The following is a 55,799-nucleotide window of genomic DNA, read 5'->3' as shown; positions in this document are numbered from 1 at the left end:
CCCAGGTCTCCACCGACAGGTTGAGGCTGAGGTAGAGGCAGGCCGCCGCCGTGACGATCGGCAGCACCGGCGAGAACGGCACCTTGAACGGCCGGTCCAGGTCGGGGCGCCGCTTGCGCAGGATCGGCACCGCGATCGCGACCAGCATGAACGCGCAGAGCGCGCCGATGCTGACCAGGTCGGCGAGCGCGGACAGCGGCAGGAAGCCGGCCAGCAGCGCCACCGCCACCGTCATGATCGCGGCGATCCGGTACGGCGTGCCCCAGCGCGGGTGCACCTTGGCGATCGAGGGTGGGATGAGCCCGTCCCGGGCGATGGCGAAGCCGATCCGGCCCATGGCCACCAGGTCGACCAGGATGACGCTGGTCAGGCCGGCGACGGCGGCGATGGAGACGAGCGTGGCGGCCCAGCCGGCGCCGACCGCCCGGAACGCGGACGCGATCGGCGCGCCCTCGTCGATCTCGGTGTACTTGACCATGCCGACCACGACCAGCGAGACGCCGATGTAGAGCACGGTGGAGATGACCAGCGTGCCGAGCAGGCCCAGCGGCAGGTCGCGCTTGGGCTTGCGGGTCTCCTCACCGAGGTTCGCCACGGCCTCGAACCCGGTGTACGCGAAGAACACCACCGCGGCGGCGGTGAGCACCCCGACGAAGCCGAAGACGGAGGGCTCCAGCCCGAAAAGCGCCTGGGTGACCGGCTGCTTGATGCCGTCGTCACCGGCGCCGGCCGGCTCGCTGGACGGGATGAACGGGGTGAGGTTGGCCGCCTTGACGAAGAACAGCCCGGCGATGACCACGAAGGCACAGATCGCCACCTTCACCAGCACCAGCACGTTGGTGACCCGGGCGGACTCACGGATGCCGACGATGGCGACCACGCCGAGCAGCAGCACGATGCCGATGGCGCCCAGGTTGACGATGCTGCCCTCCTCGGCGAACCAGGCGCTGGGCAGGCCGAACAGGTCGGCGAGGTAGCCGGACCAGCCGCGGGCCACCACCGCCGCGCCGAGCGCGAACTCCAGCAGCAGGTCCCAGCCGATGATCCAGGCGACGATCTCGCCCATGGTGGCGTACGCGTAGGTGTAGGCGCTGCCGGCGGTCGGCACGCTGGCGGCCAGCTCGGCGTAGCAGAGCGCGGCGAGCAGCGCGACCACGCCGGCGATGCCGAAGGAGATCACCACGCCGGGTCCCGCGCTGTTCTTCGCCTCGACGCCGGTCAGCGTGAAGATCCCGGTGCCGATCACGATCCCGATGCCGAAGCCCATCAGGTCGAACGCGCCGAGCCGACGCTTGAGTCCGGGCTTGCCGTCCTCGCCGTCGGCGTCGCCCTGGGCGAGCACGTCCTTGATCGGCTTGGTCCGCAGGACTGACATGGATCACCTCCCCCAACCGTGGCGAACCGCCAGGGTCGGCGGCCCGTGACCGGCCAAGCTACCCAGCCGCTCCCCCACCCAACCCCGTACGCGAGGTGTCGGAATGGTCACGATCCGCGAAGTGATCCCGCCCACCGCGACCCGTGCGGCGGGCACCGGCGCATCGATCCGGGCCGGGGTCTTGCGCCAGGTCGGGATAGATGAAAGTTTCCTACCGGTGGCTTGAATTTAGCGGCGAATGTTGCCGTAGCCGCCGTCCGTCCCCCGGACCCGACGAAGGGACCGCACCGCATGAAGGCAACTCCGCTCAGGGCTGCCGCGCTGGCCGTGGCGCTGCTCGGCGCGCTGGTCGCCGGCGCCCCGGCGCAGGCCGCCCCGAATGAGACGACAACGTCCCCGACCACCGACTGCGTCACCAACCCGGCCACCCCTAAGCGGCAGTTCCGGGCCATGTGGATCGCCTCGGTGACGAACATCGACTGGCCCAGCAAGGACTCCTGGACCGCGCCGGACCAGGTGGCCAAGCAGAAGGCCGAATACCTGGGCTGGCTCGACCTGGCCCAGAAGCTCAACCACAACGCCGTCGTGGTCCAGGTCCGCCCCACCGCGGACGCGTTCTGGCCCTCGCCGTACGAGCCGTGGTCGGAATACCTGACCGGCGTGCGCGGCAAGAACCCGGGCTGGGACCCGCTGGCCTTCCTGGTCGCCGAGTCGCACAAGCGGAACCTGGAGTTCCACGCCTGGTTCAACCCGTACCGCGTCTCCATGCCGGCCCCCGGCGGCGCCGGCGCCGACGTGTCGCAGCTCGCGCCGGACAGCCCGGCCCGGGCGCACCCGGACTGGGTCTTCGCCTACCCGCCGGCCGGCGTCGCCGGCAGCCGGCTCTACTACAACCCCGGCATCCCGGCGGTCCGCGAGTTCGTCCAGACCGCGATGATGGACGCGGTCAACCGGTACGACGTCGACGGCGTGCACTTCGACGACTACTTCTACCCCTACCCGAGCGGCACCTGGCAGGTGCCCGACGACGCCACCTTCGCGCAGTACAACCGCGGGTTCACCGACAAGGCCGACTGGCGGCGGGACAACATCAACCTGCTGGTGCGGGAGATGAACGCCAAGATCAAGGCGGCCAAGCCGTGGGTGAAGTTCGGCGTCAGCCCGTTCGGCATCTGGCGCAACGCGTCGGCCGACCCGAACGGCTCGGACACCACCGGATCGCAGTCGTACGACATCATCTCCGCCGACACCCGCAAGTGGGTGAAGGAGGAGTGGGTCGACTACATCGTGCCGCAGCTCTACTGGTACATCGGCCAGTACCCGGCCGCCGACTACGCCCGGCTGGTGCCGTGGTGGGCGGAACAGGTGCGCGGCACCCGCGTCCAGCTCTACATCGGTCAGGCCGACTACAAGAGCGGTGACCCGGCGTACGGGTCGTTCTGGATGAACCCGCAGGAGCTGTCGAACCACCTGACGCTCAACCGGTCGTACCCGGAGGTGCTCGGCAACGTGCACTTCTCGGCGGTGCAGGTCCGGGCCAACCGTCTCGGCGCCACCGACATCTACGCCGCCGAGCACTACTCGCGGCCGGCGCTGGTGCCGACCATGACGCACCTGCCGCACAAGCCGCTGCTCTTCCCGGTGGTCACCAAGGCCCAGCGGGAGGCGGACGGGGTGCGGCTGAGCTGGCGGCAGCCCGCCGACGGCAGGGGCCCGCTCGGCACCGCCACCTCGTACGCGATCTACCGGTTCGACGGCACCGGCCTGGCCGGTCGGTGCGACTTCGCCGACGCGTCCCACCTGGTCGGCACCGTCCGGGCCACCGACGGCGCCACCCAGTCCTGGGTGGACACCACGGCGGCCGACGGCGCGCGGTACACCTACTACGTGACCGCGCTGGACCGGCTGGCGAACGAGAGCCCGGCGAGCCCGCCGCGCTTCGTCCGCTGACCGGTGACGCCCGGGGCTCCCGTCGTGGAGCCCCGGGCGTTCCCGCGTGCTCAGCCGGCCCGGGTGAGCCGCACCTCCAGACCGATCGCCCCGTCCCGGTGCACCTCGGCACCGCCGAACGCGCTCGCCTCGGCGAGCCGGGCGAAGGTGTCGGCGGTGACCGCCCGCCGGCGCAGCATCCGCAGCGCCGCACGGGTCCAGAAGGCGTCCAGCCGGCCCACCCCCATCCCGGCCACCTCCCGCGCGATGTCCGCTGCCGAGGCGTCGGCCCGCAGGTCGTGGATCACCGCCCGGCCGCCCGGGCGCAGCACCCGGTGCATCTCGTCCAGCGCCCGCACCGGGCGGACGAAGTTCTTGAACGCGGCCTGGCAGACCACCAGGTCGAACGTGCCCGCCGGGAACGGCAGGTCGTGGACGTCACCCTGGCGGAAGTCGACCGCCACGCCCGCCCGCCGAGCGGCCTCGCCGGCCAGCGCCACGAACGTCCGGCTGACGTCCAACCCGGTGATCCGGTACGCCCCGAGCCGGGCCACCTCGATCGCCAGGTAACCGGGGCCGGGCGCCACCTCCAGCACCGCCGCCCCGTCGGGCAGCCCGTCGGCCAGCGCGGCGGCCTGCCGGCGGTACCCGGCCAACTGGGCCGCCGAGCCGCGGTTGCGGGCGTACCAGCGGGCCGTCGCCCCCTCCATCTCGGGCATCACCTTGCGCTTGGGCGCGCGCAGATCCTTCGTACCCATCTCTTCCTCCGTCTCGATTCGTGCGGACACGAACCGACCCGGGGACGGACGCCCGGTTATCGTTGCGGTTGCCACCTTGCGGCCGGATCGCCGTTCCCGCGGTATCGGTTCGCAGGTCAGGGCCCCGGCGGCGGTGTTACCGCACCCCGCCGGGGTCCGTGGGTCAGTGCGTCTCGGTCCCCCTCTCCGCCGGTTCCGCCCACTCGGGCGGCATGGCGCCGGTCTCGTGCCAGGCCCGCCAGGCGGCCAACCCGGGCAACGAACCGGTGGTCAACTCGTCGAGCAGCCCGCGCACCCAGGTCGCCTCGGCCTCCCGGACGGCCAGGTCGTACTCGGCCTCGACGAGGAAGAGCCGGGGCACCTCGCGGGCGTGCCGGGCCAGCGCCGCCCGCTGCGCGTCGAGCTGCTCGGTCAGCCGGTCGAGGCGCCGCCGCAGCAGCTCGGTCGCCTCGGCCGGGTGGAGCGCGCCGAGCACCGACAGGCCCGCCTCGAACCGCGGTTGCTCCCGCTCGGGCACGGCGACCAGCTCCCGGGTCCAGTCCACGAGCTCGGCTCGCCCGGCGTCGGTGATCCGGTAGACGGTCCGCTCCGGACGCCGCCCCTGCCGGCCGCTCTCCGCCGCCGCGACCAGCCCGTGCCGCTCCAGGTTCGCCACCACGGTGTAGAGCGAGCCCCACTTGATCGGCATGTCCTGGTCCTTGCCGCGCTCGCGGAGCACGGTGGCGATCTCGTACGGGTGGCGCGGGCGCTCGACCAGCACGGAGAGCACGGCGAGCGCCAGCAGGTTGCCGACCCGGCGTCGCTTCGGCACGACCGACTCCTCGCATCCGATTACTCGTAGGCGAGCATATGCGGCTCCCCCGCAGGGAGTCATTCGTCTGTTTGGGCGGATGTCAGCAAGTGGCCGCCGGAGCCATCCCCCGACGTCACCGCATTGATCGACAATCTTCGAAATCCGGAGATCCCGGAACGGCCGACCCGACGCCGACCCACGCGGAGGTCCCCCATGTCCCGACGCCTCGCCACCACCCTCGCCACCGGCATGATCGCCCTGCTCACCGTGCTCGGCCTGGCCTCACCGGCCGCCGCCGCGGTGAGCACCCAACAGAAACTCTCGGTGCTGTCCAGTTGGACCCAGACCAGCGCCAGCAGCTACAACGCCTGGAACAGCGCCCGGCTCAACCGGTCGCCCTGGGTCGAGTACGGCTTCGACTGGTCCACCGACTACTGCTCGTCCAGCCCGGACAACCCGCTCGGCTTCTCCTTCAACCTCTCCTGCTACCGGCACGACTTCGGCTACCGCAACCACAAGGCCATGGGCATCTTCTCGGCCAACAAGTCCCGGCTCGACAGCGCGTTCTACGAGGACCTGAAGCGCGTCTGCGCCACCTACAACGCGGTCGTCCGGCCCGCCTGCTACAGCCTCGCCTGGACCTACTACCAGGCGGTCAGCGTCTTCGGATCGGTCGCCGCCGTGCAGCAGTCCGACATCGACCGCGCCGCGCGGATGAAGGCCGACGCCGAACGCCGCGCCGCCGCCCGGAGCTGAACTGCCGCCGGGGAGTCCGCCCGCCGGGCTCCCCGGCCGCGGTTCCGGCTCAGCCCGCGGTGCTGCGCGGCTCGGCCGCCGGACGCGAGCTGGACGGGCCGAACCAGAACGAGTCGGCCGACAGGTCCGGATGCTCGACGTGCAACGCCATCGCCGCCGCCTCGTCCAGCCGCAGCCCGGCCCCCGCGCCGTACGCCGCGTCGAACGCCTCGTCGCCCAAGCTCCGGCGCAGCTCCGCCTGCCGGGCCAGCCAGTACGGCTCGTAGATGCCCGGCGTCGCCCGCAGGCTCGCCCGGGTGGCCTGCGCCGCGCCGAAGAGCCGGGCCGCGGCCACCGCGTCGCCGGCCAGCGCGCAGCGCACCGCGATCGCGTTGATCGTGTCGCAGGCCCGGCCCAGATAGCCGTGGCTCATCCGGGACCGCAACGCCACCAACAGGTGCTCGTGCGCCGCGACCAGGTCACCCCGGCCCAACGCCACCATGCCCAGCAGCATGTCCACCGACCGGCGACCCCGCTCCACCGGGCGGGTCGCCTCCACCGGGCGGGCCGCGCCGAGCACCTCGGCCGCCTCGTCCAGCGCACCCCGCCGCCAGAGCAGCTCGGCCAGGTTGTAGACCGCGAGCAACGCGTCGCCCACCACATCCTGCGCGTACGCCCAGTCGAGCACCTCGCGGCAGACCCGCTCCGCCTCGGCGAACTGGCCCATGTCGACGAGCGGCGCCGCGCGACCGGCCAGCACCCGGGCCAGCAGTCCCAGGTCACCGGCCTGCCGGGCAGCCGCCTCGGCCCGCTGCGAATAGCGCAGCTCCTCGGCGAACTCCCCGTCCGCGCCCGCGTGCAGCGAATGCATGTGGTAGGCGGCGGCCAGCTCGGCCTCCGGGATCTCCTCACCGGTCTCGGCGATCCGACCGTAGAGCCGGAACAGCCACAACCGGCCCTCCCGGGCCAGCCCGCGCTCGCGCCACCACTGGTCCAACCCGCCGGCCAGGTGCAGCCCCGACCGGGCGCTGCCACCGGTCGCGCACCACCGCAACGCGGCCCGCAGCTCACCGGCCAGCGGGTCCAGCGCGTAGAGCGACAACGTCACCGGCCGGCCGTCCGGGCCCAGGTGCGCCCGGTCCAACGCGTGCCGGGACCAGGCGACGTGCCGGTCCCGGGCGGTCTGCTCCTCACCGGTGGAGATCAGCCGACGGGCCGCGTACGCCCGGATCGGGTCCAACATCCGGTAGGTGCTGCCCGAGGCGTGCGGCTCGGCCAGCACCATCGACTTGTCCACCAGCACCGACAGCGGATCCAGCGGATCCTCGTCCAGCAGCCACTGCACGGTCGGCAGGTCCACCGGGCCGGCGAACACCGCCATCCAGCGCAGCAGCCGGGACGAGCGGGCACCAAGCGTCCGGTAGGACCACGTCACCGTGGCCTGGATGGTCAGGTGCCGCTCGCTGGCCGACCGCTGCACCGCCCGCGACGCGGGCGTCGGCGGGGCGGACCCGGTCGCGGCCGCCACCAGGTCGACCGTGTCCTGCTGGTTGCCGCTCCAGCCGGCCTCCACCGGCGGCGGCTCGGCGGAGTCACGCCCCGCGTCCAAGGTGCCCAGCATGTCGTCGAGCCGCTCGGCCAACTGCCCGGCGGAGAGCACCCGCAGCCGCGCCGCGGCCAACTCGATGGCGAGCGGCAACCCGTCCAGCCGGCGCACCACCCGGCGCAGGTCCTCCTGCTCGGTCACCTCCGGCGCCCGGCCGCCCCGGGCCGCGGCGGTGCGGTCCAGCAGCAGGGCCACCGCGTCGCTGCCGCCCACCCCCGGGCCCTCGTCCACCGAGAGCGGCGGGATCCGCCACACCACCTCGCCCGGCACCCCGAACGACTCCCGGCTGGTCGCCAGCACCCGCACGCCCCGGCCGCCGGCCAGCAACCGGCTGATCACCTCGGCCGAGGCGGCCGGCTGGGCGTCGCACGTGTCCAGCACGACGAGCATCCGGCGCGGGCCCGCGTACTCGACCAGGGTGTCGACCATCGGCCGGCCCGGCTCCGGACGGAGGCCGAGCACGGCGGCGATCTCGAACGCGACCAGACCCGGGTCGGTGACCGCGGCGATGTCGACGAACCACACCCCGTCCGGATAGTTCTCGACGATCCCGGAGGCCAGCTCCACCGCCAGCCGGGTCTTCCCCGCGCCGCCCGCACCCAGCACGGTCACCAGCCGGTACGCCTCCACCAGCCGGCCCAGCTCGGCCCGCTCGAAGTGCCGGCCGACGAACGAGGTGACCTGGGTGGGCAGGTTGTGCGCCGCCGCGTCGGCGGTGCGCGGGCGCGGGAACCGCCGCTCCAGACCGGGCGCGACGAGCTGGAACAGCCGCTCCCGGTCGTCGAAGCCGCGCAGCCGGTGCAGGCCGAGGTCGAGCAGGGACGCGCCGTCGGGCAGCGGATCGGCGTGCCGGGCGGTGGCCGCCGAGCAGAGCACCTGACCGCCATGCGCGGCAGCGGCCACCCGGGCCGCCCGGTGCACCTCCGGGCTGGCGTACTCACCGTCGCGCGGCTCCGCGTAACCGGTGTGCAGGCCCATCCGGACCCGGGGGGTGGCATCCGGATTCGGCCAGTCGTGCGCGACGAGCGCGCGCTGCGCGGTCAGGCAGGCGTGCACCGCGGCGCCCGCGTCCGGGAAGGCGAGGAAGAACGAGTCGCCCTCGGTCAGCAGCTCCGCGCCGTCGGTGCCGGTGAGCGTGTCGCGCAGCAGCCGGCGGTGTTCCGTCAGCACCGGCCGGTAGACCGGGCCGAGCATGCGGGCCAACCGCGTCGAACCCTCGATGTCGGTGAACACGAAGGTCACCCACCCGCTGGGGAGGTGGATCCGTTGCGACATACGTCGAACCTCCGCCCGCTGACGTCGGGTTCATGCTGCCCTATGATCGCCTCGTCACGCATCGTGAGAACGGTCGGGCAGATTCCGGCCAAACGTTCCCACGAACGACGTGCGCCCCGCAGCCCGTCAGCAGCCGCAGGCGCCACCGCAGCAGCCGCCACCGCCGGCCGGGGCGGGCGCGCCACCGACCGGCCCGGCGCCACCGCGCCCGGTGAACGCCACCGTGGACAGCAGCTTCACCGTGTCGGCGTGGCCGTGCGGGCAGGTCGCGGGTCGGCCGGCCTCGGCCATCGGGCGGTTGACCTCGAAGGTGTCGCCGCAGGCGCGGCAACGGAACTCGTACCGGGGCATGCCGCCAGCGTACGGCCGGGCCTGACGCCGTCGCACGGATGGGTGATACTCGTCGGGTGGTGGACGGCGAACGGCGACCGACGGTCCGGCCCCTGCGACCCGCCGCGCCGCCCGACGGCGGCGCCGGGCCGGTCCCCCGCTCCCGACGCGGCGGGTCCGCCGATCCCGCGCCGAGGTCCACTGCGGAGCCGACGACCGAGCCGACCGCCGCGACCGGCCGGGCCGGCGCGGACGCCGAGCCGGCGGGCGGCGCGACCGCCGACGACGCGGGGGCGGGCCGGAAGACCGGCGACGCCGCCGGCGCGAAGCCGGATGGCGCCGCCGGTGCGAAGCCGGATGGCGCCGCCGGCGCGAAGCGCGAACCGAAGGCGGACGGCGCCGGCCCGAAGACGGCCGACAGCGCCGACGCGGAAGCTGCTGACGACACGGGCGCGAAGACCGGCGACGAGACGGGCGGGAAGCCGGAGGTGGTCGGCCGGCGGCGGCGGATGCCGTTCGCGCACGCCGGCCGGGTGCGGCCGCGACAGCTCGCCGTCGGCGCCGCCCGGGCCACCCGTGCCTGGTCCCGCCGGCCGAGCGGGCGCACCGCCGTGCCGGCGCTGTTCCTGCTCGTCCTGGTCGGGGCCGCCGTCGCGGCCGGCGCGGTACTGGTGCCGGCGGCCGTGCGCAAGCCGGAGCCGGTCGCCGTCGAGGCCACCAGTGCCGCGCCCGTCCAGACCGTGCCGCAGACCGACGCCGTGCCGGGGCTGACCGCGGTGCCCGGCCCGACCGGGTTGCCCGGGCTGCCCGCCACCGCCGGCCCGACCGGCACCCCGCCGGCCGGTCGCCCGACCGCCAACCCGGTCCTGCCGACCGGCCGCCCGGCCGACGCGCTGGCCGGCTGGGCGCAGCGGGTCGCCGCCACCACCGGCATCCCGGCCGTGGCGGTGCAGGCGTACGGCTACGCCGAGCTGGTGCTGGCGCAGACCCAGCGCAGTTGCCAACTGAGCTGGACCACGCTCGCCGCGATCGGCTTCGTGGAGTCCCGGCACGGCTCGGCCGGCGGGGCGACCCTGCTGCCCACCGGGCTGACCTCGAAGGAGATCCTCGGCGCGCCGCTCGACGGGCAGGGCGGTCGCTCCCGGATCCTCGACACCGACCAGGGCCGGCTCGACGGCGACACGACCTACGACCGGGCGCTCGGTCCGATGCAGTTCATCCCCAGCACCTGGCAGGAGATCGGCGCGGACGCCGACAACGACGGCGTGAAGAACCCGCACGACATCGACGACGCGGCGCTGGCCGCCGCGCAATACCTGTGCAAGGGCGGCCGGAACCTGACCGTCCCCGGTGACTGGTGGGGCGCGATCCTCTCCTACAACGATGTGCGACGTTACGCTCAGGAGGTCTTCACGAAGGCCGACGAGTACGGGCGCTCCAGCGGCACGTGATGTGACGACGCGCGTACATTCGCGGACTCAACCCTTCCCCCGAGCTGCGGTTGACGGCAAGCTAGACGGGTGATGGTGCGCGAGTGGGACCCTCGGACCGCGTCGTCCGCCGAGATCGCGTCGCTGCTGGACACGCTGAACGCGGTCCTGGCGGCTGATCTTCCGCAGGATCCTCCCTGGCGGGCGAACTCCCTGCGGGAATACCTCTCCGAGGTGATGCCCGGCGAACGACGGATCTCCTGGCTAGCCCAGGACGACCCGGCGCCGGACGGCACCCCCGGCGCGATCATCGGGCACGTGCACGTGCTGCTGCTCGGCGGCATCGGCGTGCTCGAGGTGATGACGCACCCGGCCCGTCGACGCAGCGGGATCGGCCGCGAGCTGGTCCGGGTGGCCGCCCGCCGGGTCTGGGACGAGGGCTTCCAGTCGATCGGCGTCGAGGTGGTCGGCGACACCCCGGCCGTCGGGTTCTACGAGGCGCTGGGCTTCACCCGGGAATACGTGGAGACGCGCAGCGTGCTCGACCTCGGCGCGGTGGACTGGCCGGCGCTGACCGAGATGGCCACCGAGGTGGGCGCGGGCTACCACGTCGAGTTCTGCCCCGGCGGGCCGCCGGACGAGCTGATCGAGGCGTACGCGCGGGCGAAGGCCGAGGTGCGCGACGTGGACGACGGCGAACTGCGCCCCAGCTCCTACGACCCGGAGCGGCTCCGCGACAGCCTCGACACGCTGCACCGGCGCGGCATGAAGCCGTACATCGTGCTGGCGTTGCACGAGCAGACCGGCGAGGTGGCCGGGTTGACCGAGGTGGTGGTGCCGGCGCAGCACCCGACCCGGGCCGACCAGTACGACACCATCGTGGTCCGCGACCACCGCGGCTACGGCATCGACCGGGCCATCAAGGCCCGGATGCTGCTGGAGCTGCGCTCGGCCGAGCCCGAGGTCGCCGAGGTGCAGACCTGGAACGCACAGGTCAACGAGTCGATGCTCAAGGTCAACGCGGAGCTGGGCTACCGGCCCGACCGCGACTGGTGCGAATACGGCGTCGACGTCGGCGAGTTGGTGCACCGCCTGGACAGTCATCGCTGACCCCTGTTCACCAAACGGCTGCCCGGGGGATGGACGACGGCCGGCCGTGACCCTTAACGTGCGTTAGTTCCTGCCCACCCATCGTGGAGGCTCCATGCGCCCGCGCCGCACACTGGCCGCGCTCGCGACCACCGCCGCCGTCACCGTCACGGCCATCGGTGTCGCACCCCTCGCGGCCAGCGCCGCGCCCACCGACCTGTTCATCTCCGAATACGTCGAGGGGTCGTCCAACAACAAGGCCGTCGAGCTGTTCAACGGCACCGGCGCCCCGGTCGACCTGGCCGCCGGCGGCTACCAGCTCCAGCTCTTCTTCAACGGCGCCACCACCTCGACCACCGTGGCGCTCAGCGGCACCGTCGCCGCCGGTGACGTGTTCGTCTTCGCCGCCGCGTCGGCCGCGCCGGCGATCCTCGCCCAGGCCGACCAGACGTACGGCGGCGCGCTGTTCAACGGCGACGACGCGATCGTGCTGCGCAAGGGCGAGACGGTGGTCGACTCCCTCGGCCAGGTCGGCGTCGACCCGGGCTCCGAGTGGGGCAGCGGGCTCACCAGCACCGCCGACAACACGCTGCGCCGGCTGCCCTCGGTGACCGCCGGCGACACCGACCCCGCCGACGCGTTCGACCCGACCGCCCAGTGGGCCGGCTTCGCCACCGACACGTTCGACGGGCTGGGCAGTCACGCCGTCGACGGCGGCGGGCCGGTCGACCAGCCGCCGACGCTGACCTGTGGTGGCGCGCTGACCCTGGAGGCGGGCGCCACCGCGACCCGCGAGGTGACCGCCACCGACGCCGACGACACGATCACCGACCTGACGGTCACCTCGGTCGTGCCGGCGCCGGCCAGCGGCTCGATCAGCCGTACCGCGTTCTCCCCGGCGACCGCGGCCGGCGGCACGGCCAAGGCCACGCTGACCGCGACCGGCCTGCCGGCCGGCGGCTACACCGTCACGGTGACCTCGACGGACGCCGACGGCGGCACCGCCACCTGCACGCTCGCCGTGCAGGCGACGAGCGTGCTCTCCGTCGGCGAGGTGCAGGGCCGCACCGGCGACGACGAGAGCGGTCGCACCGACCGGTCGCCGCTCGCGCCGGCCACCGGCAACGGCACCAGCTCCACGCTCTACGACGTGCGCGGCGTGATCACCGGCAAGTCGTTGACCCGCACCTCGGCCGGGGCCGACCAGTGGGGCTTCTACCTGCAGAGCCGGCTCGGCAGCGAGGACGGCGACCCGCTCACCTCGGACGGCCTCTTCGTCTTCATGGGCTCGTTCACCACGCTGATCGGCGGCTACGCACCGACCGTCGGTGACGAGGTCGTGCTCCGCGGTCGGGTGTCGGAATACTTCAACCAGACCCAGCTCTCCGGCGCCTCGCTGGTCCGCAAGCTCGACTCCGGGCTCGACGTGGACACCGCGGTCCGCACCGACGACGCGGTCCCGCCGGCCGAGGCGGACGCCGCCGACCTGTTCTGGGAGCGGCACGAGGGCGAGCGGATGCGGGTGCGGGCCGGCAGCGGCGTCTCCGCGCCCCGGCACATCTACTCCTCGACCGCGGACTCCGAGATCTACGTGCTGGACCGCGAGGACCCGATCATGAAGCGGTCGGACCCGTACGCGCGCCGGGTGTTCCGGGACGCGCACCCGCTCGACGACATCCCGGGCACGCTGTTCGACAACGGCAACAACCAGCGGATCCTGCTGGGCGCCGGCGGCGTGAAGGCGACCGCCGGTGACTCCACGGCGCTGCTGCCCGAGGCGCGCACCTTCGACACGCTGACCGAGGACGCCTTCGGCTCCGTCTCGTACGCGTTCAGCAAGTACAGCGTGCAGCCCGAGCAGCTCACCCTGACCGGCGGCGCGGACCCGGCGGAGAACCACCCGCCGCTGCCGGCCGACCGCAGCAGCGAGGTCGCGGTCGCCACCTACAACGTGGAGAACCTGTACGACTACCGGGACGATCCGTTCGACGGCTGCGACTTCGCCGGCAACTCCGGATGCCCGGGTGTCAGCCCGCCGTTCGACTACGTGCCGGCCAGCCCGGAGGCGTACGCCGCCAAACTGGCCACGCAGGCGCGGCAGATCGTCAACTCGCTGCACAGCCCGGACCTGATCCTGGTGCAGGAGGCCGAGGACCAGGACATCTGCTCGGTGGTCGACGGCAGCCTGGCCTGCGGCAACACCGACAACGCCGACGGCGCGCCGGACACGGTGCAGGAGTTGGCGCTGGCCGTCGCGGCAGCCGGCGGCCCCGCCTACGCCGCCGCGTACGACCGGACCGGCGCGGACGCCCGGGGCATCGCCTCGGCCTTCCTCTACCGCACCGACCGGCTGACGCTGGCCCAGGCGACCGCGACCGACCCGCTGCTGGGTTCCGCGCCGACCGTCGACTACCGCTCGGCCGCGTTGCCGTCCAACGCGGACGTGCAGAACCCGAAGGCGTTCAACGCGGTGCTGCCGGCCGACGTGGACCGGTCGACCGGTGTGGACGGCAGCAACGTCTACACCCGGGCGGCCCAACTGGCCCGGTTCACCGTCAAGGCCGCCCCCGGTTCGAGCGAGCAGTTCACGCTCTGGGCCGTGGCCAACCACTTCTCGTCCGGGCCGGACAGCCGGGTCGGGCAGCGCCGTGAGCAGGCCGCGTACGGCGCCGCGATGGTGCGGGCGGTGGAGGCGACCGACGCGAACGCGCGGGTGGTCTACGGCGGCGACCTGAACGTCTTCCCCCGCCCCGACGACCCGATCGCCACCGGGCAGAACCCGACCCCGTCGGACCAGCTCGCCCCGCTCTACCAGGCCGGCCTGCACAACCTCTGGGACGACCTGGTCGCGGACGCCCCGGCGGCGGCCTACTCGTACACGTTCAGCGGGCAGGCGCAGACGCTGGACAACATGTTCGTCAACGACCCGATGCACGAGGACCTGGTGCAGGTGCGGACGGCGCACATCAACGCCGACTACCCGACCGACGCCGCCGAGCTGGGCGATCGGGGCGCCAGCGACCACGATCCGACGGTGGCGCGGTTCCGGTCGCGCGCCGCGCTGCGGGTGGCCGACACCTCGGTGACCGAGGGGGACAAGGGCACCAGCACGATGACGTTCACCGTCACCGTGTCCCGGCCGCTCTCCGAGCCGGCCCTGCTCTGCGCAGCCACCTACGGCACCACGGCGCAGGCCGGCTCCGACTACGACCCGTACGTGGGCTGCCGGGTGCTGGCCGCGGGCCGGACGTCGCTGGCCTTCCCGGTCACCGTGCGCGGGGACCGCAAGTGGGAGGCGGACGAGCGGCTCACCCTGTACGTGGCCGGCGTGCCGGGGCTCCGGCTGGCCGACCCGTCCGGCGTGGGGACGATCCTGAACGACGACTGACCGGTCGACCGTCCCGCGGCCCGTCGATTCGCTCACGAGCGGATCGGCGGGCCGCCGCGGTATCCGCACCGTTGCGGGTCGGGCGGGGGCGGTACGTTGCGATACTTGGCCACCCGCACCTCCCACTGGCTGCGCCGGCGCAGCGCGTCCCGCACGTCCCGGTTCCGGTAGAACGTCTCCGGCGGCCGGGCCAGCCCGTAGATGTCGGCCCACCATTCCCCCGGCTGCGGGTCGGTGACGACGTCCAGGTGGGAGGGGTAGCGCCGCTCCGCGCCGTCGCGCAGGTCGGCCCGGTCGCGCATCGGCGTGAGCACCCTGCCGGACTCGTCCACGACGACGAGCCGGAAGCCGGCCGTGCCGACGATCCGCGACAGCATGGCGAGACTCGGCGCCAGGGCGCCGGCCTCGATCCGGCCGACCGTGGTCGGGTGCACCCGCGCGAAGCGGGCCAGCTCCCGTTGGCTGGCGTCGGCGCGGCGGCGGACCGCGCGGACGATCCCGGCGGCCGGGAAGGGCACGTCGAGCGGCTCGGTGAGCAGCGCGGGCGGATCGTCGTCCGCGGGCTCATCGGCGCCGCCGCACGGGGCGGCCCGGTCGGGCGAGGTGGTCGCGTCGATCGCGGCGTCGTCGGTGGGGCCGGTCATTCCGTCACCCTGGCGTTTCACCGGCGGTCCGCCAACCCCGCCCGTTCCGTTGGAAAACCCGGGGTACGGCGTGGTCGGCCGTTCTCGCCGACCTGTCACCCTTTCCCCCGATGCTCACGGAGCGTGAGTTTCACGGTGCGTGACGTCTGGCGGGACGCGTGCGGTTCGACTGCGGCGGGCAGACGCCGCTAAACGGACATATGCGGTTCGTCGCGCCGGGCGGCGGGGACGACCGCTGCCGCCTTTGCTCTGCAGCCACGGAGGCAGCGGTGACGGGCCGTGTCTGCTGCGTCGGTGGTTGCAGAGCAAAGGCGCCGGGAGGTCAAGGCCGCAGCACGCGATGACGTGACGCTCCGTCACAGAAGCGGGCCACCCCGAGCGAACCGACGTGGGCCGGACAGGAAACCGGACGGGGGCGGCACGGGTTCCCGGGAGGCCGCCGACAGCGGACCGGAGCGAGGCGGAAACACACCGGGGCCGGACGGAGCCTCGGCCCCGGTTCTACAGGTCGCAGAGGCGGCGGCCCGAGCGGATGTCGCCCAGCGCGGCGTGCAACTCGGCGATGCGCCGCTCCGCCTCGGCGGTGAGCCGGTCGTGCAGCCGCTGCCAGTCGGCCAGGGCCGGCTCCGGCGGCAGGGCGGCGAGCAGGTCCCGGATCTCGCCGACGCTCAGGCCGATCCGCTGCGCCACCCGGGCGACCCGCACCCGGCACGCGGCGTCCGGGCCGAACCGGCGCTGGTTGCCGCTGGTCCGACCGGCCTCGATCAGGCCCTGGCGCTCATAGAAGCGGATCGCCGAGCCGCTGACCCCGCTCTCCCGGGCCACCTCGCCCACCGTCAACGTGTGCATGATCGCTCCCTGCGGCGGCTTGACTTCAACAATTGTTCAAGTCCTACCGTCCAGAGCATGACGACGCAAGAATCGCCGCTCACCCTGGCCGTGCTCGTCGGCAGCGTGCGCCGCCCCCGGATGGGCCGCATGATCGCCGACTGGTTCGTCGACCACGCCGGCCGCCGCGACGACCTCCGCACCGACCTGGTCGACCTCGCCGAGGTGCCGCTCCCGCTCGCCGACACCCCGCCCGGCGGCAACCCGGCCAGCCCGATCGCCGCACGCCTCGACGCCGCGGACGCGTTCGTCGTGGTCACGCCGGAATACAACCACAGCTTCCCGGCCGCCCTGAAGAACGCCATCGACTGGCACCACCGGGAATGGGTGGCCAAGCCGGTCGGGTTCGTCTCCTACGGCGCCGGCTCCGGCGGGATCCGCGCGGTCGAGCAGCTCCGGCTGGTCTTCGCCGAGTTGCACGCCACCACCACCCGCAGCGGCGTGGTGCTCACCGCACCGTGGGACCGCCTCGACCGGCAGGGCCGGCTGGCCGCCGACGGCCCGCTGGAGCGGGCCGCCGACGCGACGCTCGACGAGCTGAGCTGGTGGGGCGACGCACTACGCGCCGCCCGCGAGCGACGGCCGTACGGTCAGTAGCGCTCGCGGAGCATCTGGGCCGCCTCGACCGCCCAGTAGGTGAGGATGATCTGGGCACCCGCCCGACGGATCGAGGTGAGCGTCTCCAGCATCGTCCGCTCCCGGTCGATCCAGCCGTTGGCGGCGGCGGCCTCGACCATCGCGTACTCGCCGGAGACCTGGTAGGCGGCGACCGGGACGTCCACCGCGGCCCGGACCGCCGACACCACGTCGAGGTAGGGCAGCGCCGGCTTGACCATCACCATGTCGGCGCCCTCGGCGACGTCCAGCTCGACCTCGCGCAGCGACTCCCGCAGGTTCGCCGGGTCCTGCTGGTAGGCGCGCCGGTCGCCGTCCAGCGCCGACTCCACCGCGTCCCGGAACGGGCCGAAGAAGGCGGAGGCGTACTTGGCGGCGTACGCGAGCACCGAGACGTCCTGGTGCCCGGCGGCGTCCAGCGCCCTGCGGACCACGCCGACCTGGCCGTCCATCATCCCGGACGGCCCGACCACGTGGACCCCGGCGTCGGCCTGGGCGACCGCCATCTGGGCGTACGCGGTCAGCGTGGCGTCGTTGTCCACGCCGCCGTCCGGGGTGAGCAGGCCGCAGTGCCCGTGCGAGGTGAACTCGTCCAGGCAGAGGTCGCTCATCACCACGGTCGAGTCACCGACCTCGGCGATCACGTCCCGGATCGCGACGTTCAGGATGCCGGCCGGGTCGAGACCACCGGAGCCGGTCTCGTCCCGCTCGGCCGGCACCCCGAACAGCATGATCCCGCCGACCCCGGCCTGGACCGCCTCGACGGCCGCCTTGCGCAGCGAGTCCCGGGAGTGCTGGAGCACCCCCGGCAGCGACGCGACGGCCCGCGGCTCGGTCAGCCCCTCCTTGACGAACATCGGCACGACCAGCTCGGCCGGGGCGACGCGCGTCTCGGAGACCAGCCGCCGCACGGCCGCGTTGCGGCGCAGCCGGCGGGGCCGGATCTCGGGGTACGGCATGGGGGTGCCTCCTGTCAGCGGAACCTCAGGGCGGTCGGCCCCTGCACCTTCGAGCCGCGGCGCTGCTTCGCCGGCATGGCGGCGAGCTTCTCGCGCAGCTCGACGGCGTAGGCGGCGAGCGCCTCCACCAGGTCGGGCACCGAGGCGTGCGGCGGCTGCACGTCGACCCGCAGGCCGAACTCCGTCGCGGTCTCCGCCGTCTTGGGCCCGATGACGGCAACAACGGTACGCGCGTGCGGCTTCCCGGCGATGCCGACCAGGTTCCGGACCGTGGAGGACGAGGTGAACAGCACCGCGTCGAACCCGCCCGACTTGATCGCGTCGCGGATCTCGGCCGGCGGCGGCGCCGCCCGCACGGTCCGGTACGCGGTCACGTCGTCGACCTCCCAGCCGCGCTCGGTGAGGCCGGCGGCAAGTGTCTCGGTGGCGATGTCGGCGCGCGGAAGCAGCACCCGGCCGACCGGGTCGAGGATCTCGTCGTGCGGCGAGAACTCGGCCAGCAGGCCCTCCGAGGACTGCTCCCCGGCGGGGACCAGCTCCGGCTGGATGCCGAACGCGCGGACCGCGTCCGCGGTCGCCTCGCCGATGCAGGCGATCTTGACGCCGCCGAAGTGCCGGGCGTCCAGGCCGTGCTCGCCGAACTTCTCCCAGACCGCCCGGACCGCGTTCACCGAGGTGAAGATCACCCAGGCGTACCGGCCGTCGACCAGGCCCTTGACCGCGCGCTCCATCTGCGCCGGGGTGCGCGGCGGCTCGACCGCGATGGTCGGCACCTCGCACGGGATCGCCCCGTACGCGCGCAGCCGCGCGCTCATCGCGCCGGCCTGCTCCTTGGTGCGGGGCACCAGCACCTTCCAGCCGTACAGCGGGCGGTTCTCCCACCAGCTCAGCTTGTCGCGGTCGGTGACGCCCGTGCCGACGGTGAGCACGACGCGGCCGGTGAAGCCGAGCGCCGCCGCGACGAAGGAGTCCACGCTCGACGTGGTGGTGTACTGCGTCTCGCCGGTGCCGTCGCCGGTCACCCCGACCGCGGTGGTGCCGTCCACCCCGGCGGCCAGCAGCCCGTCCCGGACGGCGGCCAGGTCACCGGCGTCCACCGCCAGCGCCAGCGAGCCCCGGCCCACGGCCGCGGCGAGCGCGTCGAAGTCCAGCGTGGTGACGTCCTCGACGTCGGCGGCGGTCCGGACGCCCGGCAGCGGGACGCCCGCGTAGGTGGCGACGCCCTCGGCCTGGCCGACACCCGGCACCACCTCGAAGTGCGCGGCGGTGCGCGCCACCGCCTGCACCTCCTTGACCACCGAGTCGTGGCCGAACGGGTCGCCGGCCACCAGGTGCACGGCGTTCTGGCCGGAGCGGGCCGCGGAGATCAGCACCTTCGCCACGTCCCCCGGCACGCCCTCGGCGGGGCTGAACTCGGCGTCGGCACTGGCCTGGGCGCGGACGTAGGTGAGCAGCGACTCGGGGACTCCCCGGTCGTAGACCACGTGGTCGGCCTCGACCAGGGCGTCGAGTGCCCGGCGGGTCAGCAGGCCCGGGTCGCCGGGGCCGGCCCCGACGAAAGCGATCCGGCCTACGGGCTTACGGGTGCGGGTCATTCTGTGCTCCCAAGTTGCTGGGTCCCCGGGCCGGCGTGTCCTTCTTGGCCGAGGATCGAGTCGGCGCCGAGTTCGAGGAGTTCGGCGGCGAGTGCCTTGCCGATCTCCGCCGCGTCGGCGGGCGTTCCGGTGCGCGACAGCCGGAGGTCACGGGAACCGTCCGGGCTGATCACCGCACCGCGCAGGTAGATCTCCTCACCGGTCTCACCCTCGGCGAGTTCGCCGTAGGCGGCCACGGGTGCGCTGCACCCGGCCTCCAGGGTGGCCAGCAGCGCCCGTTCCGCGGTGACCGCGGCGCGGGACGGCGCGTGATCGAGCAGCGCGAGCAGCTCGACCAGGTCGTGGTCGTCGGCCCGGCACTCCACCGCCAGCGCGCCCTGGGCGGGCGCGGGCAGCATGAGCATCGGGTCGAGCGTCTCGGTGATGACGTCGGCGCGGCCGATCCGGGTGAGCCCGGCCCGGGCCAGCACGACGGCGTCGAGGTCGGCGTCCGGGCCGAGCACCCGGCCGAGCCGGGTGTCGATGTTCCCCCGGATCGGGGTGACCTCGAACTGCATGCCCAGCGCGTGCAACTGGGCGATCCGGCGCAGCGCGCCGGTGCCGATCCGCGCGCCGGGCGGCAGCTCGGCGAGCGTACGGCCGCCGGTGGCGATCAGCGCGTCCCGCGGGTCCTGCCGGGGCGGTACGGCCGCGATGTGCAGGCCGGGCGCCGCCGCGGTGGGCAGGTCCTTGTACGAGTGGACGGCGAAGTCGATCTCGCCGGCGGTCAGCGCGTCGCGCAGCGCGGAGACGAAGACACCGACGCCGAGCCGCTGCACCGGTGCGGTGGAGCGGTCACCCGCGGTCACCACCTCGACCAGCTCGACCGGGCGGCCGGTGGCCGCGGTGAGGGCCTCGGCGACGTGGCCGGACTGGGCCAGCGCCAGGACGCTGCCCCGGGTGCCGAGGCGCAGGGGGGCGGTCATCGCGCACCTCCGGTGGACGGGACGTCGCCGGCGTCGAACGACGCCCGGCCGTCGGTGTCGGTGGCGACCACGTCGGGGACGGTGTCGACCGGGGACGTCTGCGGCACCTCCAGGTCGAACAGCTCGCGCAGCAGGGCCGCGTACTGGTCGCCGCCGGGTTCGGCGGCGAGCTGGCGGACCCGGACGGTCGGCTGGTGCAGCAGTCGCTGCACGACCCGGTGCACGGTGCGGGCGACCTCGGCGCGCTGGTCGTCGCTGAGGTCGGGGCGGCGCTGGCCGAGGCGGCGCAGTTCGGCGGTCACCACGTCGTCGGCCCGGCCGCGCAGGGCGGCCACGGTCGGCGCCACGTCGGCGCCGCGCAGCCAGCTCAGGAACGACTCGACCTCGCCGGCGACGATCCGGCCGACCTCGGCGGCGTCGGCGGCGGCCGGCCCGTCGGCGAGGACGCCTGCCATCCGGTCGATGTCGATCACCTCGACGCCCGGCAGCTCGGCGACGCCCGCCTCGACGTCGCGCGGAACGGCCAGGTCGAGCAGGACCAGCGGCCCCCGGGCGGCGTCGCGGCGGGCCAGCGCCTGGGTCACCACGTCCCGGGTGAGCACGGCCTCGGTGGCGGCGGTGGCGGCGACGACCACGTCCACCGCGGCGAGCGCCTCGACCAGGTCGGTCATCGGCACGGCGGTCGCGCCGTACGACTCGGCGAGCCGGACGGCGCGGGCGGCGCCCCGGTTGGTGACGGTGACCGGGCCGGCGCCCAGCCGGGACAGGGTGGCCACGCTCAGCGAGCCCATCGCCCCGGCGCCGACCACCATGGCGGGTCGGCCGGTCAGGTCGCCGTGGAGCAGGTCGGCGGCGAGGTCGAGCGCGGCGGTGACCACGCTCTGCCCGGCGCGGTCGATGTCGGTCTCGGCGTGGGCGCGCTTGCCGACCCGCAGCGCCTGCTGCATCAGCTCGTGCAGCAGCCGCCCGGCCGAGTCGGCGCCGCCGGCGAAGTGGTAGGCGTCACGGAGCTGCCCGAGGATCTGCGCCTCGCCGACCACCATGGAGTCCAGCCCGGCGGCGACCCGGAAGACGTGGTCCACGGCGGCGGCGTCGTAGTGCACGTAGAGGTGCGGGGCGAGCGCCGCGGGCGGGGAGCCGGCCTGCTCGGCCAGGACCGCGCAGATGTCGCCGAGCCCACCGTGGAAACCGGACACGGCGGCGTAGACCTCCACCCGGTTGCAGGTGGAGACGAGGACGGCCTCGGCGACGTACGGCTGGGCGACGAGCCGGTCCAGCGTGCGGGTGAGGTCTGCGGGCGGGACGGCCAGGCGTTCCAGGGCGGCGACCGGGGCGGTGCGGTAGGACGCGCCGACGACGAGCAGTTTCACGTGCCGATCGCCTCCTGGGTGTCGGGGGTGGCGAGCCCGCCGGGCAGGGCGGTGAGACCGGTCCCGCCGGTGGCGGGCAGCGCGGTCAGCGACGCCTTGCGGTGCTCGTGGAAGGAGAGGATCTGCAGCTCGATCGCGAGGTCGACCTTGCGCACGTCGACCCCCTCCGGGACCGAGAGTACGCACGGCGCGAAGTTGAGGATGCTCGTCACGCCGACGGCGACGAGCTGGTCGGCGACCGCCTGGGCGGCCGGTGCCGGGGTGGCGATCACGCCGATCGAGATCGACTCCTCGGCGACGACTCCGGGCAGCTCGTCGACGTGCCGGACGACCAGGCCGTGGATCTCCTCGCCGACGCGGGACGGGTCGGCGTCGAGGAGCGCGGCGATCCGGAAGCCGCGGCTGGCGAAGCCGTCGTAGCCGGCCAGGGCGTGACCGAGATTACCCACGCCGACCAGTGCGACGGCCCGGCACTGGGTGAGCCCGAGCACCGACTCGATCTGGTCGATCAGCAGCGCGACGTCGTAGCCGACGCCCCGGGTGCCGTACGAGCCGAGGTGGGAGAGGTCCTTGCGGAGCTTGGCGGAGTTGACCCCGACGGCGCCGGCCAGGCCCTCGCTGGACACGGTCTCGTGGCCGGCGTCGGCGAGCGCGTGCAGGGCGCGCAGGTATTCCGGGAGCCGGGACACGGTCGCCTCGGGCAGCTCCGGTAGCGCCGGTACGGCACCGGTGCGGCCGGGCGCGCCAGAAGGACGGTGCTGACTCATGAGACTCCGTGCGGTGCGATCCTCGACCGGCGTCGGAGGCCGGCCGCTTCGGGACTCCCGCTGGCGACCGATGTTGCCGGCTGTGCTAGCAGGGCGCGTCGGAACTACAGAGTAGGCGCTTGTGAAGAGGTGCACAAATCGCGATCTTGATGACTCGCGACGCGGCTCCACCTGCCCCTCCATTCCCACAAGATCGATCAACCGCGCTTCCCCGGCGGCGCGTGGCGATTATTGCTCAATCCCGACTTCTCTGACCAATCGCGCGCGCCCGGTAGCGCTCCGTGATCGGCGTGGCGAGGCGCGGGTCACGTCCCGGAGTAGGGAGAACCCCACCCGGGAGAGGCCGGCGAGCGGGATGGGCCGGGCCGATCCACGCCCATAGCCTCGAACCATGACCGCCGTACCGATCCCCGCCTCGCCCGCCCGGGGTCTCCTCCGCCAGCTCGCCCGCGACTCCGGCTACGTGCTCTTCAGCCTCCCGCTCGCGGTGATCGGCTTCGTGCTCGCCGTGGCCGGGATCTCACTCAGCGCCGGGCTGTTGGTCACCACGCTCGGCCTGCCGGTCCTCGCCGGCGTCCTGTACGCGGCGCGCGGGCTGGCCGACCTGGAACGGCTCCGGCTGCCCGGCGTGCTCGGCCGGCCCCGGGTCCGCCCGGTCTACCTGACACCCCCGCGGGGCACCGGGTTCTGGCGTCGCGTGTTCACCCCGATGCGCGACCCGCAGTCCTGGCTCGACCTGCTGCACGCCTTCGTCCGGCTCGTGGTGGCCCTGCCCCCGTTCGTGCTGATGCTGGTGTGGTGGGCGCTGGCGCTGACCGGCACGCTCTACGGCGCGTACGACTGGGCGATCCCGCGCGGGCCCGACGACCAGGACCTCAGCCAGCTCCTCGGGATGGGCGACGGGACCGGGGCGCGGATCGCGCTGAACACCGCGATCGGGCTGTTCGCCCTGCTCACCCTTCCCCTGGTCGCGCGGGGCCTGGCCCGGTTCCAGGCCGCCGTGGCGTACTCCCTGCTCACCGGCGTGGCCGAGATGCGGCAGCGGATCACCACGCTGGAGGAGCAGAAGCGGGCCGCGGTCTCGGCCGAGGCGTCCGCGCTGCGCAAGCTGGAGCGCGACATCCACGACGGGCCGCAGCAGCGCCTGGTCCGGCTCGCCATGGACCTGGGCCGGGCCCGCCAGCAGCTCGCCGCCGACCCGGAGGCGGCCCGGCGCACCCTCGACGAGGCGGTCGCCCAGACCCGGGAGACGCTCGACGAGCTGCGCGCCCTGTCCCGGGGCATCGCCCCGCCGATCCTGGTCGACCGGGGCCTGCCCAGCGCGCTGGCCGCGCTCGCCGCCCGGGCCCTGGCGCCGACCGAGCTGGTGGTCGACGACGAGCTGGGCACCGCCGCCGGCCGGCTCGACCCGGGGCTGGAGAGCACCGCCTACTTCGTGGTGGCCGAGGCGCTGACCAACGTGGCCAAGCACAGCCGGGCCACCGCCTGCCGGGTGGAGGTCACCCGGAAGGTGGGCCGGCTGGAGATCACCGTGGACGACGACGGGATCGGCGGCGCCCACCTGGCCAAGGGGCACGGGCTCAGCGGCATCGCCGACCGGGTCCGGGCGGCCGGCGGCACGCTGGCGGTGGACAGTCCGGCCGGCGGGCCGACCCGGATCCACGCCGAGCTGCCCCGGTGACGTCCACCGGCGACGCTCCCGACCGGGCGGAGGCCGCGCCGTGGGACCCGGACGTGATAGACACCGGACCCATGCGGGTGGTGATCGCGGACGACGCCGTACTGCTCCGGGAGGGGCTGATCCGGCTGCTGACCGAGTCCGGGCACGAGGTGGTGGCGGCCGTCGGGGACGGGGACGCCCTGGTCGAGGCGGTGGTGGCGCACCGGCCGGACGTGTCGGTGGTGGACGTGCGGATGCCGCCGTCGCACACCGACGAGGGGCTGCGCGCGGCGGTGGAGGCCCGCCGCCGGGTGCCGGGCACACCGATCCTGGTGCTGTCCCAGTACGTCGAGGTGTCGTACGCCGACGACCTGCTGGACACCGCGGGCGGCACCGGCGGCGGCATCGGCTACCTGCTCAAGGACCGGGTGGCCGCGATCGACGAGTTCCTGGACGGGCTGGCCCGGGTGGCGTCCGGCGGCACCGTGCTCGACCCGGAGGTGATCAGCCAGTTGCTGGTGCGGCGGCGACGCGACGATCCGCTGGCGGCGTTGACCCCGCGTGAGCGCGAGGTGCTGGCGCTGATGGCCGAGGGCCGTTCCAACACGGCGATCGCCCGCATCCTGGTGGTCAGCGACGGCGCGGTCGAGAAGCACGTGCGCAACATCTTCACCAAGCTCGACCTGCCGCCGGACGCCACCACCCACCACCGGCGGGTGCTGGCGGTCCTGGCCCACCTGCGCGCCTGACCGGCGCGCCTCAGGGCAGGGCGCGGGCCAGCGTCACCGCCTCGGTCAGGGTGTCGGCGACCGGGTGGCCGCTGGCACGCAGCCGGGCCGGGTCGGAGAGGCCGCCGGTGTAGAGCACGGCGGCGCCGCCGACCGAGACGGCCGCGTCCGCGTCGTCCAGCGAGTCGCCGATCAGCACCACGTCGGCGCCGTCGAGCCCCAGCTCGGCCAGGTGCTTCGCCAGCCACTCGGCCTTCGGGCCGCCGCCGACCGCCGCGCGCAGCCCGTCCACCCGGCGGAAGTGCGGGGTCAGCCCGTAGGTGTGCACGGTGGGCACCAGCTCGTCGTGGAACCACATGGACAGCAGCGACTGGCTGCCCGGCCAGGCGGCGATCGCGGCGGTGGCGTCGGCGGCCAGGGCGCAACCGGTCAGCCCGGCCCGGTACGCGTCGTGGAAGATCCGGTCGAGCGCGCCGAACGCCTCCGCGTCGACCGCCCGGCCGAGCATCTCGGCGTAGTAGTCGGCGATCGGGCGACGGAACCGCACCCGGTGCTCGTCGGCGCTGACCGCCGGGCCGCCGGCGCTGGCGAACGCCACGTTGGTGGCGCGCACCACCAGGTCGAGGTCGTCGAGCAGGGTCCCGTTCCAGTCCCACACCAGGTGGCGCCGTGTCTCCGTCACCCGGACACGATAGCTAGAGCTGAGGGGTGGTCAGGTCCCGCAGCAGCCGGTCCTCCTCGACCCGCCAGTAGCCGTGCTCCTTGCCGTCGAGCAGCACCACCGGCAGCCGGTCGCCGTAGTCGCGCTCCAGCTCGACGTCGCCGGTCACGTCCTTCTCCACCCAGCGGTCGCCGGTCACCGCGACCACCCGGTCGAGCGCCGCCTTCGCGTCGTCGCAGAGGTGGCAGCCGGGCCGGGTGATCAGGATGAGCCGCGGGTCACTGGACATCGGATACCTCCGTGCGGATCTCGGTCGACGGCGACGGCACCGTGGGCGCCGGGCGCAGCTCGGTCTTGCGGACCTTCCCGATCGCCGAGTACGGCAGCGTGTCGACGAACTCGACGGCGGTCGGGCACTTGAACCGGGCCAGGTTACGCGCGCAGTGGGCGAGCAGCTCCTCCGCCGACACCTCGGCCGCCCGCACCACGTACGCCCGGACAGTCTCGCCGGTCCGGGGGTGCGGCACCCCCAGGACGGCCGACTCGGCCACCCCGGGGTGCGCCTGGAGCACCAGCTCGACCTCGTGCGGGTAGACGTTGAAGCCGTTGACCAGGATCAGCTCGCCGAGCCGGTCGACCAGGAAGAGGTCGCCGTCGTCGTCGGCGTAGGCCACGTCGCCGGTGGCCCACCAGCCGTCCGGGCCGGGCCCGCCCCGCCCGTCCGGCCAGTAGCCGCCGAACAGGTTCGCCCCGCGCACCACGATCTGCCCGGGGTCGGTGCCGGTCGGGTCGTCGGAGAGGTCCATCCCGTCGTCGTCGGCCTCGGCGGCGGGCACCCCGTCGCGCCACAGCTCGACGCCGTCGGACCCGACCAGGCGCAGCTCGACGCCGGGCAACGGGCGGCCGATCGAGCCGGGCCTGGGTTCGCCGCCGACCAGCGTGGAGGTGAGCACCGGCGCGGTCTCGGTGAGCCCGTAGCCGACGTGCACCGGGTGCCCGGTCAGCTCGGTGAAGCGCGCCCCGGCCGCCGGCGGCAGCGGCGCCGCGCCGCACACCGCGAGGCGCACGCCGGTCAGCGCCGCCGCCGGGTCACCAGGCGCGTCGGCCCAGGTCAGGAACATCGACGGTACGCCGAGCAGCACGCTGACCCGGTGCCGGGCGATCCGGTCGAGCGCCCCGTCCGGGCCGGGCTCGTCGATGAGCACCCCGGTCGCCCCGTGGTGCACCACGGCCCCGAGCCCGGAGTTCAGCCCGTACGCGTGGAACAGCGGCAGCGCCAGCAGCACGATGTCGTCGGGCCCGACCACCGGGGGTTCGATCCGGCCGACCTGGTCGTGGTTGGCGGCCAGCGCCCGGTGCGACAGCATGGCGCCCTTGGGCCGTCCCTCGGTGCCCGAGGTGTAGAGCAGGACGGCCAGGTCGTCGCCGCCGCGCTCGGGGAACCGGGTGGGGCCGCTGCCGGCGGCGACCGGCGGGGTGGTGTGCACCGCGCGCAGGGCGGGCAGCTCGGCCGGGTCCACCCGGGCGGTCACCTCGGCGGCGCCAACCAGCACGGCGGCGCCGGAGTCGGCGAGCACGTGTCGCAGCTCCCGGCCGGTCAGCGCGGGGTTGACCGGCACGGCGACCAGCCCGGCCCGGAGCACGGCCAGGTAGGTGACCACGAAGTCGGGGGTGTTGCCGAACGCCACGGCCACCCGGGACGGGTGCGCGGCCGGTTCGGGCGGCGGGACGGCAGCGCGCAGCGCGTGGGCGGTGGTGGTGACCGCGGTGTCCAGATCGGACCAGGTGAGCGTCCGGTCGCGCCAGTGCAGCGCGGCCCGGTCGCCGTGGTCGGCGGCCGCCCGGCAGACCCGGTCGGCGAGGTTCGGTGCGGGGCTTTCGGCGGGGTCCGGCACGGTGGCTGAGTCTGGCACAGCCGGGTCCGCCGGACCATGCCCCGACCGCCGGCCGGGTCCACCGCACGGGACCGCAAATGAGGTAGCGTGGGATTCCCGAGCGTGGGACGTGGATCTCCCTCGGCCGGCGGGGCCGCCGCCGGGACGCACCTCGCACGTCGCCCCCGCGACACGCCGAGCGAAAAGAAAATCCGCTCCGACCTGGACTTCTTTTCGCAACCAGGTTCCGCCGGGAAAGTCAACCGCACGCGACGGACAACCGGTCCGGCGGTAGTGCGACCACACGGGAAATACTTCCGCTCTGTGTAACGGACTTGCCACGCGCGGGTGACGTTGGGCCTATCATCACTCGGGTCGGCTCACCCCATTTGCCGTGAGTCGACACCCCTCAGCCCGAGGAGGCCCCCGTGCCCGTGAGCGCATTGGACCAGCACCTCAAGGGGATCTGCCGCCCGCCGGCACGTCCCGGACCGGCCGCGCCCGACCGGGTCGTACCCGGCCTCGCGGCGCCGGCGCGGTCGCTGTCCACCTGGATCGGGGAGGCACGGTGACCACCTTCGGTTACGCGGACCGGCCGGCCGGAGTGACCGGCCCGACCCAGCGGAACCCGCTCAACGAACGCGCCGACCCGGCCCCGCGCGCCGACGGCCTGCTCGCCGCGCGCAGCGAGGCCGCCCGGCGCGCGCGCAGCCGCACCCACCACGGCAACGAGGCGCCGCTGCGCCCGGCGCTGCCCGGCGGCAACGCGAAGCCGGCCGGCGGGCGGGTCGGCGCCCCGCCCCGGCCCGGCCCACCGCCCCAGGTCCGGCGCGGCGAGGCGGCGACGAGCGCCGAGCCGTCCGCCGCCGAGACCGCCGTGCTGCCCGCGGTCGCGGCCGGCGACACCGCGGTGCTGCCGGCCGTCCCGGCCGCCCCGCCCGCCACCGGCTTCCCGAGCCGCCCCGACCCGTCCGACCCGGCCACCGAGGTCTGGGCGCTGGTCGAGCGGGCGCAGGCCGGCGAGGCCGAGGCGTTCGGCCTGATCTACGACCGCTACGTCGACACCGTCTTCCGGTTCGTCTACTTCCGGGTCGGCAACCGGCAGCTCGCCGAGGACCTCACCTCGGACACCTTCCTGCGCGCGCTCAAGCGGATCGGCAGCTTCACCTGGCAGGGGCGCGACCTCGGTGCCTGGCTGGTCACCATCGCCCGCAACCTGGTCGCCGACCACTTCAAGTCCGGCCGCTACCGGCTGGAGGTGACCACCGGCGACGTCCTCGACGCCGACCGGGAGGACCGTGGCCCGGAGGGCAGCCCGGAAGCGGCCGTGGTCGAGCACATCACCAACGTCGCCCTGCTCACCGCCGTCAAGCAGCTCAACCCGGAGCAGCAGGAGTGCATCGTGCTGCGGTTCCTCCAGGGCTTCTCGGTGGCCGAGACGGCGCGCTCCATGGGCAAGAACGAGGGCGCCATCAAGGCCCTGCAGTACCGGGCGGTCCGGGCCCTGGCCCGGCTGCTGCCCGACGGCTTCCACGGCTGACCCGACCCGTCCCGTCCGCTCCACCGGCGCACGCGCCGGTGGTCGGCGTGTCTCCGACACCTGCCGCGACGCCCGTCACACCCGGTGATTTCGCCGCCGATCGGGCCGTAACCGGCGACCGGCGCGAACCGTTTCTCCGGGTGCGACCAGTGGTTGTCCCGGCGTCCCCCGGGCCCACCCGGTCCGGCGGGTCAGGTCGGCCGTCCCGGTCGGCCCTCGGCCGCACGCTGCCACCGGTCGCTGGTGACGTTGACGGCCACCCGGGCCGTGACCAGCGGAAGGGGGTGCCCGCGGTGGACAGCGACCTCTTCTCCGGTCGGCGAGCCGAGCGCTTCGCGCAACTCCTCGACGAGGCCAACGGCGGACGCCGACACCACGTCCGGTCCCGGGCCGACGGCGAGCTGACCGTGCTCGTCGAGGTGGGCCGGCGGCTCACCGTCGAACGGCCCACGGTCGACGTCGACCCCGAGTTTCGCACCGGCCTGCGGGCGATGCTCGTGGCCACCGCCGAGCGGGAGAGCACCGCCGCCGCATCCGGTGCCGCCACCGGCATCCGTGGCGCGCTGCTGCCCGCCATCACCGGCCGCCGGGCCCGCGCCCGGGGCGCGATCCTGGTCGGCGTGGCCGCCGGCGCCATCGCCCTCTCCGGCATCTCCGCCGCCAGCGAGAACGCGCTACCGGGCGACGCGCTGTACGGCATGAAGCGCTCCACCGAACGCGCCCAGCTCGCGCTGGCCAACTCGGACATCAGCCGGGGGCAGCTCTTCCTCGACTTCGCCCGGACCCGGCTCGACGAGGCCGACTCGGTCCGCCACGACCGGCTCGGCTTCAGCGCCGTCCTGGACGACATGGACGCGGACACCCGCCAGGGCGTACGCCTGCTGACCACGGTTGCCGCGCAGCGCTCCGACCCGACGGCGCTGGACGCGGTGGACACCTTCCTCGCCGGCCAGCGCCGGGTGGTCAGCGGCCTGCTCGACCGGCCCGACCACGCCGACCGGGACCGCACCCGCCGGTCGCTGGCGCTGCTCGACGCGGTCGGCCGGCGCGCCGACGCGCTGCGCGAGACGATCGCCTGCGGGCTGCCCGCACCGGCCGGCAGCGACTCGCTCGGACCCACGCCGACCGGCTGCCCCGGCGACCGCTGAGCCCGCCGCCACACTTCTCCCGACGGACACCCGGGCGTCACGGCGAGCCGGATACGCTCGACGCGGAGCCCGCACGGGGCCGTCGAGGGAGGGAGGTCACCCGTGACCGAGTCCCGCAAGGTGACGGTCAGCACCGACGTCCACGGCCACACGGCCGGCTGGGCGGAGACCCCGGACGCGCCGGCGACCACGGTCACGCCGGACCCGACCGCCGCCGCGTTCTTCGACGTGGACAACACGATGATGCAGGGCGCGTCGATCTACTGGTTCGCCCGGGGGCTGGCCGCCCGCAACTACTTCACCGCCGGTGACCTGGCCCGGTTCGCCTGGCAGCAGGCCCGGTTCCGGCTGCTCGCCACCGAGCACGTGGGCACCATGTCGCAGGCCAAGGAGGCCGCGCTCGCGTTCGTGCAGGGCTGGCGGGTCGACGACGTGGAACGCCTCACCGAGGAGATCTTCGACGAGCTGATGGCGCCGCGCATCTGGGCCGGCACCCGCCGGCTGGCCCAGCGACACCTCGACGCGGGCGAGCGGGTGTGGCTGGTCAGCGCCGCGCCGGTGGAGATCGGCCGGGTGATCGCGGCCCGGCTCGGCCTGACCGGCGCGATCGGCACGGTGGCCGAGGTGGTCGACGACGCCTACACCGGCCGGCTGGTCGGCGACCTGATGCACGGGCCCGCGAAGGCCGAGGCGGTCACCCAGCTCGCCGCCGTGGAGGGGCTGGACCTGGCCCGCTGCGCGGCCTACAGCGACTCCGCCAACGACCTGCCGATGCTGTCCGCGGTGGGGCGCGCGGTGGCGGTCAACCCCGATCCGGCGCTGCTGCGGCGGGCCCGTGAGCGGGGTTGGGACGTCCGCGACTTCCGCACCGGGCGCCGGGCCGCCCGCATCGCCGTGCCGTCGACCGCCGCCGCCGGCCTGCTCGCCGGCGCGGTCACCGCCGGCCTGGCGCTGCACCGCCGCCGCCAGCGGGCCTGAGGCACGCGGTCAGGGGCCGAACGGGTCCGGCCGGCGTTCGAGCAGCCGGTGCAGCGTCTGCTGGATGGTCTCCCGCACCTGGTCGGCGAGGTTGAACACGACCAGCGGGTCGTCCGCCGAGTCGCGCAGGTGCGCGGTCGGGATCGGCGGGCAGAACTCGATCAGCCACTTGCTCGGCAGCGGCACCATGCCCAGCGGCCCGAGCCACGGGAACGTCGGCGTCACCGGGAAGTACGGCAGTTTGAGCAGCCGGGCGAGCGGCTTGATGTCGGCGAGCATCGGATAGATCTCCTCGCCGCCGACGATCGCCACCGGCACGATCGGCGTGCCGGTGCGCAGCGCGGCGGAGACGAACCCGCCCCGACCGAACCGCTGGAGCTTGTAGCGGTCGGAGTAGAGCTTGCCGACCCCCTTGAAGCCCTCCGGGAACACGCCGACCAGCTCGCCGTTGCCGAGCAGCCGTTCCGCGTCCGGGTTGCAGGCGACCGTGCCGCCGGTCTTGCGGGCCAGCTCGGAGACGACGGGCATCCGGAAGACCAGGTCGGCGCCGAGCAGGCGCAGGTAGCGGTGCCCCGGGTGGCGGTCGTGCAGCGCGGTGGAGAGGATCAGCGCGTCCAGCGCCACGGTGCCGGAGTGGTTGCCCACCACCAGGCCGGCACCGTCGGCCGGCACGTGCTCCAGGCCGCCGACCTCGGTGCGGAACCAGTCCCGGTAGAGCAGCCGGACCAGCGGGTGGAAGACCGCGTCGGTGAGGTCGGGGTCGAAGCCGAACTCGTCCACCTCGTAGTCGCCGGAGAGCCGCCGCCGCAAGAAGGCGAGCCCCTTCGCGACCCGGCGGTCCCAGTGGTCCCCGGGCCGATCGGTCACCGCCGGCCCGGGCGGCGCCGCGTCGGCCACCGGTCCGGCGTCGGCCGTCGCGTCCCGGGCCGGTGCCGGCCCGGCCTTCTTCGCGACCGCCTTCTTCGCCACGGCCTTCTTGGCGACGGCCTTCTTCGCGACCGGCTTCGGGGCGGCGGGCTCGGCATCCGGCTTCACGGCGGCGGACTGGTCGTCGCCCGGCTTCGCCGCGGTGCGCTCGTCGGCCGCCGGCTTCGGGGCGACAGGTTCGTCGGTGGAAGTGTCCGGCTCGTCGGCCGGCGCCGCCCGGCGGGCGGCCGGCGCGGTGAGCGGCCGGTGCCCGTTGCGCCGCGCCGGCTCCGCGTCCGGCCCGGGCCCCGCCGGGGGTACGTCGAACCGCGCGTCACGCCGCTCCGGCGAGCTGCTCACGAACGCTCCCGCACGGTCGAGCGGACCTGACGGATGCTCTCCAGCACCAACTGCTCGGCGACGGCGAGCTGGTCCCGGGTCACCACCACCCCGCCGTGGTGGGCGCGGACGAAGTCGTCGAAGGCGGCGGCGGTCGAGCGCGGGGTGAAGCCGAACTCGCGCTCCAGTCGGGTGGTGTCCACCACCCGACCGTGCACGAAGAGGTCGACCTGGTCCAGGCCGTACCGGCCGAAGCCCATGGTGCGGGCGACCGCGGCCACCCCGGCCAGGCCCGGTTCCAGCACCGGCACGGCCACCCGGCCGGCCCGGCGGATGGCCTGCGACAGCGACAGCACCCCCGGCCCGGCCACGTTGTAGGTCCCCGGGTGCTCCTCGGCGACGGCCCGGTAGAGCACGGTCAACGCGTCGTCGATGTGCAGGAACTGCAGGCGCGGGTCGCGGCCGAAGATGGTCGGCACCACCGGCTGGGAGAAGTAGCGGGTCAGCGTGGTGTCGGCGGTGTAACCGATGAACGGCGCGAAGCGCAGCACGGTCGCGGTGACCTCGGGGCGGCGGCGGCGGAAACCGCGTACGTATCCCTCGATGTCGAGGATGTCGCGGCCGAAACCGCCGCGCGGCACCTCGCGCGGCTCGGTCTCCTCGGTGAAGACGGCCGGGTCGCGGAACGAGACCCCGTAGGCGGCGGTCGACGAGCGGACCACGAGGCGGCGCAGCCGGGGCGCGCGCTGGCAGGCGGCGAGGAGCTGCATGGTGCCGATGACATTCTGTTCCTTCATCGCCGCCCGGCCGCCCTGCTGGGGGTCGGGGGCGGTGACCAGCGCCAGGTGCACCACGGCGTCGACGTCGAGGTCGATCAGCAGGCCGCCGAGCGAGTCCAGGTCGAGGCGGACCAGCTCGACGTCGGCGAGCAGGTCGGCCAGCTCGGGGTTGGGCGGGGCCGGGTCGACCCCGATGACGCGCTCGATGCGCGGATCGGCGGCGAGGCGGGCGGCGACGTTGGCGCCGAGGAACCGGCCGACCCCGGTGACGACGACGACCCCCGGGGCACCGGAGGTGCCACCGGGGGTCATGTCGTGCGCCTTGCGCGGCAGGCAGGACCGAGCCGGGACGTCCGCGGCCTGATCACCTGAGCCTCCGAGGGTCGACAGTTGGCAAGTGGTGCCGGTGCCGGGTCAGCGCCCGGCCCCGGTCACTTGCCGAGACGGCGACGCTGGACGCGGGTCTTGCGCAGCAGCTTGCGGTGCTTCTTCTTAGCCATGCGCTTGCGGCGCTTCTTGACCACCGAGCCCATACGAAAGCCTTTCGATGCAACGTGCGGGGCGGACCGGCAGGCGCCACCGCACGATGGCGCCGTGCCCGCTTGCGGACAACGGACCGGACCAGCGAGGTGGGCAGGGCACACCAGGGTGCGATCTCGGTCGGGCTCCAGGGTAGCCGGAGTGCGTCAGCAGGACCAACGCGCCCCCGTCGATGCCCCTTTTCGTCGCACTCGGCGGAGGGCCACCGAGAGGTCAGGCGGACTCCTGGAAGGCGCCCCGGAGGTATTCGTGCACGGCGTGCTCGGGCACCCGGAACGAGCGACCGACCCGTACCGCGGTCAGCTCACCGCTGTGCACGAGACGGTAGACCGTCATCTTGGAGACCCGCATGACCGTTGCCACCTCGGCGACGGTCAGGAACCTGACATCCGACAGCCGTGCGTCGGACTGCGACCCGGCCATGGCTCACCGACCCATTCCCGTGCCCGGCGCGTGTCACCGGGCAGGTGCTCCCGCCTCGACGAGCGACGCGCGTGTAATGAGTACGGTAGCGGGACGGCTGTGACCTGCGCGATCCCTTCCGTCCTTTGATCATGGCAGGACGGGCGTCCGCCAGGGCTTTTTCGCCCGGACGGGTGGCGCGTCCGGATCGCCTACTCGGCGCGCAACGCCACCACCGGGTCGAGCCGCCCGGCCCGCTGCGCCGGCACCACCCCGAACACGATGCCGACCGCCGCCGACACCCCGAAGGCGAGCGCCAGCGACCACCAGGTGATGGCGGCCGGGATCGGCGAGAACGCGTCGACCAGCAGCGCGGTGCCCACCCCGAGCGCCATCCCGGTCAGCCCGCCGATCGAGGTGAGCAGCACCGCCTCCAGCAGGAACTGCACCCCGATGTCCCGGGGCCGGGCGCCGACCGCCTTGCGCAGGCCGATCTCCCGGGTCCGCTCCCGCACCGAGACCAGCATGATGTTGGAGACGCCGACGCCGCCGACCAGCAGCGAAATGCCGGCGATGGCGGCTAGCACGCCGGTGAGCACGCCCAGGATGTCGCCGAGCACGCCGAGGATCTGCTGCTGGGTGACGGCGCTGAACTCGGTGTCCGGGTGCCGGCGGGACAGCTCCGCCACGATGCGCTCGCCGAGCTGGTCGATCCGCTCCCGGTCGGGCGCCTTGACCGCGATGCCGTCGATCCGCCGGGTGCCCCACAGCCGCTGCGCGGCGGTCACCGGGATGTGCACCTCGTCGTCCCGGTCCACGCCGAGGCTCTGCCCGAGCGGGGCGAAGACCCCGATCACCCGGAACCGTACGCCGGCCAGCGTGACCTGCTGGCCGAGCGGGTCCCGGTCGGGGAAGAGCGACCGGGCCACCGAGGCGCCGAGCACCGCCACCCGCCGGCTGGTGTCCACGTCCGCCCCGGTCAGGTAGCGGCCCCGCTGCAACGACCGGGTGAACACCGACGGGGTGGTCTCCAGCACGCCCTGCACGGTGGTGAAGTCGGACCGGTTGCCGGCCCGCGCGGTCGCCCCGGAGGCCACCGTCACGGCCACCCGGCCCGGATCGCCCACCACCCGGGAGACGGCGTCGACGTCCTTGAGGTCCAGCGGGGACACCACCGGGGCGGTGCCCACCTCGATCTTGCCCGGCACCACCAGGAGCAGGTTCGAGCCGAGCCCCTCGACCTGCTGCTCGACCTGCCGCTTGGTGCCGGTGCCGATGGCCACCAGGATGACCACTGAGGCGACCCCGATGATCACCCCGAGCATGGTCAGCAGACTGCGCATCCGGTTGGCCCGCAGCGCGTCCAGCGCCACCCGCCAGGCCTCGGCCACCCTCATCCGGCGTCCCCGCCCGGATGCGGAAGGCGTCCGGTGGCTCCGGTGGCGCCACCGGGGCCACCGGACGGGTGCCCCGGCTCGCTTCCGGACGCGGACCGGGGCTCCGCGCTGGGAGCGGGCTCCAGTGTCGCAGGTGCGCCGGCGGCGCCCGACCCCGGTCGATCATGAGCGGTGTCGGACCTGATCAGCCCGTCCCGGACCGCGATACGCCGGCGCGCGCGGGCCGCCACCTCCGGGTCGTGCGTCACCATCACCAATGCCACCCCGGACTCGGCGTTCAACCGCTCCAGCAGCTCCAGCACCGCCTCGCCGGTGACGCTGTCCAGGTTGCCGGTGGGCTCGTCGGCGAGCAGCACCGCCGGTTCGGTGACCAACGCGCGGGCGATCGCCACCCGCTGCTGCTCCCCGCCGGAGAGCTGGTTGGGCCGGTGGTGCAGGCGATGCCCCAGCCCGACCCGGCCGAGCATCGCCGCCGCCCGCTCCCGCCGCTGCCGCGCCCCGACGCCCCGGTAGACCAGCGGCAACGCCACGTTGTCCACGGCGGACGTCCGGGCCAGCAGGTGGAACGCCTGGAAGACGAAGCCGATCGTCTCGTTGCGCAGCGTCGCCAGCTCCGGGGCGGTCAGCGAGGCCACGTCCCGGCCGCCGATCACCAGCCGGCCGCCGCTGGGCCGGTCCAACCCGCCGAGCAGGTGCATCAGCGTCGACTTGCCCGAACCGGAAGGGCCGATCACCGCCACGTACTCGCCCTGGGCGATGGTGAGCGACACGCCGCGCAGCGCGGACACCGACACCCCGTCCAGCTCGTACGTGCGGGACACGTCGACCGCCTCGACCGCGGCGACGGTCACCGGAGTTCCTGGCCGTCGCGCACCTGGTCGGCGCCGCGCACCACCACCCGGTCGCCGGCCCGCACCCCGTCGACGATCTGCACCAGGTCCTGCCCCTGCACGCCGACGGTCACCGGCACCCGGTCGGCCCGGCCGTCGCGCAGCACCCAGACCGCGTCCCGCCCGTCGGCGGAGAACACCGCCGAGGCCGGTACGGCCACCGCGTCGGCCGCCTCGCGTACCCGCAACCGGACCACCGCGTTCATGCCGGGGCGAGGCGCCGGGGCGGCCTCCGCCTCGCCGAACCGGCCCCGGCCCAGGTCCAGCCGGACCCGGTAGGTGACCCCGCCCCGGGCCGAACTGGTCGGCAGCACGTCGACCGAGCGCACCGTCGCCTCGTACGTCGCGCCGGTCACCGCGTCCAGCTCCACCGAGGCGGGCACCCCGGCGCGGACCAGCAGCACGTCGGTCTCGTCCACCTCGGCGAGCAGGCCCAGCCGGCCGGTGTCCACCACGGTGAGCACCGGCGTCCCGGCGGTGACCCGGCCACCGGCCGGCACGGCGTCGTCGACCCCGGCCGGCGGCCCGCCCGACCCGGCCCCGCCCAACGCCGACGGGTCCAGGCCCGGCGGCACCTGACCACCGGCCGCGCCCAGCAGCCCGGCCAGGTCGGTCGGCGCCGCCGACCGGGTGCCCCCCGGCTGCACCACCCCGGCGATCGGGGCGCGCAGCGTCAACGCGTCGACGGTCGCCTTCGCCAGGTCGTACGCCTGCTGGGCCTGGAGGCGCTGCGCGGCCGACAACGCGCCGACGGCGCTGTTCAGGCCGGCCACGCCGCGCTGCACGGCGGCGACCGCGCGATCGGCGGCGCGGGCGGCGGAGGTGTACTGCTTCTGCGCCGACTCGACCTGGAGCAGCAGCGCGGCGCGCGCCTGCGGGTCGCCGACCTTGCCGGCGGCGGCGCGGGCGGCGGCGAACGCCTCGTCGGCGGCCCGGTCGGTGCCGCGCCGGTTGCCGCCCAGGTCGCCCACGCCGACGCCGCGCCCGGCCCGCTTCGCCGCGCGCAGCGCGTCCCGCGCCTGGGCCAGCCGGTCCCGCGCGGACGGCGAGTCGACCACCGCGAGCACCTGCCCCCGGGCGACCCGCTGTCCGGGTTGGACGCGCAGGGCGGCCAGGGTGCCGTCGGCCGGGGCGGTGAGCGTGGCCGCGGCCCGCGCGGTCACCGTGGCCGGCGCGTCGATGACCTCGGCGACCGGCGCGCGGCCGACCGGGGCGACGGTGACCGCCGGGGTGTCGTCGCCGCAACTGGCGGCCGTGGTGCCGGTCAGCGCGACGGTGGCGAAGAGGGCGGTGAGCAGGCGGGGCCGCGTGGCTGCGCGCAGCCGCGGCGAGGGAGTGCGGGCCACCCGGCCCATGCTACGACCCGTCGACCGGCGTCGACCTCTCGACGTGTCGTGGCGGGGCGCTCAGCCGGCGGCCGCCCGGACGTAGGCGACGCAGTCGTCGTGCAGCATCGACCACGGGTCGCCGAACACCTCGTCCGCGGCCTCGGCCGGGGGCCGACGCTCGTGCACCACGGCCCGGAAGAAGTCCAGCACCCGCTGCTCGCCGTACCGGTCCACGAGATGCCGCACGGCCAGGTAGCCGACGCCGTACGCGCCGCCGACCCGGTCGTCGGAGGCGTCGTCGGCCGGGGCCAGCGCGTCCAGCCGGCCGGCCCAGTCGCCACGGACCAGCTTGCGCACCTCGGCCAGCCCGTCGTAGCGGTCCACCGGCTGCCCGTCCGTGCCGGCGTACTCGGCCAGCCCCTCCACCAGCCACCAGTCCGCGTGGTCCGCGTAACCCTGGTCGGGCAGCGAGGAGGCGTGGGTCAGCTCGTGCCGCAGCAGGTCGTCGACGCCGCCCGGGGCGAGGCTCTGCGCGTTGAGCACCACGTCGTGGCGGTCGCCGCCGACGCCTACCGCGTACCCGGCGGTCCACTTCGGGCGGCCACCGCCGTACCAGCGCTGCCACTCGGCCCGACCCGCGTAGTAGACCAGGTACCGGTCCGGCGGCGGCCCGACCGCGTACCGGTCGGCGACCCGCGCGGCGGCCTCGGCCTGGGCGAGCAGGCCGGGCAGCTTGGCCCGCTGGGCCGGCGTGGTGGCCACCAGCGCCCGCTTCCCGACCGCCACGGCCAGGTCGTCCACCGCCCACGGGCGTACCCCGGTCGGGTCGGTCCGGGACGGCTCCACCGCGAGCAGTCGCGGCTGCTCCCCCACCAGCCGCCACCGGGTGCCCAGCCCGGTCGTGCTCGGCGCGCACCCCGGCACCACGAAGCAGTAGCCCACCGTCACCGGCAGCCGCCACTCCCCCGGACGCCCGTCGACCGCCACCGGCACCCCGCCGGCCGCGGGCCGCCACACCGTGACCCGGAGCGCCCGCAACGCCGCGTACCGCTTGGTCAGCGCCGGCCGCGCGGCCGGCTCCGCGACGGCCAGGAAACCGGTCCGGTCGCCGCCCAGCAGCGCCGCGCCCTGCCGGTCGAGCTGCCCGACCATCCGCTCGGCGAGTTGCCGCTCGGCCGCCGTGCCGCGCCGGTCCGGGCTCGCCGCCGGCCGCCCGGCCGCGTCCGGCGCCAGCTCCCGCAGGAGTACGCCGGGAACCGCGCCCGCCACCAGGCCGAGCGCGAGCCCGAGCGCGGTCCACCGCGGCCACCGACGCTTCCGCGCCCGCGCGACGGGCATGGGCACCTGCGGCACACCGGGAACCGACAGCCCGGTCGGAGCCGCCGGAACGGGCGCCGGCCACGCGGCGGGCGTCGGCGTACCCGGCACGGACGCCCGAGCCGCCGCAGGAGCCGGTACGGGCGCCCGAGTCGCGGCGGGAGTCGGGGTAGCCGGAACCGACGCCCGAGTCTCGTCAGGAGGCGGCGACGTGCCCGGTGCCGGGGTGGGGGCGGTCGTGCCCGGCTCTAGGTGGGCCGTCGTGGCGGGGACCGTCGGGCTCTCCTCGCCGCCGGCCGGGGATCGGGTGGGGCCGCCTCGGTCGGCGTGGTCGCCACCGGGGCCGGGGCGGGACCGTCGGCGGCGGTGCTCGTCTCGGAAGTCGCCGCGTCCCGGCGGAGGGAGGGCTCGTCCGTTCCGGAGTCGCCGGACGGAGGCACCTCGGGACCATCGACAGGGCCTGACTCGAGGGCTGCCGCACTCGGCTCGATCGGAAGCACGGCCGCCCCGGTCACGACCGGATCCGACTCGGCCACCACCGCGGCCGTCCCAGACGCTGGCGCACCTGGCGCAGGGGTGACGGTATTCGACTCGGGCGCTGTCGCACTCGGCCCGGGCGCTGCCGCGCCTGGCGCAGGGGCGGCCGGACCCGCCTCAGACAGGGCTGGGCGCGGCTCATACGGGGCTGGGCGCGGCTCGCGCGCTACCTCACTCGGTGCAGGGGCGGGCGGCGGCTCGAGCGGGGCCGGGCACGGCTCGGGCAGGGCCGAGCCCGGCTCGGACTCGGTTGAACCCGGGTCAGCCGCGAGGACACCCGGCTCGGGGGCGACCGAAGCCGGCTCAGGCGTGGTGCGGCTCGGCTCAGCCGGACCCGGCTGGGGCGCGGTCGGCGGCCCATCGGAGGCGGTCTGTCGGGGGGCGACCGGTCCGGGCTTCGAAGACCGGTCCTCCGTCGACCTCTCCGCCTTCGAGGCGGGAGGCGGTGTCCCCACCTCGGCGCGGGGTTGCTGCCCCTCGTCGTGGCTCCCGGCGGGTGGCTCGTCGCCGCCGGCTGCCCGGCCGGGAGGCTCCTCGTCGCCGTCGGTCACCGGCGAAGGGTACGACCAATCGGGCGTTCCGGGAAAGAGCCCTGCGAGTAATCCCTTCCGTCCCGCCTCGGCACACGCCACCCGTCGATCTTGGAGTTGTGGCACCTCCGATAGCCGACAACACGGGCATCACAGGCGCCACAACTCCAAGATCGACGGGGCGAGGCGGGCCGGAGCGCGGGCACGGCCGGGCCGGGCACGGCCGGGCCGGGCCGGGCGGGCGGGGCAGGACAGGGCCGGGCGGGGCGGGGGCAGGGCCGGGCGGGGCAGGGCCGGGCAGGGCCGGGCAGGGCAGGGCAGGGCCGGGCCGGGCAGGGCAGGGCCGGGCAGGGCCGGGCAGGGCCGGGCCGGGCAGGGCAGGGCCGGGCAGGGCCGGGCAGGGCCGGGCAGGGCAGGGCCGGGCAGGGCCGGGCAGGGCCGGGCAGGGCCGGGCAGGGCAGGGCAGGGCAGGGCGGGAGGGGTCAGGCGGGGTCGCCGGAATGGAGGAGGAGGGCCTTGTCGGCGGTCCAGGTGACCACCAGCGCCGCGCCGAGCAGGGGGTGGCCGGCCAGGGTCAGCAGGACTCCGCCGGCCAGGAAGCACGCGGCCTGGACGCCGAGCTTGGCCGGGGCGGGCAGCGCCACGGCGGCCCGGGGCGAGCAGAACGCGCCCCAGGCCACGGCGAGCGCCACCGGCGCACCCAGGCCGGCGAGCAGCCGCACCGGCCAGCCGGCGTCGAGCGTGAAGCCCCAGAGACCGGCCGCGGACAGCAGCGCCAGCTCCAGCAGGAAGATGAGCCCCCGCAGCGCGCCCTTCATCGGGACCCCCAGCCGCGGTACGCGAGGTCGAGCCCGTCGACCAGCCGCTCGAAGGAGCGGTCGACGTCGCGGGGCAGCCCGAACCCGCCGGCCGCCTCCAGGGTCACGAAGCCGTGCACGGTGGCCCGGAACATCCGGGTGGCGTCGACGGCCGCGTCGCCCTCGACGGCGTACCCGTGCAGGATGGCGAAGATCGCGCCGACCGCGCGTTCGGCGGCGGCCAGGTGCTCGGGGTCGGCGGGGTCGGGTGCCCGCTGGGTGGCCGGGTAGCGGCCGGGGTGGCGGCGGGCGTACGCCCGGTAGGCGGTGGCGACGGCGCGCAACGCGTCGCCGCCGGCCCGGCCCGCGGCGGCGCTGGTCAGCACGTCGGCGATCTCGGCGGTGGCCAGCACGGCGAGCTTCTGGTGCAGGGCGTCGACGCCGCGCACGTGCTTGTAGAGGCTGGGCAGCGCGACACCGAGGCGGCCGGCGAGCGCGGCCAGGGTCAGCCGGTCGTATCCGACCTCGTCGGCGAGCACGGCGGCTTCCCGGACCACCGTCGCCGGGGTCAGGCCGGCCCTAGGCACGGGCGGTCGCCGTCAGGAACTCGACCAGGTCGGCGGCGGTGGCGTCGGGTTGGTCGGCGTGCGGGTAGTGGCCGGAGTCGGCGATCATGCGCGCCTCGGCGACGGCGAACTGCCGGCGGGCGGCCCGGGCCTCGGCGCCGGGGTCGGGGAAGTCCGGGTCCTTCGTGCCCATCAGCACCAGCACGGGCTGCCGCACCTGGGCGGCCCGTTCGGTCCAGTGCGGGTCGACCGGCGCGACCACGCCGCGCACCGCGTCCATCCGGCCGCGCAGCCTGGCGACCAACTCCTTGCGGTACGCGGCGTCGTCGGCCGGCCGCCCGCACGGGAAGAGCGTGCGGTGGAACTGCCCGAACAGTCGAGGGCTGCGCAGCACGACGGCCTGGAGCGCCCGCATCACCGGGTTGGGCTTGGGCCGGCTGACGAACGGGCTGATCTGCACGATGCCGCTGACCAGCTCCGGCGCCTCGGCGGCGGCGAACACCACGCCCGCCCCGCTGGACGAGCTGCCCACCAGCGTGGCCGGTCCGCCGTCCAGGTCCCGCACCACGGCGAGCAGGTCGCCGCCGACCTCGGCCGGGGCGTACGTGGGCCAGTGCGGGCTGGAGTCGCCGTGCCCGCGTACGTCGGTCGAGGCGACCCGGTAGCCGGCCGCCACCAGCAGCGGCGTGAGGTGCCGGAAGGCCGCCCGGTTCTCCCCCATGCCGTGCGCGAGCACCACGAGTGGTCCGGCGCCGTGCACCTCGTACGCGATGGTCCCGCCGTCCCGCACCACCTGGCTAACTGTCATAGCCGTAAAGCTAATGCCATTAGCCAGGCTCGTCAAGGCTTGACCTCAACCCGACCTGAGGTCGCACGATCACGGCATGCCGATCTCCGCCGACACCCACGTACGCCTCGCCCGGCCCAGTCGCGACCTGGCCGCAGCCGAACGGTTCTGGACCGACGGGCTGGGCCTGGACGTGCTCTACCGGGGCGCGCCCGACGGCCCGGGCGAATACGACCTGGTGATGCTCGGCCTCCCGGGCGCCGGCTGGCACCTGGAGCTGTTCGGCGGCGCGAACCTGACCGTCGACCCGCGACCCGGCCCGGAGGACCTGTTCGTGCTCTACCTGGACGGGCCGGTCGAGGACGACCAGGTGACGAGGGTCGAACGGGCCGGCGGGACCAGGGTCTCCGCCGGCCCGTACTGGGACAGGTGGGGGATCGCGTTCGCCGACCCGGACGGCTACCGCCTCGTGCTGTGCACCCGGACCTGGTCGAACGACTGACTCACTTCTTCGACATCACCGCGCGGCCGAAGAACGCCAGGTTGGCCGGGCGCTCGGCCAGCCGGCGCATCAGGTAGCCGTACCACTGGTCGCCGTAGGGGACGTAGGTGCGCAGGGTGTAGCCCTCGCCGACCAGGCGGGCCTGCTCCTCGGGGCGGATGCCGTAGAGCATCTGGAACTCGAACCGGCCCGGGTCGCGGTCGAACCAGCGCGCCCGGTCCTCGCCGATCGCGATCAGGCGCGGGTCGTGGGTGGCCAGCATCGGGTAGCCGTCGCCCGCCATCAGCACGTTCATGCAGCGTACGTACGACTTGTCCACCTCGCGGGCGGACTGGTAGGCCACCGACTCGGGCTCCTTGTAGGCGCCCTTGCACAGCCGCACCCGCGACCCGGCGGCGGACAGCTCGCGGCAGTCCGACTCGGTCCGCCGCAGGTACGCCTGGAGCACCGCCCCGGTCCCCGGGTGGTCCTTGCGCAGCTTGGCCAGGATGTCCAGCGTCGAGTCGGTGGTGGTGTGGTCCTCCATGTCCAGGGTGACCGTGGTGCCGACCGCGTCGGCCGCCGCGCAGATCTGCCGCGCGTTGTCGTACGCGAACTGCTCGTCGAACGCCTGGCCGAGCGCGGACAGCTTCACGCTGACCTCGGCGGCCGGGGTGAGGTCGGCGGCCCCGAGCAGGCGCAGCAGTTTGAGGTATTCGTCCCGGGTGGCGTTCGCCTGCTCACCGGTGGTGGTGTCCTCGCCCAGGTAGTCGAGGGTGACCGCTTGGCCGTCACCGACAAGTGCGCGGGTCGCGCGCAGCGCGTCGTCGGTGCCGGCGCCGGCGACGAACCGGCGGACGACGTCCCGGGTGAACGGGGCCGTCGCGACGAGCCGCTCCACCTGGGATGACCGGGAGGCGGCGAGGATGACGGAACGGAGCATGAGCCGAGCGTAACGCCCGGCCCCGCACCCCCGCCGGGCACCCGAAGTGGCGATCATCGGCTACAACAGTCTCGTGGAACGACACCCCCGACGCCGGCTCCGCTCGGCCACCGTGCAGCTCGGCGCGCTCACCGCGCTGGCGCTCGCGCTCTCCGGCTGCAACAACGGCTACGACGACGACGATGACGACTGCGCGCTCGGCCCGGCCGGCGGGGGCGGCGACACCGTCGCGGTGGCCCTGCGGGTCCCCGCGACGGCCACGGTCGCGCGCGGCGACGCCGCCCCGACCACGGCCGCGCTGCCCGAGCGCGGCGGATTCGGCACCCACCTCGCCTCCTGCGGCGGCTGACGTGCGCCGCGAGGCGAGCACCCCGCGCCCCGACTGGGACGACACCATCCGGGCCCAGGGCCTGGTGTACGTCGACACCGAGCTGCCCGACGGCGAGATCATGTCGTACTGGGACGAGACGGCGGCGTACGCCTTCACGCTGGACGAGGTGCTCAAGCTGGAGGAGGCGACCGAGGAGCTGCACCGGATGTCGGTGGCCGCCGCCGAGCACGTGGTGGCCCGCCGCCGGCACGCCGAGTTCGGCATCCCGGAGTGGGCCGCCGAGGCGGTCGCCCGCTCGCTGCGGGAGGGCCCGCCGACGCTCTACGGCCGCTTCGACCTCGCCTACGACGGCACCTGGCCGCCGAAGATGCTGGAATACAACGCGGACACCCCGACCGCGCTGGTCGAGGCGAGCATCGTGCAGTGGTACTGGCTGGAGCACACCCGCCCGGACGCGGACCAGTGGAACAGCCTGCACGAGCGACTGGTCGGCGCGTGGGCCAAGATCGGCGCCGGGCTGCACGATCCCCGGGCGCACGTGGTCTGGTCGAACGAGGAGGAGTCGGGCGAGGACCAGATCACCGCCGGCTACCTGGCCGAGACGGCCCGCCAGGCCGGGCTGGACGTGACGCTCATGCCGATCCAGCGGATCGGCTGGGACGGGCGGCGCTTCGTCGACGCCGACGACCGGCCGATCACCACCTGCTTCAAGCTCTACCCCTGGGAGTGGATGCTCGCCGAGCCGTACGGGCCGGCGGCGCTGGACCCGGGCACCCCGACCACCTGGATCGAGCCGGCCTGGAAGCTCCTGCTGTCGAACAAGGCGCTGCTGGCCGTGCTCTGGGAGCTGTACCCCGGGCACGACTACCTGCTGCCGGCCTACCTCGACTCGCCGCGCGGCATGACCGAGTACGTGGCCAAGCCGCTGCTCGGCCGCGAGGGCGGCTCGGTACGCATCGTGACCGCCGACACCGAGATCACCAACCCGGGAATCTACGGCGACGAGGGCTTCTGCTTCCAGGAGTTCCGGGCGTTGCCGCAGTTCGAGGGCAACCACACGGTGCTGGGCAGTTGGATCGTGGATGGCGAGTCGGCCGGCGTCGGGGTGCGCGAAAGCGAGAGCCTCATCACAGACGGTTACGCGCGGTTTCTGCCCCACTACATCGACGCGCCGCGCCCGGCGTGAGTCGTCTACCGTTGGTGTCGTGAACTTCGACGCGTACGCCCGGACCGGGGTCGAGCTCGTCAACGCCCGGCTGGACGACCTGGACGGCCTGCGGGCCCTCTTCCCGGACGAGAACGCCTGGATGCGCGACGAGGTCGCGGAACGGGACCTGGCGATCTTCCGCCGGGCGCAGAAGCGCCTGCGGGACGTCTTCGAGTACGGCACCTCCGGGCGCGACGCCGACGCGGTGACCGAGCTGAACGCGCTGCTGGAGGCGTTCCCGGTGCAGCCGCGCATCTCCGGGCACGACTCCTCCGACTGGCACATGCACGTGACCAGCCGGGGCGCCTCGGTCTCCGCCGAATATCTGGCCGGCGCCGTGTGGGGCCTCTCCGTCTGGCTCTGCGAGTACGGCAGCGCCCGGTTCGGCGTCTGCGCGGACGAGCGCTGCGGCAACGTCTACCTGGACACGTCGTCCAACTGCTGCCGGCGGTTCTGCTCGGAACGCTGCGCCACCCGCTCGCACGTGGCCGCGCACCGGGCCCGCAAGCGCGCGGCGGTCGGTGAGCAGGCCGTCCCGGCCCAGCCGCTGGCCCCGGTGAGCTGACGTCCGGCCCGGCGGCCCGGTCTCCGGGCCGCGTGCCGTGACGCCGACCCGGTCGGTCAGGCGTCGACCGGGGAGGGCGCGGTCAGGTTGGCGCGGGCGAACTCCAGCGACTCGCGCAGGTCCGCCTCGCGGACCGCGCGGCTCTTCGCGCCCCGGGTGGTCACCTCCACCGCGACCGAGCCGGTGAAGCCGCGCCCGGCCAGCGACCGGAGCAGTTCCGCGCAGGGCTGGCCGCCCCGGCCGGGCACCAGGTGCTCGTCGCGCCCCTCACCGGTGCCGTCGCCCAGGTGCACGTGCGCCAGCCCGGCGCCCATCCGGTCGGCCATCGCCAGCGCGTCGGTGTGCGAGGCGGCGCAGTGCGACAGGTCCAGCGTGTAGGAGGCGTAGCCGGTGTCGGTCGGGTCCCAACCCGGCACGTACGGCACGAACTGCCGACCGGCCATCCGCACCGGGAACATGTTCTCCACCGCGAACCGCAGGCCGCCGAACTGCCCGGCGATGGCGTCCAGCCCGTCGGTGAACGTGCGCGCGTAGTCGCGCTGCCAGGTGAACGGCGGGTGCACCACCACGGTGGGCGCCTCCAGCGTCTCGGCCAGCTCGGCCGCCCGGCGCAGCCGCTCCCACGGGTCGGGGCTCCACACCCGCTGGGTGACCAGCAGGCAGGGCGCGTGCACCGAGAGCACCGGCACGCCGTAGTGCTCGGAGAGCCCACGTAGCGCGCCCGCGTCCTGGCTCACCGGGTCGGTCCAGACCATCACCTCGACGCCGTCGTACCCGAGTGCCGAGGCGAGCTGGAACGCCGCCGCGGTCCGTTCGGGGAAGACCGAGGACGTGGACAGGAGCACCGGGACGCGGGAAGTCACGCCCCTCAGGGTAGCCGCACCCGTCGGGAAGCATCGGGACGAGCAGCCGCAAAGCGCCCAGAGCGGCCGCCGGGATCACATCGGCGCGAGCTGATCCAGCCGGCGGAGGATGACCCCCTCGCGCAGCGCCCACGGGCAGATGTCCAGGCACTCCACGTCCAGCCGGCGCATCACCGCCTCGGCCACCACCACGCCCGCCAGGAGCTGGTGCGCCCGCTGCGCGCTGACCCCCTCCAACTCGGGCAGGTGGGCCGGCGGGATGTGCCGGACGAACCCGAGCACCTGCCGCAGCCCGGTGCGGGTCAGGCTGCGCCGGGCCCACAGACCCGCGCCGGAGGGCGCGGCGCCGGCCAGCCGGGCCAGCGTGCGGAACGTCTTCGAGGTGGCCACCGGCCGCTCCCAGCCCACCTCGGTCAACTGTTTGACCACCGGGTCGAGCTGCGCGTCCACGTACTCCCGGAGCGCCTCCACGGCCTCGGCCGACGGCGGCATCAGGCCGGCCGGGTCGACCGCCAGCCGCTCCCGGCTGAGCCGGCCCGCGCCGAGCGGAAGCGAGACCGCGACGTCCGGGTGCTCGTCGATGCCGGCGGCCAGCTCCAGCGAGCCGCCGCCGATGTCCAGCGCCAGCAGCCGGCCCGCCGACCAGCCGAACCACCGCCGCACCGCGAGGAACGTCATCCGCGCCTCGTCCGCGCCGGAGAGCACCTCCAGGCGTACGCCGGTCTCCTCGCGGACCCGGGTCAGCACCTCGCCGGCGTTGGTGGCGTCGCGGACCGCGCTGGTGGCGAACGCCAGCAGGTCCTCGGCGCCCAGCCCGTCGGCCGCCGCCCGGGCCATGCCGACCGCCTTGACCAGCCCGTCCGCGCCGGTGTCGGTCAGCGCCCCGTCCGGGCCGATCTGCTCGGCCAGCCGCAGCACCACCTTCTCCGAGTGCGCCGGCCAGGGATGGGCACCGTGGTGGGCATCGACCACCAGCAGGTGCACCGTGTTGGAACCGACGTCGAGGACACCCAGTCGCATGGCAAGAACCCTAGGCGCAACACGTTTCGTCGGCTCGCCGGCCGGCCGGGGGGACCGCGCGTACGCTGGTCCGGGTGACAGGGCAGATCGAGCTTCAGGTGCTGGTGGACGACCCGGACGACCCGCGCAGCCGCGAGGTCGGGCTGGACTTTCCGCGGGAGTGGATCGAGTTCGCCGACCCGGCCGACCCGAAGCACGTCGTCCGGGCCGACCTGACCTGGCTGCTGTCCCGCTGGACGTGCATCTTCGGCTCGGGCTGCCACGGCATCGTCGCCGGCCGGGCCGCCGACGGGTGCTGCTCGCACGGCGCCTTCTTCACCGACTCGGACGACGAGAAGCGGGTGAAGGCGGCCGTCAAGCGGCTCACCCCGGAGACCTGGCAGCACTTCCGCCGCGGCTTCAAGAACTGGACCGAGAACGACACGGTCGACGGCAAGACGCCGGCCCGGCGCACCGCCACCCGGGACGTGGACGCGCCGTGCGTGTTCCTCAACGACGCCGACTTCCCCGCCGGGGGCGGTTGCGCGCTGCACGCCCAGGCGTTGCGCGACGGGGTGCACCCGCTGGAATACAAGCCCGACGTCTGCTGGCAGCTCCCGGTCCGCCGGGACCAGGAGTGGCACACGCGGCCGGACAACACCAAGGTGCTGATCTCCACGCTGGCCGAGTTCGACAGGCGCGGCTGGGGCGCCGGCGGCCACGACCTGGACTGGTGGTGCACGTCCTCCACCGACGCGCACGTCGGCGCCGACCCGATGTACGTCTCGTACGGCCCGGAGCTGACCGCGCTGATCGGCGCGCCCGCGTACGCGAAGCTGGCCGAGCTGTGCGCCGCCCGCCAGCGCCAGGGCCAGATCGCCCCCCACCCCGCCAGCGAGTAAGGAAGGGCCCCCGCTTAACGCCTCCGGTAGAGGAAGGGGCCCCGCTTAACGCTTCGGCAGCGCCGCGTCGACGAGTGCCCGGGCGGTGCCCCGGGCCGCCTCGGCGATCGCCGGGTCGCCGTCGAGCACGCCGCCGGCCAGTCCGCCGTCGAGCAGCAGGGTGAGCTGTCGGGCCAGCAGCTCCGGCTCGGCCGCCCCGGCCTGCCGGGCGAGGTCGGTCACCCAGGCCCGCACCGCGTTCTTGTGCGCGACCGTACGCGCGTGCACCGGACCGCCGGCGGGCGACTCGGCGGCGGTGTTGATGAACGCGCAGCCGTGGTAGCCCTCGCGGCGGCACGCCCCGGTGAGCGCGTCGAACATGCCGACGAGCTGGTCGCGCGGATCGTCGCCGGCCGCCCCGGCCGCGGTACGCAGCGCGCCGGACCACGCCTGGTCGACCTTGTCCAGGTACGCCAGGACCAGGTCGTCCTTGCTCGGGAAGTGCTTGTAGAGCGTGGCCTTCGCGACGCCCGACTCGGCGATCACCGTGTCCACCCCGACGCCGCGCGGCCCGTACGCGTAGAACAGCCGGAACGCGGTCTCCAGGATGCGGTCCCGGGCGGTGCCGGCGGGAGTGCGGGCCATGGTTCCTCCCTCGTGGTTCGCCGAAGTCTACAGACAGGTACGTCTCCTTTCCTCTTCCAGTAGACAGACCTGTCTGTTAGTCTCGTCCGCACCGAGCGGGACGCATCGGCGTTCCGCGACTCCGTCAGGACGGACACGACATGCGCATCGCAGTACTGGGCACCGGCATGGTCGGCCGCGCCATCGCCGCCCGCGCGGCCGAGCTGGGCCACGACGTGGTCGTCGGCACCCGCGACGTCGCCACCACCCGCGGCGGGGAGTGGGGCGAGTGGGCCGCCGCCCATCCGGGCGTCACCCTGACCGGGTACGCCGACGTCGCCACCGGGGCGGACCTGGTGGTCAACGCGACCAGCGGCGACGGATCCCTCCCCGCCCTCGACGCGGCCGGCGCCGACAACCTCGCCGGCAAGGTGCTGCTCGACATCGCCAACCCGCTCGACTTCGGCAAGGGTTTCCCGCCCACCCTGTCGGTGCTCAACGACGACTCGCTCGGCGAGCGGATCCAGCGGGCGTTTCCGCGTACCCGGGTGGTGAAGGCGCTCAACACGCTCACCGCCGACCTGATGACCCACCCCGGGCAGCTCGCCGGCGGAGACCACAGCGTCTTCGTGTCCGGCGACGACGCCGACGCCAAGAAGGTGGTCACCGAGCTGCTCACCAGCTTCGGTCACACCGACGTGATCGACCTGGGCGACATCACCACGGCCCGGGGCACCGAGATGCTGCTGCCGATCTGGCTGCGCCTCTACGGCCGGCTGGGCACGCCGATGTTCAACGTCAAGGTCGTGCGCTGAAGGCCGGCACCCGTTCCCGGGTGCCGGCCTTCGCGGGTCTTACTTGGTCCAGTGCTGGGCGACGAGGTCGGTGGCCTGCTTCTCCCACTGCGCGTAGGCGTCCGGGTAGGCGGAGACCTGCACGGTCTGCGCGGCGTCGGTCAGGGGCATGTCCTGCCAGCCGTCGACCTGCTTGAGGCCCTTGAGGAAGGCCAGGGTGGAGTGCTCGGGGTCGGTGATCTCCTCCGGCGTGCCCCAACCACTGGAGGGGCGCTGCTGGAACAGGCCCAGCGAGTCATGGTCGTTGCGGTCGCCGAGGTGGCCCAGGTTCTCCAGCTTCGACTCCTGCAGGCTGGTCGCGATCGAGATGACCGCGGCCCGCTCGGGCAGGCCGGCTTTCTTCGTCGCGGCGATGATCGCCTTCACGTTGGCGGTCTGCTCACCGTTGAGCGCGATGGTCGACTGCTCACCCTGCACGGTGGCCGTCACCGGCTTGGCGGCGGCATGCGCGGTGTCGGCGTGCGCGGCGATCGGGCCGGCGAACACGCCACCGGTGAAGGCCAGACCAGCGATACCGAGGATGCTCTTGCGCAGGATCGTGTTCATGAGGGGCTCCATTCGGGGGTCAACACACCCTCGTGGGGGACGGGGGTGCGGGCACCGTCAGGCGCTCAAAGATCAGGGGTTCCGGCGTGCTCGCGTCGCGGCGCCGGGAGTGTGTGTAACGACCGGCCGGCCACCACCATTCCCCGAGGGCTCGGGGGTGCGGGGCTTGACTTCCTCGGTCGTTCACCGGGTTACAACGCCCCGCACCCCGCCCCGATTCCGCCGCCAGCGTGCCGCCCACCACCGTCGAACCGGACACCCGGCGCATTCCCCCGCCCTGCCAACGCAACTTCGCCGATCTTGGAGTTGTGGTGCCAGGATATGTCGGTTTTCTGGGATTATCGGAGGTGCCACAAGTCCAAGATCGACGATGGATCGGCCGGACGGTGCGAGCTGGCGTGATCGGCGGGGTTGGGCGAGCGCTACGGCGTTAGGAAGGGGCCCCGCTTATGCAGAATGCGTTAACAAGGGCCCCCTCCTTACGCGCAGCAGGAGGGGTGCCGGTCACGGCTCGAACTTGTAGCCCAGGCCTCGCACCGTGACGATGTAGCGCGGCGCGGACGGCTCCGGCTCGATCTTGGAGCGCAGCCGCTTCACGTGCACGTCAAGCGTCTTGGTGTCGCCCACGTAGTCGGCGCCCCAGACCCGGTCGATGAGCTGGCCCCGGGTGAGCACCCGGCCGGCGTTGCGCAGCAGCAGTTCCAGCAGCTCGAACTCCTTGAGCGGGAGCTGGACCCCGGCACCGTCGACGGTCACCACGTGCCGTTCGATGTCCATCCGTACCGGGCCGGCGGCCAGGGTCGGCGCGCCCGTCTCGTTCGCCTCGCTGGTCTGCCGGCGCAGCACCGCCCGGATCCGGGCGACCAGCTCACGCGGCGAGTACGGCTTGGTCACGTAGTCGTCGGCGCCGATCTCCAGGCCGACCACCTTGTCGATCTCGCTGTCCCGGGCGGTGACCATGATGATCGGGACGTGCGACCGCTGGCGGAGCTGACGGCACACCTCGGTGCCCGACATCTCCGGCAGCATCAGGTCGAGCAGCACGATGTCGGCGCCGGTGCGGTCGAACTCGGTGAGGGCGGAGGTGCCGGTCGCGGCGACGGAGACCTCGAAGCCCTCCTTGCGGAGCATGTAGGACAGGGCGTCGGAGAACGACTCCTCGTCCTCGACCACCAGTACGCGACTCAACGGGTGTTTCCTTTCCTGTGGTCAGACCTGCCGGAGCTCGGCCGGGCCGGCCTCGATCCCAGCGGAGGCGAGTGTCGCCTCCAGGTCGTCCGGGGGGCGGGCGGGCAGCCGGAGGGTGAACGTCGACCCACCACCAAGGGTGCTCGACACATCCACCCGGCCGCCATGGTTGCTGGCGATGTGTTTGACGATGGCCAGGCCCAGGCCGGTGCCGCCGGTCGAGCGGGAGCGGGCCTGGTCGGCGCGGTAGAAGCGTTCGAAGATCCGGTCGACCTCGTTCGGCGCGATGCCGATCCCCTGGTCGGCCACCGCGATCTCGACGTGCTCGTCGGTGCCCCGCACGGTCACCCGGACCGTGGTGTCCTCGGCGGAGTAGTTGACCGCGTTCTCCACCAGGTTGGCCACCGCGGTGGCGAGTTGGCTGTCGCTCCCGTACGCGGTCAGGCCCCGCTGCCCGCCCACGACGATCTCCACCCGGCGGGCGGTGGCCGCGGTGCGGGTCCGGTCGACGACCTCGGCGAGCACCCAGTCCACGGCGACCGGTTCGGGCGCGGGTTGCGGCTCGGCGCCCTGGAGCCGGGTGAGTTCCAGCAGTTCCTGCACGAGCCGGCCGAGCCGGGTGGACTCGTGCTGGATGCGCTCGGCGAAGCGCCGCGCGGCGACCAGGTCCTCGGAGAGGTCGGGCGCGCCGTCGCCGGCCGGTTCGGTTGCGTCCACCAACGCCTCGGCGAGCAGTTGCAGGGCGCCGATCGGGGTCTTCAGCTCGTGGCTCACGTTGGCCACGAAGTCCCGGCGTACCCGGGCCAGGCGGTGCGACTCGGTGACGTCGACCGCCTCGATCGAGATGTAGCCGGCACCCAGCCCCATGGCCCGCAGGTGCACGCCGAGCGGGTTGTCGCCGGCACTGTCGCGACCCCGGGGCAGGTCGAGCTCGATCTCGCGCCGCACGCCCGTGCGCCGGACCTGCCCGGCGAGGGTACGGATGAGCGGGTGCGCCGCGATGGCGCCCGGTGTCGCCCCGGCGCGGAGCAGGCCCATCGCGCGGGCGGCCGGGTTCACCAGCACCGGCACGTCGTCCGGGTCGAGCACCACCACGCCGGCGCGCAACGAGTCGATCGTCTTGCGGCCGAGCCCGGAGAGGCCCCCCTGTTGGTCGTCCGGAATCGTCGGCCTCCCTGCGTCACGACGGGAGGTCCCGCCGCCCCGCGACGCCCTCCGGCGCCGCCACTGTCCCACCGGCCCGGACAGCATCGACCCGGCGACCAGTCCGGTCACCAGCGCCACGGCCACCGCGATGGCCACCGCCCATTCCACTTGGCGATCGTAGGGTCATTGTTAACCCGGAGATCGGTCACAAGGGGACGAATCACTCTCGCTTCTGGGAATGTTCACCCACGGGTCCCGCGTCGTTCATCCACGTTCACCCTGGTGCCGGCCGTCCGGCCTACCGTGGGGCGCGCACCTGCTCACGCCGTACCCCTCTGGGGCAGCGGCCCCCGACCCCAGGAAGTGACGATGCGCGACGAGTTCCGGGCCGACCTGCAGATTGTCAGCCAGTTGCTGGTGGACATGGCCGAGGCGGTGCGCGCGGCCATGCGGCAGGCCACCCGCGGGCTGCTCACCGCCGACCGCGCGGCGGCCGAGACGGTGATCGCGCGGGACGCCGAGATCGACGAGCTGTACCGGCACGTGGAGGAGCGGGTCTGCGACCTGCTGGCCCGGCAGGCGCCGGTCGCCTCCGACCTGCGCGCCATGATCACCGCCCTGCACGTGGCCGCCGACCTGGAGCGGATGGGCGACCTGGCCGACCACGTGGCGAAGACGGCGCTGCGCCGGCATCCTTCCCCGGCGGTGCCGGCCGAGCTGCGGCCGGTCTTCACCGACATGGCCGGCATCGCCGACCGGATGGCCGAGAAGATCGGCGCGGTGCTGGCCAAGCCCGACGCCGACGTCGCCGCCGAGCTGGACCGGGACGACGACGCGATGGACGACCTGCACAAGAGCCTCTTCGGCGTGCTGCTCGGCGACGACTGGCCGTACGGGGTGGAGACCGCGATCGACGCCACCCTGCTGGGCCGCTTCTACGAGCGCTTCGCCGACCACGCGGTGAACGCCGGTGAGCACGTGGTGTACCTGATCACCGGCTCCCCCTCCGCCTGACCCACCGGGGGGGTAAGGCGGGGCCCCTTCTTAACAGGGGAGTGTTAAGAAGGGGCCCCTCCTCTACCGGAGGCGTTAAAAGGGGGCCCCGCCTTACATCAGCGGCCCTGGTTGGCGACGGCGGCAGCAGCCGCCTTGGCGGCCTCGGGGTCGAGGTAGGTGCCGCCCAGGACCTGCGGGCGCAGGTCGGCGTCCAGGTCGTAGCGCAGCGGGATGCCGGTCGGGATGTTCAGCTTGGCGATCGCCTCGTCGGAGATCTGGTCGAGGTGCTTGACCAGCGCGCGCAGCGAGTTGCCGTGCGCCGCCACCAGCACGGTCCGCCCGGCCAGGATGTCCGGCACGATCGAGTCGTACCAGTAGGGCAGCATCCGCTCGACGACGTCCTTGAGGCACTCGGTGCGCGGCATCAGCTCGGTCGGCAGCAGCGCGTACCGGGGGTCGCCGACCTGTGACCACTCGTCGTTGTCGTCGATCGGCGGCGGCGGCGTGTCGTACGACCGGCGCCAGAGCATGAACTGCTCCTCGCCGTACTCGTCGAGGGTCTGCTTCTTGTTCTTGCCCTGGAGGGCGCCGTAGTGGCGCTCGTTGAGCCGCCAGGAGCGACGCACCGCGATCCAGTGCCGGTCGGCGGCGTTGAGCGCCAGCTCGGCGGTGCGGATCGCCCGGCGCATCACGCTGGTGTGCACCACGTCCGGGAGCAGGTCGTGCTCGCGGAGCAGCTCGCCGCCGCGCCGCGCCTCGGTCTCGCCCTTGGCGGTCAGGTCGACGTCGACCCAGCCGGTGAAGAGGTTCTTGGCGTTCCAGTCGCTCTCGCCGTGCCGCAGCAGGACCAGCGTCCCGACGGTGGGTCCTTCGCTCGCAGTCATGCGGATCATCCTGCCGTACGAGCCGGGTGGACACGCGGGGACCTGTGGTGACGACCACCACGTGGAAATGCGGATGACCATGCCTCCCGCCCGGCACTAGGTTGTAAGGCGTCTGAGATTGATCGGTCATTACCGAGCGGGGGGCGTCGGGATGCGGACGGTGCGAGGTTGGTTCCGGGACACGGCGGGCGGGTTGCCGCGCTCCTTCTGGTACCTGTGGACCGGCACGCTGATCAACCGGCTCGGCTCGTTCGTCCTGATCTTCCTCGCCATCTACCTGACCCGGGAACGCGGCTTCTCGGCCGCGCAGGCCGGTCTGGTGATCGGGCTCTGGGGCGTGGGCGGCGCGGTCGGCACCACCGTCGGCGGCATCCTCACCGACCGCTGGGGCCGGCGGCCCACGCTGCTCACCGCGCACCTCGGCGCGGCCACCATGATGGTCGCGCTCGGCCTCGCCCGGCCGCTCTGGGCGGTGGCCGTGGGCGCGCTGCTGCTCGGCACGTTCGCCGAGGCGGCCCGCCCGGCCTTCGGCGCCATGATGGTCGACGTGGTGCCGGAGAAGGACCGGCTCCGCGCGTTCTCGCTGAACTACTGGGCGATCAACCTCGGCTTCGCCTGCGCCGCGGTGCTGGCCGGGTTCGCCGCCGAGGCCGGCTACCTGCTGCTCTTCCTGGTGGACGCGGCCACCACGGTGGTCACCGCGCTGATCATCTTCACCCGGGTCCGGGAGACCCTGACCCGGCCGGCCGCCCCGGTCGCCAAGGGCGCGGCGGCGCCGGCCGGCGCGCTGCGCACCATCCTGCGCGACCGGGTCTTCCTCGGCTTCGTGGCGCTCAACCTGTTCGCCGCGCTGGTCTTCCTCCAGCACATCTCGATGCTGCCGATCGCCATGGTCGACTCCGGGCTCAGCCCGGCCACCTACGGCTCGGTGATCGCGCTCAACGGCGTGCTCATCGTGATCGGCCAGCTCTTCGTGCCCCGGCTCATCCGCGGCCGGAGCCGGTCGCACGTGCTGGCGCTCGCCGCGCTGATCATGGGCGTCGGCTTCGGGCTCACCGCGTTCGCCGACACGATCT

The 55,799-nt window shown here is 74.1% G+C and carries 54 protein-coding genes (2 of these 54 running past the window's edge); 20 read left to right on the top strand and 34 right to left on the bottom strand.

Features of this window, described 5'->3' with window-relative positions; all coding sequences use genetic code 11:
* Window positions 1–1,375, bottom strand: partial view of an amino acid permease gene (locus H1D33_RS27010; RefSeq protein WP_181570509.1) — the 5' portion only. It extends 119 nt beyond the left edge of the window; 1,375 of the gene's 1,494 nt are visible here — the first part of the coding sequence; it begins with the start codon at window positions 1,373–1,375; its stop codon lies off the left edge, out of view.
* A gap of 291 nt (window positions 1,376–1,666) precedes the next feature.
* Between H1D33_RS27010 and H1D33_RS27005 the strand changes: the two genes are divergently transcribed.
* Window positions 1,667–3,325, top strand: coding sequence for a glycoside hydrolase family 10-like protein (locus H1D33_RS27005; RefSeq protein ID WP_181570510.1), 1,659 nt, complete (start codon window positions 1,667–1,669; stop codon window positions 3,323–3,325).
* 50 nt (window positions 3,326–3,375) lie between these two features.
* Here the strand turns inward: H1D33_RS27005 and H1D33_RS27000 are convergent, their stop codons facing one another.
* Window positions 3,376–4,062, bottom strand: coding sequence for a class I SAM-dependent methyltransferase (locus H1D33_RS27000; RefSeq protein WP_220138732.1), 687 nt, complete (start codon window positions 4,060–4,062; stop codon window positions 3,376–3,378).
* 163 nt (window positions 4,063–4,225) lie between these two features.
* Window positions 4,226–4,873, bottom strand: coding sequence for a PadR family transcriptional regulator (locus H1D33_RS26995; protein WP_181570511.1), 648 nt, complete (start codon window positions 4,871–4,873; stop codon window positions 4,226–4,228).
* A 195-nt stretch (window positions 4,874–5,068) separates the two neighbouring features.
* Here H1D33_RS26995 and H1D33_RS26990 point away from each other — a divergent pair, with 195 nt between their 5' ends.
* Window positions 5,069–5,611 carry a phospholipase gene (locus H1D33_RS26990; RefSeq protein WP_181570512.1) on the top strand — a complete coding sequence of 181 codons (543 nt, stop codon included), beginning with the start codon at window positions 5,069–5,071 and terminating at the stop codon, window positions 5,609–5,611.
* A 49-nt stretch (window positions 5,612–5,660) separates the two neighbouring features.
* Here H1D33_RS26990 and H1D33_RS26985 read toward each other — a convergent pair whose 3' ends face one another.
* Window positions 5,661–8,471 carry an ATP-binding protein gene (locus tag H1D33_RS26985; protein WP_181570513.1) on the bottom strand — a complete coding sequence of 937 codons (2,811 nt, stop codon included), beginning with the start codon at window positions 8,469–8,471 and terminating at the stop codon, window positions 5,661–5,663.
* Window positions 8,472–8,597: 126 nt separating this feature from the next.
* Window positions 8,598–8,822, bottom strand: coding sequence for an FmdB family zinc ribbon protein (locus H1D33_RS26980; protein WP_181570514.1), 225 nt, complete (start codon window positions 8,820–8,822; stop codon window positions 8,598–8,600).
* A 38-nt stretch (window positions 8,823–8,860) separates the two neighbouring features.
* Between H1D33_RS26980 and H1D33_RS26975 the strand changes: the two genes are divergently transcribed.
* The 3 genes from H1D33_RS26975 (at window position 8,861) to H1D33_RS26965 (ending at window position 14,708) form a co-directional block, all read left to right on the top strand.
* The gene (locus H1D33_RS26975; protein WP_414685450.1) at window positions 8,861–10,252 is read left to right on the top strand and encodes a lytic murein transglycosylase; all 1,392 of its coding nucleotides are present in this window, start codon (window positions 8,861–8,863) and stop codon (window positions 10,250–10,252) included.
* 72 nt (window positions 10,253–10,324) lie between these two features.
* Window positions 10,325–11,341: a GNAT family N-acetyltransferase gene (locus H1D33_RS26970; RefSeq protein WP_181572565.1), complete on the top strand. Its 1,017-nt coding sequence runs from the start codon at window positions 10,325–10,327 to the stop codon at window positions 11,339–11,341.
* Window positions 11,342–11,435: 94 nt separating this feature from the next.
* Complete coding sequence (locus tag H1D33_RS26965; protein ID WP_181570515.1) at window positions 11,436–14,708, top strand: lamin tail domain-containing protein; 3,273 nt, start codon at window positions 11,436–11,438, stop codon at window positions 14,706–14,708.
* 32 nt (window positions 14,709–14,740) lie between these two features.
* Here the strand turns inward: H1D33_RS26965 and H1D33_RS26960 are convergent, their stop codons facing one another.
* Together H1D33_RS26960 and H1D33_RS26955 are read right to left on the bottom strand one after the other, a co-directional pair.
* Window positions 14,741–15,352 carry a helix-turn-helix transcriptional regulator gene (locus tag H1D33_RS26960; protein ID WP_246411835.1) on the bottom strand — a complete coding sequence of 204 codons (612 nt, stop codon included), beginning with the start codon at window positions 15,350–15,352 and terminating at the stop codon, window positions 14,741–14,743.
* 501 nt (window positions 15,353–15,853) lie between these two features.
* Window positions 15,854–16,201, bottom strand: coding sequence for a MerR family transcriptional regulator (locus H1D33_RS26955; RefSeq protein ID WP_181570516.1), 348 nt, complete (start codon window positions 16,199–16,201; stop codon window positions 15,854–15,856).
* 57 nt (window positions 16,202–16,258) lie between these two features.
* Between H1D33_RS26955 and H1D33_RS26950 the strand changes: the two genes are divergently transcribed.
* Window positions 16,259–16,837, top strand: a complete 579-nt coding sequence (locus H1D33_RS26950; RefSeq protein WP_181570517.1) for an NADPH-dependent FMN reductase — start codon at window positions 16,259–16,261, stop codon at window positions 16,835–16,837.
* Here the strand turns inward: H1D33_RS26950 and hemB are convergent.
* From hemB to H1D33_RS26925, 5 genes are read right to left on the bottom strand one after another with little or no spacing between them, the layout of a single operon-like run.
* Window positions 16,831–17,814, bottom strand: coding sequence for a porphobilinogen synthase (gene hemB / locus H1D33_RS26945; RefSeq protein WP_181570518.1), 984 nt, complete (start codon window positions 17,812–17,814; stop codon window positions 16,831–16,833). The two genes, H1D33_RS26950 and hemB, sit on opposite strands and share 7 nt — an antisense overlap.
* Window positions 17,815–17,828: 14 nt before the next feature.
* Window positions 17,829–19,409: a bifunctional uroporphyrinogen-III C-methyltransferase/uroporphyrinogen-III synthase gene (locus H1D33_RS26940; protein WP_181570519.1), complete on the bottom strand. Its 1,581-nt coding sequence runs from the start codon at window positions 19,407–19,409 to the stop codon at window positions 17,829–17,831.
* Entirely contained in the window at window positions 19,406–20,374 is a 969-nt protein-coding gene (gene hemC, locus H1D33_RS26935) for a hydroxymethylbilane synthase (RefSeq protein ID WP_181570520.1), read from the bottom strand. Before hemC ends, H1D33_RS26940 begins: the two co-directional genes overlap by 4 nt.
* Window positions 20,371–21,744, bottom strand: a complete 1,374-nt coding sequence (locus H1D33_RS26930; RefSeq protein ID WP_181570521.1) for a glutamyl-tRNA reductase — start codon at window positions 21,742–21,744, stop codon at window positions 20,371–20,373. Before H1D33_RS26930 ends, hemC begins: the two co-directional genes overlap by 4 nt.
* The gene (locus H1D33_RS26925; protein ID WP_181570522.1) at window positions 21,741–22,511 is read right to left on the bottom strand and encodes a redox-sensing transcriptional repressor Rex; all 771 of its coding nucleotides are present in this window, start codon (window positions 22,509–22,511) and stop codon (window positions 21,741–21,743) included. Before H1D33_RS26925 ends, H1D33_RS26930 begins: the two co-directional genes overlap by 4 nt.
* Before the next feature lie 391 nt (window positions 22,512–22,902).
* Between H1D33_RS26925 and H1D33_RS26920 the strand changes: the two genes are divergently transcribed.
* Window positions 22,903–24,192, top strand: a complete 1,290-nt coding sequence (locus tag H1D33_RS26920; RefSeq protein ID WP_181570523.1) for a sensor histidine kinase — start codon at window positions 22,903–22,905, stop codon at window positions 24,190–24,192.
* A gap of 71 nt (window positions 24,193–24,263) precedes the next feature.
* Window positions 24,264–24,920, top strand: coding sequence for a LuxR C-terminal-related transcriptional regulator (locus tag H1D33_RS26915; RefSeq protein WP_181572567.1), 657 nt, complete (start codon window positions 24,264–24,266; stop codon window positions 24,918–24,920).
* A 10-nt stretch (window positions 24,921–24,930) separates the two neighbouring features.
* On the opposite strand, the gene H1D33_RS26910 is transcribed toward H1D33_RS26915, so the two are convergent.
* From H1D33_RS26910 to H1D33_RS26900, 3 genes are read right to left on the bottom strand one after another with little or no spacing between them, the layout of a single operon-like run.
* Window positions 24,931–25,581 carry an HAD family hydrolase gene (locus H1D33_RS26910; protein ID WP_181570524.1) on the bottom strand — a complete coding sequence of 217 codons (651 nt, stop codon included), beginning with the start codon at window positions 25,579–25,581 and terminating at the stop codon, window positions 24,931–24,933.
* Window positions 25,582–25,594: 13 nt separating this feature from the next.
* On the bottom strand, window positions 25,595–25,849 hold the full coding sequence (locus tag H1D33_RS26905; protein WP_091065377.1) for a glutaredoxin family protein: 255 nt from the start codon (window positions 25,847–25,849) through the stop codon (window positions 25,595–25,597).
* A complete protein-coding gene (locus H1D33_RS26900) occupies window positions 25,839–27,455 on the bottom strand; it encodes an AMP-binding protein (RefSeq protein ID WP_246411837.1) in 1,617 nt (538 codons plus the stop codon). Before H1D33_RS26900 ends, H1D33_RS26905 begins: the two co-directional genes overlap by 11 nt.
* 407 nt (window positions 27,456–27,862) lie before the next feature.
* Between H1D33_RS26900 and H1D33_RS26895 the strand changes: the two genes are divergently transcribed.
* The 4 genes from H1D33_RS26895 to H1D33_RS26880 all read left to right on the top strand — a co-directional run bounded on the left by H1D33_RS26895 (window position 27,863) and on the right by H1D33_RS26880 (window position 31,100).
* A complete protein-coding gene (locus H1D33_RS26895; RefSeq protein WP_181570526.1) occupies window positions 27,863–28,006 on the top strand; it encodes a hypothetical protein in 144 nt (47 codons plus the stop codon).
* On the top strand, window positions 28,003–28,974 hold the full coding sequence (locus H1D33_RS26890; protein WP_181570527.1) for an ECF subfamily RNA polymerase sigma factor, BldN family: 972 nt from the start codon (window positions 28,003–28,005) through the stop codon (window positions 28,972–28,974). The genes H1D33_RS26895 and H1D33_RS26890 overlap by 4 nt, the downstream gene beginning before the upstream one ends.
* Before the next feature lie 293 nt (window positions 28,975–29,267).
* A complete protein-coding gene (locus H1D33_RS26885) occupies window positions 29,268–30,122 on the top strand; it encodes a DUF5667 domain-containing protein (RefSeq protein ID WP_181570528.1) in 855 nt (284 codons plus the stop codon).
* 102 nt (window positions 30,123–30,224) lie between these two features.
* Window positions 30,225–31,100 (top strand): HAD family hydrolase, encoded by an 876-nt coding sequence (locus H1D33_RS26880; RefSeq protein WP_181570529.1) that lies wholly within the window; start codon window positions 30,225–30,227, stop codon window positions 31,098–31,100.
* 9 nt (window positions 31,101–31,109) lie between these two features.
* On the opposite strand, the gene H1D33_RS26875 is transcribed toward H1D33_RS26880, so the two are convergent.
* The 11 genes from H1D33_RS26875 to H1D33_RS26825 form a co-directional block, all read right to left on the bottom strand.
* Window positions 31,110–31,997: a lysophospholipid acyltransferase family protein gene (locus tag H1D33_RS26875; protein ID WP_181572568.1), complete on the bottom strand. Its 888-nt coding sequence runs from the start codon at window positions 31,995–31,997 to the stop codon at window positions 31,110–31,112.
* Between the two features lie 365 nt (window positions 31,998–32,362).
* Complete coding sequence (locus H1D33_RS26870) at window positions 32,363–33,436, bottom strand: NAD-dependent epimerase/dehydratase family protein (protein ID WP_181570530.1); 1,074 nt, start codon at window positions 33,434–33,436, stop codon at window positions 32,363–32,365.
* Window positions 33,437–33,555: 119 nt separating this feature from the next.
* Complete coding sequence (locus tag H1D33_RS26865) at window positions 33,556–33,657, bottom strand: 30S ribosomal protein bS22 (RefSeq protein ID WP_007465623.1); 102 nt, start codon at window positions 33,655–33,657, stop codon at window positions 33,556–33,558.
* A gap of 220 nt (window positions 33,658–33,877) precedes the next feature.
* Entirely contained in the window at window positions 33,878–34,087 is a 210-nt protein-coding gene (locus H1D33_RS26860) for a helix-turn-helix domain-containing protein (protein ID WP_013288759.1), read from the bottom strand.
* A gap of 191 nt (window positions 34,088–34,278) precedes the next feature.
* Window positions 34,279–35,463: an ABC transporter permease gene (locus H1D33_RS26855; protein WP_181570531.1), complete on the bottom strand. Its 1,185-nt coding sequence runs from the start codon at window positions 35,461–35,463 to the stop codon at window positions 34,279–34,281.
* Window positions 35,460–36,314, bottom strand: a complete 855-nt coding sequence (locus H1D33_RS26850; RefSeq protein WP_181570532.1) for an ABC transporter ATP-binding protein — start codon at window positions 36,312–36,314, stop codon at window positions 35,460–35,462. Before H1D33_RS26850 ends, H1D33_RS26855 begins: the two co-directional genes overlap by 4 nt.
* Complete coding sequence (locus H1D33_RS26845; protein WP_181570533.1) at window positions 36,311–37,708, bottom strand: efflux RND transporter periplasmic adaptor subunit; 1,398 nt, start codon at window positions 37,706–37,708, stop codon at window positions 36,311–36,313. The genes H1D33_RS26850 and H1D33_RS26845 overlap by 4 nt, the downstream gene beginning before the upstream one ends.
* Window positions 37,709–37,759: 51 nt before the next feature.
* Window positions 37,760–39,019 carry a hypothetical protein gene (locus H1D33_RS26840; protein WP_181572569.1) on the bottom strand — a complete coding sequence of 420 codons (1,260 nt, stop codon included), beginning with the start codon at window positions 39,017–39,019 and terminating at the stop codon, window positions 37,760–37,762.
* Window positions 39,020–40,547: 1,528 nt separating this feature from the next.
* Window positions 40,548–40,883 carry a YrdB family protein gene (locus H1D33_RS26835; protein WP_307755263.1) on the bottom strand — a complete coding sequence of 112 codons (336 nt, stop codon included), beginning with the start codon at window positions 40,881–40,883 and terminating at the stop codon, window positions 40,548–40,550.
* Window positions 40,880–41,449, bottom strand: a complete 570-nt coding sequence (locus tag H1D33_RS26830; protein ID WP_181570534.1) for a TetR/AcrR family transcriptional regulator — start codon at window positions 41,447–41,449, stop codon at window positions 40,880–40,882. The genes H1D33_RS26835 and H1D33_RS26830 overlap by 4 nt, the downstream gene beginning before the upstream one ends.
* Window positions 41,442–42,236, bottom strand: a complete 795-nt coding sequence (locus H1D33_RS26825) for an alpha/beta fold hydrolase (protein ID WP_181570535.1) — start codon at window positions 42,234–42,236, stop codon at window positions 41,442–41,444. Before H1D33_RS26825 ends, H1D33_RS26830 begins: the two co-directional genes overlap by 8 nt.
* Window positions 42,237–42,312: 76 nt before the next feature.
* Between H1D33_RS26825 and H1D33_RS26820 the strand changes: the two genes are divergently transcribed.
* Entirely contained in the window at window positions 42,313–42,717 is a 405-nt protein-coding gene (locus tag H1D33_RS26820) for a VOC family protein (RefSeq protein ID WP_181570536.1), read from the top strand.
* Window position 42,718: 1 nt separating this feature from the next.
* On the opposite strand, the gene H1D33_RS26815 is transcribed toward H1D33_RS26820, so the two are convergent.
* Window positions 42,719–43,639: a proline dehydrogenase family protein gene (locus tag H1D33_RS26815; RefSeq protein WP_181570537.1), complete on the bottom strand. Its 921-nt coding sequence runs from the start codon at window positions 43,637–43,639 to the stop codon at window positions 42,719–42,721.
* Window positions 43,640–43,712: 73 nt separating this feature from the next.
* On the opposite strand from H1D33_RS26815, the gene H1D33_RS26810 reads away from it, so the two are divergent.
* Genes H1D33_RS26810 through H1D33_RS26800 form a run of 3 tightly spaced genes read left to right on the top strand, consistent with a single transcriptional unit; the run spans window position 43,713 to window position 45,742 of the window.
* A complete protein-coding gene (locus H1D33_RS26810) occupies window positions 43,713–43,988 on the top strand; it encodes a hypothetical protein (protein WP_246411839.1) in 276 nt (91 codons plus the stop codon).
* 1 nt (window position 43,989) lies between these two features.
* A complete protein-coding gene (locus tag H1D33_RS26805; RefSeq protein WP_181570538.1) occupies window positions 43,990–45,156 on the top strand; it encodes a glutathionylspermidine synthase family protein in 1,167 nt (388 codons plus the stop codon).
* 19 nt (window positions 45,157–45,175) lie between these two features.
* Window positions 45,176–45,742 (top strand): CGNR zinc finger domain-containing protein, encoded by a 567-nt coding sequence (locus H1D33_RS26800; RefSeq protein ID WP_181570539.1) that lies wholly within the window; start codon window positions 45,176–45,178, stop codon window positions 45,740–45,742.
* Window positions 45,743–45,798: 56 nt separating this feature from the next.
* Here the strand turns inward: H1D33_RS26800 and H1D33_RS26795 are convergent, their stop codons facing one another.
* Window positions 45,799–46,605, bottom strand: a complete 807-nt coding sequence (locus H1D33_RS26795) for a sugar phosphate isomerase/epimerase family protein (protein WP_181570540.1) — start codon at window positions 46,603–46,605, stop codon at window positions 45,799–45,801.
* A 75-nt stretch (window positions 46,606–46,680) separates the two neighbouring features.
* Entirely contained in the window at window positions 46,681–47,625 is a 945-nt protein-coding gene (locus tag H1D33_RS26790) for a Ppx/GppA phosphatase family protein (RefSeq protein ID WP_181570541.1), read from the bottom strand.
* Window positions 47,626–47,699: 74 nt separating this feature from the next.
* Between H1D33_RS26790 and H1D33_RS26785 the strand changes: the two genes are divergently transcribed.
* The gene (locus H1D33_RS26785) at window positions 47,700–48,506 is read left to right on the top strand and encodes a DUF3109 family protein (protein WP_181570542.1); all 807 of its coding nucleotides are present in this window, start codon (window positions 47,700–47,702) and stop codon (window positions 48,504–48,506) included.
* Window positions 48,507–48,551: 45 nt separating this feature from the next.
* On the opposite strand, the gene H1D33_RS26780 is transcribed toward H1D33_RS26785, so the two are convergent.
* Window positions 48,552–49,130 carry a TetR/AcrR family transcriptional regulator gene (locus H1D33_RS26780; protein ID WP_181570543.1) on the bottom strand — a complete coding sequence of 193 codons (579 nt, stop codon included), beginning with the start codon at window positions 49,128–49,130 and terminating at the stop codon, window positions 48,552–48,554.
* 140 nt (window positions 49,131–49,270) lie between these two features.
* On the opposite strand from H1D33_RS26780, the gene H1D33_RS26775 reads away from it, so the two are divergent.
* Window positions 49,271–49,924, top strand: a complete 654-nt coding sequence (locus H1D33_RS26775; protein ID WP_181570544.1) for an NADPH-dependent F420 reductase — start codon at window positions 49,271–49,273, stop codon at window positions 49,922–49,924.
* 39 nt (window positions 49,925–49,963) lie between these two features.
* On the opposite strand, the gene H1D33_RS26770 is transcribed toward H1D33_RS26775, so the two are convergent.
* The 3 genes from H1D33_RS26770 to H1D33_RS26760 all read right to left on the bottom strand — a co-directional run bounded on the left by H1D33_RS26770 (window position 49,964) and on the right by H1D33_RS26760 (window position 53,011).
* A complete protein-coding gene (locus H1D33_RS26770) occupies window positions 49,964–50,509 on the bottom strand; it encodes a hypothetical protein (protein WP_181570545.1) in 546 nt (181 codons plus the stop codon).
* 504 nt (window positions 50,510–51,013) lie between these two features.
* A complete protein-coding gene (locus H1D33_RS26765) occupies window positions 51,014–51,697 on the bottom strand; it encodes a response regulator transcription factor (protein ID WP_091069660.1) in 684 nt (227 codons plus the stop codon).
* Between the two features lie 21 nt (window positions 51,698–51,718).
* The gene (locus H1D33_RS26760; protein WP_414685448.1) at window positions 51,719–53,011 is read right to left on the bottom strand and encodes a sensor histidine kinase; all 1,293 of its coding nucleotides are present in this window, start codon (window positions 53,009–53,011) and stop codon (window positions 51,719–51,721) included.
* 201 nt (window positions 53,012–53,212) lie between these two features.
* Between H1D33_RS26760 and phoU the strand changes: the two genes are divergently transcribed.
* Complete coding sequence (gene phoU / locus H1D33_RS26755; RefSeq protein WP_181570546.1) at window positions 53,213–53,857, top strand: phosphate signaling complex protein PhoU; 645 nt, start codon at window positions 53,213–53,215, stop codon at window positions 53,855–53,857.
* A gap of 98 nt (window positions 53,858–53,955) precedes the next feature.
* Here the strand turns inward: phoU and H1D33_RS26750 are convergent, their stop codons facing one another.
* Window positions 53,956–54,723 (bottom strand): phosphoglyceromutase, encoded by a 768-nt coding sequence (locus tag H1D33_RS26750; RefSeq protein WP_181570547.1) that lies wholly within the window; start codon window positions 54,721–54,723, stop codon window positions 53,956–53,958.
* 151 nt (window positions 54,724–54,874) lie between these two features.
* Between H1D33_RS26750 and H1D33_RS26745 the strand changes: the two genes are divergently transcribed.
* Window positions 54,875–55,799: the 5' portion of an MDR family MFS transporter gene (locus tag H1D33_RS26745; RefSeq protein WP_181570548.1), read on the top strand. It continues 401 nt past the right edge of the window; the window shows 925 of its 1,326 coding nt (coding positions 1–925); its start codon is at window positions 54,875–54,877; the stop codon falls past the right edge of the window.

It is taken from the genome of Micromonospora ferruginea (assembly GCF_013694245.2).
Lineage (GTDB): Bacteria > Actinomycetota > Actinomycetes > Mycobacteriales > Micromonosporaceae > Micromonospora > Micromonospora robiginosa.
The sequence above is the reverse complement of the archived record's forward strand: the minus strand, read 5'-3'. Positions and strand labels throughout refer to the sequence as shown.

Excerpts from the sequence above, each read along its gene's own strand:
- hemC (WP_181570520.1), bottom strand. The coding sequence starts at position 20,374 with ATGACCGCCCCCCTGCGCCTCGGCACCCGGGGCAGCGTCCTGGCGCTG.
- H1D33_RS26980 (WP_181570514.1), bottom strand. The coding sequence starts at position 8,822 with ATGCCCCGGTACGAGTTCCGTTGCCGCGCCTGCGGCGACACCTTCGAG.
- H1D33_RS26825 (WP_181570535.1), bottom strand. The coding sequence starts at position 42,236 with ATGACAGTTAGCCAGGTGGTGCGGGACGGCGGGACCATCGCGTACGAG.
- H1D33_RS26965 (WP_181570515.1), top strand. The coding sequence starts at position 11,436 with ATGCGCCCGCGCCGCACACTGGCCGCGCTCGCGACCACCGCCGCCGTC.
- H1D33_RS26855 (WP_181570531.1), bottom strand. The coding sequence starts at position 35,463 with ATGAGGGTGGCCGAGGCCTGGCGGGTGGCGCTGGACGCGCTGCGGGCC.
- H1D33_RS26990 (WP_181570512.1), top strand. The coding sequence starts at position 5,069 with ATGTCCCGACGCCTCGCCACCACCCTCGCCACCGGCATGATCGCCCTG.
- H1D33_RS26750 (WP_181570547.1), bottom strand. The coding sequence starts at position 54,723 with ATGACTGCGAGCGAAGGACCCACCGTCGGGACGCTGGTCCTGCTGCGG.
- H1D33_RS26815 (WP_181570537.1), bottom strand. The coding sequence starts at position 43,639 with ATGCTCCGTTCCGTCATCCTCGCCGCCTCCCGGTCATCCCAGGTGGAG.
- H1D33_RS26975 (WP_414685450.1), top strand. The coding sequence starts at position 8,861 with ATGGGTGATACTCGTCGGGTGGTGGACGGCGAACGGCGACCGACGGTC.
- H1D33_RS26820 (WP_181570536.1), top strand. The coding sequence starts at position 42,313 with ATGCCGATCTCCGCCGACACCCACGTACGCCTCGCCCGGCCCAGTCGC.
- H1D33_RS26925 (WP_181570522.1), bottom strand. The coding sequence starts at position 22,511 with ATGAGTCAGCACCGTCCTTCTGGCGCGCCCGGCCGCACCGGTGCCGTA.
- H1D33_RS26870 (WP_181570530.1), bottom strand. The coding sequence starts at position 33,436 with ATGACCCCCGGTGGCACCTCCGGTGCCCCGGGGGTCGTCGTCGTCACC.
- H1D33_RS26940 (WP_181570519.1), bottom strand. The coding sequence starts at position 19,409 with ATGACCCGCACCCGTAAGCCCGTAGGCCGGATCGCTTTCGTCGGGGCC.
- H1D33_RS26790 (WP_181570541.1), bottom strand. The coding sequence starts at position 47,625 with ATGCGACTGGGTGTCCTCGACGTCGGTTCCAACACGGTGCACCTGCTG.
- H1D33_RS26770 (WP_181570545.1), bottom strand. The coding sequence starts at position 50,509 with ATGAACACGATCCTGCGCAAGAGCATCCTCGGTATCGCTGGTCTGGCC.
- H1D33_RS26960 (WP_246411835.1), bottom strand. The coding sequence starts at position 15,352 with ATGACCGGCCCCACCGACGACGCCGCGATCGACGCGACCACCTCGCCC.
- H1D33_RS26780 (WP_181570543.1), bottom strand. The coding sequence starts at position 49,130 with ATGGCCCGCACTCCCGCCGGCACCGCCCGGGACCGCATCCTGGAGACC.
- H1D33_RS26955 (WP_181570516.1), bottom strand. The coding sequence starts at position 16,201 with ATGCACACGTTGACGGTGGGCGAGGTGGCCCGGGAGAGCGGGGTCAGC.
- H1D33_RS26865 (WP_007465623.1), bottom strand. The coding sequence starts at position 33,657 with ATGGGCTCGGTGGTCAAGAAGCGCCGCAAGCGCATGGCTAAGAAGAAG.
- H1D33_RS26920 (WP_181570523.1), top strand. The coding sequence starts at position 22,903 with ATGACCGCCGTACCGATCCCCGCCTCGCCCGCCCGGGGTCTCCTCCGC.
- H1D33_RS26840 (WP_181572569.1), bottom strand. The coding sequence starts at position 39,019 with ATGCCCGTCGCGCGGGCGCGGAAGCGTCGGTGGCCGCGGTGGACCGCG.
- phoU (WP_181570546.1), top strand. The coding sequence starts at position 53,213 with ATGCGCGACGAGTTCCGGGCCGACCTGCAGATTGTCAGCCAGTTGCTG.
- H1D33_RS26845 (WP_181570533.1), bottom strand. The coding sequence starts at position 37,708 with ATGGGCCGGGTGGCCCGCACTCCCTCGCCGCGGCTGCGCGCAGCCACG.
- hemB (WP_181570518.1), bottom strand. The coding sequence starts at position 17,814 with ATGCCGTACCCCGAGATCCGGCCCCGCCGGCTGCGCCGCAACGCGGCC.
- H1D33_RS26970 (WP_181572565.1), top strand. The coding sequence starts at position 10,325 with ATGGTGCGCGAGTGGGACCCTCGGACCGCGTCGTCCGCCGAGATCGCG.
- H1D33_RS26985 (WP_181570513.1), bottom strand. The coding sequence starts at position 8,471 with ATGTCGCAACGGATCCACCTCCCCAGCGGGTGGGTGACCTTCGTGTTC.
- H1D33_RS27005 (WP_181570510.1), top strand. The coding sequence starts at position 1,667 with ATGAAGGCAACTCCGCTCAGGGCTGCCGCGCTGGCCGTGGCGCTGCTC.
- H1D33_RS26835 (WP_307755263.1), bottom strand. The coding sequence starts at position 40,883 with ATGAAGGGCGCGCTGCGGGGGCTCATCTTCCTGCTGGAGCTGGCGCTG.
- H1D33_RS26950 (WP_181570517.1), top strand. The coding sequence starts at position 16,259 with ATGACGACGCAAGAATCGCCGCTCACCCTGGCCGTGCTCGTCGGCAGC.
- H1D33_RS26915 (WP_181572567.1), top strand. The coding sequence starts at position 24,264 with ATGCGGGTGGTGATCGCGGACGACGCCGTACTGCTCCGGGAGGGGCTG.
- H1D33_RS26775 (WP_181570544.1), top strand. The coding sequence starts at position 49,271 with ATGCGCATCGCAGTACTGGGCACCGGCATGGTCGGCCGCGCCATCGCC.
- H1D33_RS26860 (WP_013288759.1), bottom strand. The coding sequence starts at position 34,087 with ATGGCCGGGTCGCAGTCCGACGCACGGCTGTCGGATGTCAGGTTCCTG.
- H1D33_RS26905 (WP_091065377.1), bottom strand. The coding sequence starts at position 25,849 with ATGTCCAGTGACCCGCGGCTCATCCTGATCACCCGGCCCGGCTGCCAC.
- H1D33_RS27000 (WP_220138732.1), bottom strand. The coding sequence starts at position 4,062 with ATGGGTACGAAGGATCTGCGCGCGCCCAAGCGCAAGGTGATGCCCGAG.